50 protein-coding genes, 1 tRNA gene and 5 pseudogenes (1 of these 56 cut by a window edge) are annotated in these 57295 nt (G+C 68.8%); 22 read left to right on the forward strand and 34 right to left on the reverse strand.

Annotation, left to right across the window (positions count from 1 at the left end; genetic code table 11):
* Positions 1-394 (reverse strand): 16S rRNA (cytidine(1402)-2'-O)-methyltransferase (gene rsmI, locus BN4348_RS49640; protein ID WP_235852792.1); only part of this gene is annotated, 394 nt, incomplete at its 3' end.
* Between the two features lie 25 nt (positions 395-419).
* Between rsmI and BN4348_RS49645 the strand changes: the two genes are divergently transcribed.
* Positions 420-1985: a dolichyl-phosphate-mannose--protein mannosyltransferase gene (locus BN4348_RS49645; protein WP_066915387.1), complete on the forward strand. Its 1566-nt coding sequence runs from the start codon at positions 420-422 to the stop codon at positions 1983-1985.
* 78 nt (positions 1986-2063) lie between these two features.
* Here the strand turns inward: BN4348_RS49645 and arcA are convergent, their stop codons facing one another.
* On the reverse strand, positions 2064-3275 hold the full coding sequence (gene arcA, locus BN4348_RS49650; RefSeq protein WP_066915389.1) for an arginine deiminase: 1212 nt from the start codon (positions 3273-3275) through the stop codon (positions 2064-2066).
* Between the two features lie 69 nt (positions 3276-3344).
* Here arcA and BN4348_RS49655 point away from each other — a divergent pair, with 69 nt between their 5' ends.
* Entirely contained in the window at positions 3345-3941 is a 597-nt protein-coding gene (locus tag BN4348_RS49655) for an alpha-ketoglutarate-dependent dioxygenase AlkB (RefSeq protein ID WP_066915391.1), read from the forward strand.
* Positions 3942-4102: 161 nt separating this feature from the next.
* Here BN4348_RS49655 and BN4348_RS60500 read toward each other — a convergent pair whose 3' ends face one another.
* Genes BN4348_RS60500 through BN4348_RS49670 form a run of 3 tightly spaced genes read right to left on the reverse strand, consistent with a single transcriptional unit; the run spans position 4103 to position 6472 of the window.
* Complete coding sequence (locus BN4348_RS60500; protein ID WP_066915393.1) at positions 4103-4753, reverse strand: DUF5642 family protein; 651 nt, start codon at positions 4751-4753, stop codon at positions 4103-4105.
* 27 nt (positions 4754-4780) lie between these two features.
* A complete protein-coding gene (locus BN4348_RS60505; protein ID WP_066915394.1) occupies positions 4781-5449 on the reverse strand; it encodes a DUF5642 family protein in 669 nt (222 codons plus the stop codon).
* A 6-nt stretch (positions 5450-5455) separates the two neighbouring features.
* Positions 5456-6472 (reverse strand): GNAT family N-acetyltransferase, encoded by a 1017-nt coding sequence (locus BN4348_RS49670; protein WP_096866187.1) that lies wholly within the window; start codon positions 6470-6472, stop codon positions 5456-5458.
* Positions 6473-6577: 105 nt separating this feature from the next.
* Here BN4348_RS49670 and BN4348_RS49675 point away from each other — a divergent pair, with 105 nt between their 5' ends.
* Positions 6578-7321: a class I SAM-dependent methyltransferase gene (locus tag BN4348_RS49675; RefSeq protein WP_066915396.1), complete on the forward strand. Its 744-nt coding sequence runs from the start codon at positions 6578-6580 to the stop codon at positions 7319-7321.
* A gap of 6 nt (positions 7322-7327) precedes the next feature.
* On the opposite strand, the gene BN4348_RS49680 is transcribed toward BN4348_RS49675, so the two are convergent.
* Positions 7328-8458, reverse strand: a complete 1131-nt coding sequence (locus BN4348_RS49680; protein WP_066915398.1) for a M42 family metallopeptidase — start codon at positions 8456-8458, stop codon at positions 7328-7330.
* Positions 8459-8722: 264 nt separating this feature from the next.
* Here BN4348_RS49680 and BN4348_RS49685 point away from each other — a divergent pair, with 264 nt between their 5' ends.
* Together BN4348_RS49685 and BN4348_RS49690 are read left to right on the forward strand one after the other, a co-directional pair.
* On the forward strand, positions 8723-9025 hold the full coding sequence (locus BN4348_RS49685; protein ID WP_211145750.1) for a hypothetical protein: 303 nt from the start codon (positions 8723-8725) through the stop codon (positions 9023-9025).
* Positions 9026-9071: 46 nt separating this feature from the next.
* Positions 9072-9446, forward strand: coding sequence for a DUF732 domain-containing protein (locus BN4348_RS49690; RefSeq protein WP_066915400.1), 375 nt, complete (start codon positions 9072-9074; stop codon positions 9444-9446).
* Between the two features lie 303 nt (positions 9447-9749).
* Here BN4348_RS49690 and BN4348_RS49695 read toward each other — a convergent pair.
* The 5 genes from BN4348_RS49695 to BN4348_RS49715 all read right to left on the reverse strand — a co-directional run bounded on the left by BN4348_RS49695 (position 9750) and on the right by BN4348_RS49715 (position 14035).
* Positions 9750-9822, reverse strand: a tRNA-Ala gene (locus tag BN4348_RS49695).
* Between the two features lie 50 nt (positions 9823-9872).
* Positions 9873-10910 (reverse strand): divisome protein SepX/GlpR, encoded by a 1038-nt coding sequence (sepX, locus tag BN4348_RS49700; RefSeq protein WP_084454412.1) that lies wholly within the window; start codon positions 10908-10910, stop codon positions 9873-9875.
* Between the two features lie 177 nt (positions 10911-11087).
* Complete coding sequence (locus tag BN4348_RS49705) at positions 11088-11741, reverse strand: GNAT family N-acetyltransferase (RefSeq protein WP_211145815.1); 654 nt, start codon at positions 11739-11741, stop codon at positions 11088-11090.
* A gap of 23 nt (positions 11742-11764) precedes the next feature.
* Positions 11765-13057 carry a molybdotransferase-like divisome protein Glp gene (gene glp, locus BN4348_RS49710; protein ID WP_066915402.1) on the reverse strand — a complete coding sequence of 431 codons (1293 nt, stop codon included), beginning with the start codon at positions 13055-13057 and terminating at the stop codon, positions 11765-11767.
* Positions 13058-13123: 66 nt separating this feature from the next.
* Complete coding sequence (locus BN4348_RS49715; protein ID WP_066915403.1) at positions 13124-14035, reverse strand: UTP--glucose-1-phosphate uridylyltransferase; 912 nt, start codon at positions 14033-14035, stop codon at positions 13124-13126.
* Between the two features lie 77 nt (positions 14036-14112).
* On the opposite strand from BN4348_RS49715, the gene BN4348_RS49720 reads away from it, so the two are divergent.
* The gene (locus BN4348_RS49720) at positions 14113-14847 is read left to right on the forward strand and encodes a 5-formyltetrahydrofolate cyclo-ligase (protein WP_084454386.1); all 735 of its coding nucleotides are present in this window, start codon (positions 14113-14115) and stop codon (positions 14845-14847) included.
* Between the two features lie 65 nt (positions 14848-14912).
* Positions 14913-15368: a large-conductance mechanosensitive channel protein MscL gene (mscL, locus tag BN4348_RS49725; protein ID WP_066915404.1), complete on the forward strand. Its 456-nt coding sequence runs from the start codon at positions 14913-14915 to the stop codon at positions 15366-15368.
* A 7-nt stretch (positions 15369-15375) separates the two neighbouring features.
* On the opposite strand, the gene BN4348_RS49730 is transcribed toward mscL, so the two are convergent.
* From BN4348_RS49730 to rpmF, 5 genes are all read right to left on the reverse strand, one after another.
* Entirely contained in the window at positions 15376-15933 is a 558-nt protein-coding gene (locus tag BN4348_RS49730; RefSeq protein WP_066915405.1) for a MogA/MoaB family molybdenum cofactor biosynthesis protein, read from the reverse strand.
* A complete protein-coding gene (locus BN4348_RS49735; protein WP_066915406.1) occupies positions 15933-17393 on the reverse strand; it encodes a S1C family serine protease in 1461 nt (486 codons plus the stop codon). The genes BN4348_RS49730 and BN4348_RS49735 overlap by 1 nt, the downstream gene beginning before the upstream one ends.
* A 72-nt stretch (positions 17394-17465) precedes the next feature.
* Positions 17466-19022, reverse strand: a complete 1557-nt coding sequence (locus BN4348_RS49745) for a HAMP domain-containing sensor histidine kinase (RefSeq protein WP_066915417.1) — start codon at positions 19020-19022, stop codon at positions 17466-17468.
* Complete coding sequence (gene mprA, locus BN4348_RS49750) at positions 19022-19708, reverse strand: two-component system response regulator MprA (RefSeq protein ID WP_084454414.1); 687 nt, start codon at positions 19706-19708, stop codon at positions 19022-19024. The genes BN4348_RS49745 and mprA overlap by 1 nt, the downstream gene beginning before the upstream one ends.
* A gap of 63 nt (positions 19709-19771) precedes the next feature.
* Complete coding sequence (gene rpmF / locus BN4348_RS49755) at positions 19772-19945, reverse strand: 50S ribosomal protein L32 (protein ID WP_066915421.1); 174 nt, start codon at positions 19943-19945, stop codon at positions 19772-19774.
* Between the two features lie 224 nt (positions 19946-20169).
* On the opposite strand from rpmF, the gene BN4348_RS49760 reads away from it, so the two are divergent.
* The 7 genes from BN4348_RS49760 (at position 20170) to BN4348_RS49790 (ending at position 29327) form a co-directional block, all read left to right on the forward strand.
* A complete protein-coding gene (locus tag BN4348_RS49760) occupies positions 20170-21882 on the forward strand; it encodes an acyclic terpene utilization AtuA family protein (protein WP_066915423.1) in 1713 nt (570 codons plus the stop codon).
* Positions 21879-23027, forward strand: coding sequence for an acyl-CoA dehydrogenase family protein (locus tag BN4348_RS49765; RefSeq protein ID WP_066915425.1), 1149 nt, complete (start codon positions 21879-21881; stop codon positions 23025-23027). Before BN4348_RS49760 ends, BN4348_RS49765 begins: the two co-directional genes overlap by 4 nt.
* A complete protein-coding gene (locus BN4348_RS49770; RefSeq protein WP_066915427.1) occupies positions 23024-24619 on the forward strand; it encodes an acyl-CoA carboxylase subunit beta in 1596 nt (531 codons plus the stop codon). Before BN4348_RS49765 ends, BN4348_RS49770 begins: the two co-directional genes overlap by 4 nt.
* A 5-nt stretch (positions 24620-24624) precedes the next feature.
* Positions 24625-26604: an acetyl/propionyl/methylcrotonyl-CoA carboxylase subunit alpha gene (locus BN4348_RS49775; RefSeq protein WP_066915429.1), complete on the forward strand. Its 1980-nt coding sequence runs from the start codon at positions 24625-24627 to the stop codon at positions 26602-26604.
* Positions 26601-27767, forward strand: coding sequence for an acyl-CoA dehydrogenase family protein (locus BN4348_RS49780; RefSeq protein WP_066915431.1), 1167 nt, complete (start codon positions 26601-26603; stop codon positions 27765-27767). The genes BN4348_RS49775 and BN4348_RS49780 overlap by 4 nt, the downstream gene beginning before the upstream one ends.
* Before the next feature lie 10 nt (positions 27768-27777).
* Positions 27778-28605 carry an enoyl-CoA hydratase family protein gene (locus BN4348_RS49785; RefSeq protein ID WP_066915433.1) on the forward strand — a complete coding sequence of 276 codons (828 nt, stop codon included), beginning with the start codon at positions 27778-27780 and terminating at the stop codon, positions 28603-28605.
* Between the two features lie 113 nt (positions 28606-28718).
* Positions 28719-29327 (forward strand): DUF1707 SHOCT-like domain-containing protein, encoded by a 609-nt coding sequence (locus BN4348_RS49790; RefSeq protein WP_167670475.1) that lies wholly within the window; start codon positions 28719-28721, stop codon positions 29325-29327.
* Here the strand turns inward: BN4348_RS49790 and BN4348_RS49795 are convergent.
* From BN4348_RS49795 to BN4348_RS49825, 8 genes and pseudogenes are all read right to left on the reverse strand, one after another.
* Positions 29324-30172, reverse strand: a complete 849-nt coding sequence (locus BN4348_RS49795; protein ID WP_066915435.1) for an aldo/keto reductase — start codon at positions 30170-30172, stop codon at positions 29324-29326. The two genes, BN4348_RS49790 and BN4348_RS49795, sit on opposite strands and share 4 nt — an antisense overlap.
* A 70-nt stretch (positions 30173-30242) precedes the next feature.
* Positions 30243-32303, reverse strand: a complete 2061-nt coding sequence (locus tag BN4348_RS49800) for a vWA domain-containing protein (protein ID WP_096866188.1) — start codon at positions 32301-32303, stop codon at positions 30243-30245.
* Positions 32296-33681, reverse strand: a complete 1386-nt coding sequence (locus tag BN4348_RS49805; protein ID WP_066915439.1) for a sigma 54-interacting transcriptional regulator — start codon at positions 33679-33681, stop codon at positions 32296-32298. The genes BN4348_RS49800 and BN4348_RS49805 overlap by 8 nt, the downstream gene beginning before the upstream one ends.
* A 41-nt stretch (positions 33682-33722) precedes the next feature.
* Positions 33723-35291, reverse strand: coding sequence for a bifunctional phosphoribosylaminoimidazolecarboxamide formyltransferase/IMP cyclohydrolase (gene purH, locus BN4348_RS49810; RefSeq protein WP_066915441.1), 1569 nt, complete (start codon positions 35289-35291; stop codon positions 33723-33725).
* Positions 35288-35917 carry a phosphoribosylglycinamide formyltransferase gene (gene purN / locus BN4348_RS49815; RefSeq protein ID WP_066915633.1) on the reverse strand — a complete coding sequence of 210 codons (630 nt, stop codon included), beginning with the start codon at positions 35915-35917 and terminating at the stop codon, positions 35288-35290. Before purN ends, purH begins: the two co-directional genes overlap by 4 nt.
* A 75-nt stretch (positions 35918-35992) precedes the next feature.
* Positions 35993-36352, reverse strand: a pseudogene (locus BN4348_RS62910) (DUF6350 family protein); the annotation flags it as partial.
* Positions 36349-36939, reverse strand: a pseudogene (locus BN4348_RS62915) (hypothetical protein); the annotation flags it as partial. The pseudogenes BN4348_RS62915 and BN4348_RS62910, both read right to left, overlap by 4 nt.
* Positions 36917-37609 (reverse strand): annotated as a pseudogene (locus BN4348_RS49825) (DUF5336 domain-containing protein); the annotation flags it as partial. The pseudogenes BN4348_RS49825 and BN4348_RS62915, both read right to left, overlap by 23 nt.
* A 222-nt stretch (positions 37610-37831) precedes the next feature.
* Between BN4348_RS49825 and BN4348_RS49830 the strand changes: the two are divergent.
* Positions 37832-38680: an LLM class F420-dependent oxidoreductase gene (locus tag BN4348_RS49830; protein WP_066915443.1), complete on the forward strand. Its 849-nt coding sequence runs from the start codon at positions 37832-37834 to the stop codon at positions 38678-38680.
* A gap of 6 nt (positions 38681-38686) precedes the next feature.
* On the opposite strand, the gene BN4348_RS49835 is transcribed toward BN4348_RS49830, so the two are convergent.
* The 3 genes from BN4348_RS49835 to sucC all read right to left on the reverse strand — a co-directional run bounded on the left by BN4348_RS49835 (position 38687) and on the right by sucC (position 42365).
* The gene (locus tag BN4348_RS49835) at positions 38687-40216 is read right to left on the reverse strand and encodes an acetyl-CoA acetyltransferase (RefSeq protein ID WP_066915445.1); all 1530 of its coding nucleotides are present in this window, start codon (positions 40214-40216) and stop codon (positions 38687-38689) included.
* Positions 40217-40283: 67 nt separating this feature from the next.
* The gene (gene sucD / locus BN4348_RS49840) at positions 40284-41186 is read right to left on the reverse strand and encodes a succinate--CoA ligase subunit alpha (protein WP_066915447.1); all 903 of its coding nucleotides are present in this window, start codon (positions 41184-41186) and stop codon (positions 40284-40286) included.
* A 15-nt stretch (positions 41187-41201) separates the two neighbouring features.
* Positions 41202-42365, reverse strand: a complete 1164-nt coding sequence (sucC, locus tag BN4348_RS49845) for an ADP-forming succinate--CoA ligase subunit beta (RefSeq protein ID WP_066915449.1) — start codon at positions 42363-42365, stop codon at positions 41202-41204.
* A gap of 341 nt (positions 42366-42706) precedes the next feature.
* Here sucC and BN4348_RS49850 point away from each other — a divergent pair, with 341 nt between their 5' ends.
* Together BN4348_RS49850 and BN4348_RS60520 are read left to right on the forward strand one after the other, a co-directional pair.
* Positions 42707-43759: a M23 family metallopeptidase gene (locus tag BN4348_RS49850; protein WP_235852922.1), complete on the forward strand. Its 1053-nt coding sequence runs from the start codon at positions 42707-42709 to the stop codon at positions 43757-43759.
* Position 43760: 1 nt separating this feature from the next.
* Positions 43761-44342: a hypothetical protein gene (locus BN4348_RS60520; RefSeq protein ID WP_066915451.1), complete on the forward strand. Its 582-nt coding sequence runs from the start codon at positions 43761-43763 to the stop codon at positions 44340-44342.
* Positions 44343-44436: 94 nt separating this feature from the next.
* Here BN4348_RS60520 and pcrA read toward each other — a convergent pair whose 3' ends face one another.
* Both pcrA and BN4348_RS49865 read right to left on the reverse strand, forming a co-directional pair.
* The gene (gene pcrA / locus BN4348_RS49860) at positions 44437-46761 is read right to left on the reverse strand and encodes a DNA helicase PcrA (RefSeq protein WP_066915453.1); all 2325 of its coding nucleotides are present in this window, start codon (positions 46759-46761) and stop codon (positions 44437-44439) included.
* A 59-nt stretch (positions 46762-46820) separates the two neighbouring features.
* Positions 46821-48839 (reverse strand): PPE family protein, encoded by a 2019-nt coding sequence (locus BN4348_RS49865; protein WP_066915455.1) that lies wholly within the window; start codon positions 48837-48839, stop codon positions 46821-46823.
* Positions 48840-49242: 403 nt separating this feature from the next.
* Between BN4348_RS49865 and BN4348_RS49870 the strand changes: the two genes are divergently transcribed.
* Together BN4348_RS49870 and pgi are read left to right on the forward strand one after the other, a co-directional pair.
* Positions 49243-49560, forward strand: a complete 318-nt coding sequence (locus tag BN4348_RS49870; protein ID WP_084454392.1) for a chorismate mutase — start codon at positions 49243-49245, stop codon at positions 49558-49560.
* 128 nt (positions 49561-49688) lie between these two features.
* Complete coding sequence (gene pgi / locus BN4348_RS49875; protein ID WP_066915637.1) at positions 49689-51353, forward strand: glucose-6-phosphate isomerase; 1665 nt, start codon at positions 49689-49691, stop codon at positions 51351-51353.
* 21 nt (positions 51354-51374) lie between these two features.
* Here the strand turns inward: pgi and BN4348_RS49880 are convergent, their stop codons facing one another.
* Positions 51375-51950, reverse strand: a complete 576-nt coding sequence (locus tag BN4348_RS49880) for a TetR/AcrR family transcriptional regulator (RefSeq protein ID WP_066915639.1) — start codon at positions 51948-51950, stop codon at positions 51375-51377.
* Between the two features lie 114 nt (positions 51951-52064).
* On the opposite strand from BN4348_RS49880, the gene BN4348_RS49885 reads away from it, so the two are divergent.
* Positions 52065-53390 carry an oxygenase MpaB family protein gene (locus BN4348_RS49885; RefSeq protein ID WP_066915459.1) on the forward strand — a complete coding sequence of 442 codons (1326 nt, stop codon included), beginning with the start codon at positions 52065-52067 and terminating at the stop codon, positions 53388-53390.
* A 106-nt stretch (positions 53391-53496) separates the two neighbouring features.
* Here the strand turns inward: BN4348_RS49885 and BN4348_RS49890 are convergent, their stop codons facing one another.
* The 4 genes and pseudogenes from BN4348_RS49890 to cobF all read right to left on the reverse strand — a co-directional run bounded on the left by BN4348_RS49890 (position 53497) and on the right by cobF (position 55968).
* Positions 53497-54246 carry an SDR family oxidoreductase gene (locus BN4348_RS49890; protein WP_066915461.1) on the reverse strand — a complete coding sequence of 250 codons (750 nt, stop codon included), beginning with the start codon at positions 54244-54246 and terminating at the stop codon, positions 53497-53499.
* A gap of 109 nt (positions 54247-54355) precedes the next feature.
* Positions 54356-54826, reverse strand: a complete 471-nt coding sequence (locus tag BN4348_RS61785) for a zinc finger domain-containing protein (RefSeq protein WP_235852923.1) — start codon at positions 54824-54826, stop codon at positions 54356-54358.
* Between the two features lie 150 nt (positions 54827-54976).
* Positions 54977-55219: pseudogene (locus BN4348_RS61790) on the reverse strand (DNA-formamidopyrimidine glycosylase family protein); the annotation flags it as partial.
* Between the two features lie 5 nt (positions 55220-55224).
* Positions 55225-55968: a precorrin-6A synthase (deacetylating) gene (cobF, locus tag BN4348_RS49900; protein WP_066915465.1), complete on the reverse strand. Its 744-nt coding sequence runs from the start codon at positions 55966-55968 to the stop codon at positions 55225-55227.
* Between the two features lie 121 nt (positions 55969-56089).
* On the opposite strand from cobF, the gene BN4348_RS49905 reads away from it, so the two are divergent.
* Positions 56090-56995: an AurF N-oxygenase family protein gene (locus BN4348_RS49905; protein ID WP_066915467.1), complete on the forward strand. Its 906-nt coding sequence runs from the start codon at positions 56090-56092 to the stop codon at positions 56993-56995.
* 54 nt (positions 56996-57049) lie between these two features.
* Positions 57050-57295: pseudogene (locus BN4348_RS49910) on the forward strand (DUF4873 domain-containing protein); its annotated part runs 312 nt beyond the window's last position; the annotation flags it as partial.

Below are 57295 nucleotides of genomic sequence, written 5' to 3' on the forward strand. Positions count from 1 at the left end.
GTTCCGATGGCAGGCCCGACACGGCGAGTGCGGTCGTCACCGCCGACGGCCCCGGCAGGCACGTCACCGGAACGCCGGCCGCCACGCACGCCGCGACCAGCCGGTAGCCGGGGTCGCTGATCAGCGGCATTCCGGCGTCGCTGATCACCAACACGGTCGCGCCGGCGTTCATCGCGTCGACGAGGCCGGGCACCCGGGCGGCCTCGACCCGGTCGTACAGGCTGACCAGGCGGCCGGTGATCCCGACGCCGAGCGCCTTGGCCAACACGCGCAGCCGCCGGGTGTCCTCGGCGGCCACCACATCGGCGCGGGCCAGCGCGTCGATCAGGCGTGGCGAGGCATCCGACGGCTGGCCCAGGGGGGTCGCGCCCAGCAATAGGCGGCCGGAGGTCATGACGGACAGCCTACGATCGACACCGATGTCCGCCCCGCCCCGCGAAAGCCCCGTCGTCTTGGAAGACCGCGACGAGCGCGTCGTGCCCGTCGTCAGCCCGGGGCCGCTGGCTCCCGTCGCGGACTTCGGGCCCACCGACCACATCCGCGGCTGGGTCGCGACCGGCGTGATCACGCTGCTGGCAGCGGTGACCAGGTTCCTCAACCTGGGCTCCCCGACCGACGCCGGCACGCCCGTCTTCGACGAGAAGCACTACGCGCCCCAGGCCTGGCAGGTGCTGCACAACCACGGGGTGGAGGACAACCCCGGGTTCGGGCTGGTGGTGCACCCGCCCGTCGGCAAGCAACTCATCGCCATCGGCGAGGCGTTCTTCGGTTACAACGGGGTGGGCTGGCGGTTCAGCGGTGCCCTGCTCGGCGTCGTGATGGTGGTGCTGGTCATGCGGATCGTCCGGCGGATCAGCCGCTCGACGCTGGTCGGCGCGATCGCCGGCGTGCTGGTCATCTGCGACGGCGTCAGCTTCGTCACCGCGCGCACGGCGTTGCTCGACGGCATCCTCACCTTCTTCGTGGTCGCGGCGTTCGGCGCGCTCATCGTCGACCGAGACCAGGTGCGCGAACGCCTGCACGTCGCGCTCATCCAGGGCCGCAGCGCCGAGACCTTGTGGGGACCCCGGCTGGGCGTACGCTGGTGGCGGTTCTCGGCGGGCATCCTGCTCGGATTGGCTTGCGGGACAAAGTGGTCCGGCCTGTACTTCGTGGTGTTCTTCGGCGCGATGTCGCTGGCGTTCGACGTGGCGGCGCGCCGCCAGTACCAGGTGACCCGGCCGTGGCTGGGCACGCTGCGACGCGACCTGATCCCCACGGCATACGCCTTGGCGCTCATCCCGTTTGGGGTCTACCTGGCCAGCTACGCGCCGTGGTTCGCCTCCGAGACCGCGATCGACCGCCACGAGGTGGGCCTGTCGATCGGCCCGCACTCCGTGGTCCCGATGCCCGACGCCATCCGCTCGCTGTGGCACTACACCGCCAAGGCCTTCCAGTTTCACGCGGGCCTGACGAACGCCGCCGGCAACTACCACCCGTGGGAATCCAAACCGTGGAGCTGGCCGATGTCGTTGCGGCCGGTGCTGTATGCCATCGACCAGCAGAACGTGCCCGGCTGCGGCCCGCAGTCGTGCGTCAAGGCGGAGATGCTCGTCGGCACCCCCGCCATGTGGTGGCTGGCCGTGCCGGTGCTGCTGTACGCGCTGTGGCGCATGCTGATTCGCCGCGACTGGCGCTACGCGGCCGTGTTGACGGGGTATTGCGCGGGGTGGCTGCCCTGGTTCGCCGACATCGACCGGCAGATGTACTTCTTCTACGCCTCGACGATGGCGCCGTTTCTGGTCATGGGCATCGCGCTGATCTGCGGCGACATCCTTTACGCGCGCCGCCAAACCTCGGAGCGGCGGACGTTGGGGCTGATCGCGGTGTCGTGCTACGTGGCCTTGGTCGTCACCAACTTCGCCTGGCTGTTCCCGGTGCTCACCGGCCTGCCCATCTCCCAGCAGACCTGGAACATGGAGATCTGGCTGCCCAGCTGGCGTTAGCGTTAAGGCACCGCGAAAGTGCAACTGGCGACAGCACCACTCGGGAAACGCGTCGGTAGTTGCACTTTCGCGGAGTCTTCAGACGGGGTCGCGCGCGACGGGGCAGGACATGCAGCGGGGGCCGCCGCGGCCGGTGCCCAGTTCGGAGCCCGCGATCGTCAGTACCTCGATGCCCGCGTCCTGCAGGCGGGCGTTGGTCTGCGCGTTGCGCTCGTAGGCGACCACCACACCGGGCGCCAGCGCCAGCGTGTTGTTGCCGTCGTCCCACTGCTCGCGTTCGGCCACCAGGGGGTCCAGCCCGGTGTCGATCACCCGCAGCTTGTCGATCCCCATCGCCTTGGCGGCGGCCTCCAAAAACGGCGTCTCGTCGCTGATCGTGATGCCGCCGGGCGCCGGCTGGATCGTGAACGCCGACAGCGTGTCGACGATGTTGGCGTACATCAGCACGGTGTCGGTGTCGACCATCGTGCACACCGTGTCCAGGTGCATCTGCGCGCGCCGTTGCGCGACCGGCACCGCCAGCACGGTGTGCGCGAGGTCGTCGTCAAACAGGCTGCGCGCCAACGCTTCCGCGCCAGCCGGGGTGGTCCGCTCACCGACCCCGACCGCGACCACACCGGGGGCAAGCAGCAGTACGTCGCCGCCCTCGACAGGCGCAGTACGCGACTCGTAGGCGCGCCGCACCCCGGTGAACCGCGGGTGATGCGCATAGATCAGGTCGCTGAACGAGGCCTCGCGAACGCGGGCCGGCAACGCCAGGGTGGGGATCACCACGCGCGGCCCGATCCAGATCGCCGAGTCGCGGGTGAACACCAGGTTGGGCAGCGGCTCGATGACGAAATCCGCCCCGTGGTGCATCCGAAGGACCAACGAGACGTCGGAGCGGATGTCCGGCGGCAGCTCGTTGAACGTCATGCCGGCCGTCAAGACGTTGGCCAGCCGGACCGGTTCCAGGCCCCGCAGGTAGGCCGAAAGCCCTTGAGCCAAGGGAACTCCGAGCCGGCGCGCGTCCACCGCGGCCGCGACGCCCTGCATCCGGGCGGCCCCGCTGTGGTTCAGGGCCTCGGTCAGCAGGTCGGACAGCAGCAGCACCTCGACGCCGCGGGAACGCAGCAGTTCCGCGAACTGGTCATGCTCCTCCTGTGCCCGCGCCACCCAGGGCAGCCCGTCGAACAGCAGCTGGTCGTTGTTGCGGGGGTTGAGTCGCAGCAGCTCGCCGCCGGGGCGGTGCAGGATGACGACCCGCAGCGTGCCCACCTCGGAATTGGTGCCCAGCTCAACAACACCCACGGTGGAAACGGTAGCGGGTCGGCCGCCCGGTCAACTTCCGATCGAACGGGTGTGCGATAAACTGAGGCCGTGGGCATCGCGGTACAGGGCTCGCTGTTCGAGCACACCGAGCGCAGGGAGCTCGGCGAAGGCGCGTTCATCGAGATCCGCGCCGGCTGGCTGACCGATGCCGATGGCCTGCTCGTCGAGCTGCTGTCGACGGTGCCGTGGCGGGCCGAGCGCCGCCACATGTACGACCGCGTGGTCGACGTGCCGCGGCTGGTCAGCTTTCACGACCTGACGGTCGAGGAGCCCCCGCACCCGCTGCTGGGGCGGCTGCGCCGGCGTCTCAACGACATCTACGCCGGCGAGCTCGGTGAGCCGTTCACCACCGTCGGATTGTGTTGCTACCGCGACGGCTGCGACAGCGTCGCCTGGCACGGCGACACCATTGGCCGCAGCAGCTCGCAGGACACCATGGTGGCGATCGTCAGCCTCGGTGCCACGCGCACCTTCGCGATGCGGCGCCGCGGCGGGGGCCCGTCGCTGCGGCTGCCCCAGGCGCATGGCGATCTGCTGGTGATGGGCGGATCGTGCCAGCGCACCTGGGAGCACGCGGTACCCAAGACGTCGGCGCCGACCGGCCCGCGGGTCAGCATCCAGTTCCGCCCGCGCGACGTGCGTTAGTGGCGATCACAAGCGCGGCATAGCCGGGCGCAGTGGGCCGCCACCATCGACCCAGTGGCGATCACAAGCGCGGCATAGCCGGGCGCAGTGGGTCGCCACCATCGACCCAGCGGCGATCACAAGCGCGGCATAGCCGGGCGCAGTGGGTCGCCACCATCGACCTAGCTACGGACCGCGACAACGGCCTTGACCAGCAGGTCACGGGCCCGCTGGGTGTCGATCTTGGCGACGGGCTGGTCGGGAATGACCAGCGGGTTGGCGATGACGATCACCTGGTAGTCGCCGAATTGAGCCGAATAGTCGTACAGCTCGCCGGTGCGCGCGCCCCCGGCCACCACGGCCTGCAGCACACGGTGCACCCCCGTCGTGCGGGCCCCGTCGATGTGCGGCGCGTCGATCACTTCGATGCCGCCCCGCACGCCGGCCCCGACGAATGCGACCTTGGCGCAGTCCTTTCCGGGGTCGTTGAACGGCAGGGCTTTTGAGGTCTCGATGGCGATGACGACGAACCGGTTCCCATTGCCCTCGGCGGAGACGGCGGCCATGTTGCCCTGCAGGTCGGGCGGCATGTCCGGTCCCACCGCCACTTTCGCGCAGTTCGCGGGGTCGAACGTCAGGCCATCAGGCAGCTTGCGGGCCGAGAGCAGCTTGGGGTCGATCGCCCGTTCGGAGATGTCGGTGACCTTGTACTCGGGCCCGAAGCTCGACTTCACGTCGGCGACCTTGCCGATGTCGGCCTTGACAGCGGGATCGCCCGATGAGCAGCCGGCGAGCACGCACACGGATGCGGTCGCGAGCAACAGCTTGAACACCGTGGCCAATCTACCCAAAGCGGACGCTCAGCTGCGCAACGTGGACACCGTTTTGACGAGCAGATCGGCGACGAATTGGGGCGGCAGCGCCGGCAGGGCCGAACCCGGGTCCGTGGTCAGCGTCGTGAAGGCGTAGTAGTCGCCCAGGTATGCGGTGAAGGTGTATGCGCGCGAATCGATTTCGGTGCCCGACTCGACCGATGATTTGGTGTCGGCCACCATGCCGAGGGTGTCGACGCCCTCGATGTGCGGGGCGTCTACCAGGCTGACGGTGGCCGTCGTATGCCCGGCGCCCATGGTCCACCGGCCGCACGCCCCCACCACGCCCCGGTCGAGGTCCACCGGGCCGGGTAAAGCCACCACCACCGCGTTGACGATGCCGCCGGCGCCCGAGGCGGAAAAGCCCTGCGCGGTTTGGTCGCGTCCGTTGCCGGGGTCGGCAAGCGCGGCGCACTGCGGCGGATCGGCCCGCGCGTCGGCCTCGAGGCTCCAGATCCCCCTGGGCGAGACCCCGCTGGGGATGCCGGTGGTCACCTCGTAGTTGGGCGGTAGGTCGCGCACCACCCGCTTGATGTTGGCGGGGTTGACCGCGGCGCTGTGGGCCGTCGTTGTGGTGGTCTTCGACGGCGTGGGCGCGGGTGACTGCGCGCACGCGGCCAGCAGGACCAGGGGAACACCAATCCAGAACGGCCGCATGCCCGTTCAGCCGACCGCTTCGATCACCTGGCGGGCGACGCGCTTGATCTGGTCGGCCAGGTGGCGCCCGAAGGTCAGCCGGCGCGGCACGTCGATGACGGTGGTGATGACGCCGACGTCCTCGCGCTGCCAGATCGCGCCGTAATGGTCCATGATCGTGCGCATCGGCAGGTTATCGGAAAGCATTCGCGCGGAAAATCTTTCGACGCCGTCGACCCTGGCCGCGATCGACAGCGCGCCGATCAGAAAGCTGCCGATCCCCCGGCCCTGATAGGCGTCGGCGACGGTGAAGGCGATCTCGGCGACCGTCGGATCGCGCTCGTCACGAACGAAACGGGCGTCGGCCACCGGGTCGTCCCCGTCGGTGACGACCCAGACGAAGTGGTCGACGTAGTCGACCTCGGAAAGGTAATGCAGCAGCGCCGGGGTGGGTACCCGCGCCGTCATGAACCGCCGATACAGCGTCTCGCTGGAGAATTGGATGTGGCCCCGAACGGTCCGCTCGTCGTCGCCCGGCAACACCGGGCGCAGCATCAGGTGGGTCCCGTCGCGGACCCGTATCGGGATCGGCGAGATGAACGCGGCCATGCGCTGGCGCACCGTGCGCAGCAGCCGCGGCATCACCCCGGGGAGGTGCAACATCCGGGTGAAGGCGTCGTTGTCGCCGATCCATCCGGTCAGCGGTTCGGTGGTGGTGACGGTCGCGATTCGCGGGATGTCGCGCAGCAGGGCGATCTCCCCCACGATCGTGCCGGGCGATACCTGTCCGGCGATGACCGTGCCGTCGCTGTCGACGCGCTGGATTTCGGCGGTGCCCGACGAGATGAGCAGGAACGAAACGGCCTGCTCACCCTGCTGCATCAGCACCTGTCCGGCCGCGGCGCGCAGCGGTTGCAGCCGGGCGGCCAGCGGCACCAGCTCTCCGATAGGACAGCCCGCGAAGACATCCATCGTCGCGAGCTCCTCTGCCCGCGCGCCGGTCAATTCGGCCACTGCGATGTCCCCGCCGATCGGTGTCGCCATCTTCGGACCTTGCCCACGTTATGGGTGTGTTCGGGACGCGGCAAGGGGCCGCCACTACCCTGGGGTCGCGGCCGTCCCGGCGAAAACCTCCACGAAAGCACACGCATGACCCAGGATCCGATCGAGCTGACCCGCGGTCTCCTCGAGACGACCGCCGTGCTGCGCAACGGTTTCCTGGACGTCTTGGGCGAATCGACGAGTTTTCCGGCCCCGACGTTTGCGCAGCGCGCGATGAACAGCCCGTTCGTCGCGACCGTGTACGAGCGGCTGTGGCGGCCCACGTCCTTCTACGTGGCCAGCGGCGTCAGCGCCCGGGCCGAGCGGCGCCGCGCGGCGTCGGCCCTGCGCCTGGCCACCGCGTCGCGATTGCTCGACGTGGCTTGCGGGCCAGGCAATTTCACCGGGCCGCTGGCATCCGAACTGCCGGACGGTGGCCTCGCGGTCGGTTTCGACATTTCCGAGCCGATGCTGGCTCGCGCCGTGCTGGACAACGGCGGCGCGCGCACCTGTTATGTCCGCGGCGATGCCCGGACGTTGCCGTTCGCCGACGAAACATTCGACGCAGTCTGCTGTTTCGGCGCGCTGTATCTGATGCCCGAGCCGTTCCTGGTGGCCCGCGAGATGCTGCGGGTGCTCGCGCCGGGCGGCCGGATTGCCATCCTCACCAGCTACGCCGCCGGCCCGCCGCCGCTTCGCCACGTCCTGACCGGTGGGGCGCAGGTGATCGGGCTCACCATGTTCGACCGGCACGCCTTCGTGGACCTGTTCTCGTCGGCCGGCCTGGTGGACGTCGAGCAACAGACGCAGCGCGTGTTGCAGTTCATCGTCGCCACCAAGCCCGGCCGATAGACGCGGCTAACGCGTTGCGCCCGAGCGGCTCTCGTCAGGCTGCACCACGAAGTCGACGACGATCTCGGCCACGGCGTCGATGGCATTGCGGGGGATGACCTCGTAGCCGTGGGTGCTCAGTGTGGGCAGGCACAGCAGGCCCGCCCGCGGCGTCAGGCCGTTGGCCTTGGAATGCGAGGCGTCGGACATGAAGGCGCCCAGGGCGGCCGCCTGGGGCTTCAACCCGCGGTCGGCCGCGATCCTCATCAGCCGGTCGGCGACGTCCTTGTCGTAGACGCACAAGGCGTCGCTGTAGCCGACGATGGGACCACCGCCGACGGTGGTCCCATACTCCCGCTCGGTGGGCCCGACCTCCAGGGCCAGGGTGAGCGTGCCGGGCAGAGTGGCGCTGGCGTAGGAGCCGCCCACACCGCCGATCTCCTCGTTGGTGGTGAAGACGACGTAGACGTCGTGGGCGGGCCGTTGTCCGCCCTCGCGGAGCAGGCGGGCGGCCTTCAGGAGCGCGGTCACGGCGGCGCGGTCGTCGAGGAAGTAACACCCGATGAAGTCGCCGACCTCGACCGGCGTCCTTTTGCTCCGCTCGACGCACACCCGCGTGCCGGGGTGCACGCCCGCCGCGGCGAGCTCCTCGGTAGTGCGGCCGGTGAACACGTAGACGTGGTGCCAGTCCAGCGACCGGTCGCCCTTGTCCGGTTTGGTCTGCCAGATTCGCGGGCTCTCCTTGGTGGTGTGCTCGGAGCCGAGCGTGAGCACCGCGGTGAACGTCTCGTGCTCGCCGAGCACGGCGACGGGACCGAGCCCGAAATTCCCGGGGTACATCGTGCCCAGCTGCGTCAGGTGCAGCGTGCCGTCCGGCTCGATCCGCTTGACCAGCATGGAGAGTTCGTCCATGTGCGCCATCACCCGCGTCGCGACACTCTGGCCGGCCGTCGATCGGTGCCGATGCGCGGTGTCGCCGGGCGGACCGCCCGCTGCGAGGTAGCCGACGAGGTTGCCGGCGTCGTCGGTCCACATGTCGTCGACGACGGGTTGCAGCTCGCGCGCGCACACCGCGCGAACCTCGTCCTCCTGGCCGCACGGCCCGTACGTCGACAGGAGTTCTTTCAGCAGCGCGTCGGTCGCGTCCGGATCCGCCATTGAGTCCTTTCTCGCCCGCACCCGCAGGGCGACGCGCGCGGTCGCGATTCAGGGGTTTGGGTGACAACTGGATCAGTACCCACATCCGGGATCCGCAACCCCGCGATCCAGCGCGGAGGCCAGGCGAGGCGCTCCTGACGTCCTCAATCGGCGTGGAAGCAACGAAGGCTGCGATGCGTGAGGACTTTGGCCCCTACCTGCCGCGGACCGCAGGGCCGACAGTGAGATGCCGTGGCTTCGTGGCAATCGGGACGGGAGAAAGCAATGAATCGCGAAACGAGCAAATTCTTCAGCGGAGCGTTCGCCGGCATCGCCTACGCGCACGGCGGCTACGCCATAGCGGCATCCAACGGGATCATCGACGAGCCGATCCTCCTCGGAAGGAAATGGGGCGTCGGGTTCATGTGGACCGAGGCCGTTGTCTATGCCGCGATCAGCGCGGCCCTCGGGTACCTCGGCTGGCGCAAGCAACCCCTCAGGCTGCAAGTGGTGGGCGCCCCGGAAACAAATGGGCAAAGCAAGGAAGGCGTGACTGCGGCGCGGGCACCTCTATCAACATCGAGTTGATCGCGTCACCGACTAGTACGCGCCACACAGAGGATGCCGCGACCATATGAACGTCGGTCCCGGGAGCTGCTCGAGAGTCTGCGCTCTCCTGCTGGCCGCCGCCGCGTTGTTCCCCACAGCGTCAGCATCGGCAGAGCCGACCGATGACGCTTTCATCGCGGCGCTGGAGAATTACGGGATCGTTATCAATGACCGCGACAGCGAGATCGCGCATGGCCACGCGGTATGCGCCGCACTTGATACAGGCCAAGACTCAAGCCTGCTCGCGTTGAAGCTGATGAAAGATCCGAAGCTGAACCTCTCGACAAGGCGGCAAGCCGGCTTCTTCGTCGGTGATTCGGTGGCATCGTATTGCCCGCAATACCGCGGCGCTGTCGATCCTTCGCTGATCTGGCTGCTGCCGTTTCCGCCGATGATGTGAACGGTGAACCTTGAACCGTCTGGAAGCAACACAATTCAAACCGCCGGTGCCGGCAAAGACTGACGGTCGCCCGGCGCCCCGCGACCGCGTGTTGGGGAGCAGGGTGACGGATGTACTGTCCGCGGCGTTGGACGCCGGCCAACTGGAGAAACCGTGACCGCAGCCAACATCATCATGATCGCGTTGATGGCGTGGGCCATTGTGGCTCCACCGGCCTTCTTGTGGCTGGGTGTGTGGCTCGAGCAACGGAGGTGGCGATGAGCGCCGAGGCCTCCCGAACCGTGCGGCTGCGTGTTCCCTGAGTGGAGCTAAGGGGATTCGAACCCCTGACCTACTCGATGCGAACGAGTCGCGCTACCAACTGCGCCATAGCCCCTGACCGCTAGCAGGCTACCAGCCCCCAAGCGAACCGCCGAACCGCCGGCGCTACTCGCCGACCGCGCGCGGCACGTCCCGGGGCCAACCGTAGTTGCGCATCGGCATCGCGTAGTCCAGGTGCTCGAAGATCGGGTCCTCGTCGTCGATCTCCAGCACCACCGCGCCGGGGCGCCGCAGCCGCGAGGGCACCACGTCGTAATCGCGGTCGTAGGCGTTCTCCACGCCAAGGCGCGCGCGGGCCATCCGCTGCATCCGGCGGCGGCGCACCCTCTCCTCGATGCGGGTCTGCCTGCGCAGGTAGGCCAGGTACAACAGGGTCACCACGGTCGCGCTCCCGCACGCCCACCAGGCCGTCGGCGACACCTCGAAGGCGGCCGTGGCCGAGCCGACCAGGAAGACCGCCATCACCATCAGCACCCGCTTGCGGAAGGCGTACTTGCGGGCGCTGACCGCGGCCGCGGTCTTCGGGTCGAACCGGCGCCGCCGGGAGGAACCCGCTGCGACGAACGCGCGCGGATCCTCGTCCTCCTCCTCGCGGTCCGCCTCGGGCTCCAAACCCGAAGAGTCGTCGACGTATTCGTACCGGTCGTCGTCTTCGTCGTCGTCTTCGTCGTCGTCGTGTTCGGCGACCGTCTGGGGCTCTGTCTCGACGGCGGCCTCATCCCCGTCGGCCTCACCGGGCTCGGCCAGCTCGGCGCCGGCGCCGGCCGGCAGCGCACCGGAATCCTCGACGACGTCGACGTCGAGGTAGTCGGGCTCGGTCGGCTCGACGGTCGCGACCTTCACGACGACCGGGCGCGCCGGATGCACGTCGGTGTCGGCTTCCTCTTCCTGCTCTTCGTATTCGTCCTGGTCACCCTCGGTCGCGTCCTGCTCCGGCTTCCAGTGCGGGTCGCTGCGATGACCGGCGGCGGGGCCGCCGCGCTTGAGCAGCCGGGACCCGGTGCCGTTGAGCACCCGGGTCGCCAGCGCCACGTCGCTGGTGCGCCGCACCGCGTCGCGTTTGCTGATGAGCATCGGGACCAGCACAAACAACCACAGCACCACGAGCGAGATCCACAACAGCGACTGCGGGATGCTTGGCATGATGACGTGCTCCTCACTGGCCCTGACCCCCGCGAGGCTCATCGGTGGCCGGCGCGGCCGGGGCAGGGTGACCAGCACAATTACACACCTGTAATTTGTCTCTCACAAGCACCAAACGTCACTCGTGTCGCGCTAGCCACAGCGACCGGCCCGGCGGGCGCCCTACGGCGCCGAAGCTCAGGCCCAGCTCGCGTGGCCGGCGCGGACCAGGGTCGAGGCCACCGATCCCTGCACCTCTTCGACCGTGATGGCCATCAGCAGGTGGTCGCGCCACGCCCGGTCGACCTCGAGGTACCGGCGCAGCAGGCCCTCCTCCCGGAACCCGACCTTGGCGAGTACCGCACGGCTCGCGGCGTTCTCCGGGCGCACGGTGGCCTCCACGCGGTGCAGCATGACCGGACCGAACGAGTGATCGAGACCGAGCGCCAGCGCGGCCGTCGCCACCCCGCCGCCGGTGGCCGACCGGGGCACCCAGTAGCCGATCCACGCCGAGCGCAGCGCCCCGTGCGTGACGTTGCCGATGGTCAGCTGGCCGCAGAACCGCCCGTCGAGCTCGATGACGTAGGGAAGCATGCGCCCCTTGCGGGCCTCCGCGCGCAGGCCCGAACATAACGCCGGCCACGCGGTGACCGTGTGCCGGATCGTCCAATCCCCGTCGGTGCTGGGCTCCCACGGCTCGAGATGCGCGCGATCGGCCAACCGAATGCGGCTCCATTGCGCGCCGTCGCGCATCCGCACCGGCCGCAGCCGGACGACCCCGGCCGGCACCCGCAGCGGCCCCACGTCCATCGGCCAACCCGGATGACGGGAATTGGTGCGCAACAGGTTCACGAGCATGGTGCGGTCGTCCCCGCCTAGCCGCGCTGGGCCAGGAAGGCGACGTCGACGATCTCACCGGTGCGAATCTGCTCGGCCCCGCTGGGCACCACCACCAGGCAGTTCGCCTCGGCGAGGGTGGCCAGCAGGTGCGACGACGCCCCCGGGGCCCCGCCCAGCGCCTGCACCAGGTACTCACCGGTGTCCTGATCGCGCATCAACTGGCCGCGCAGGTAGCCCTTGCGCCCGGCGACCGACGTGATCGGCGACAGGGCGCGGGCCTGCACCATCCGGCGCATCGGCTGCCGCTTGCCCAGCGACAGGCGGATCAGCGGCCGGACCATCACCTCGAACACCACCAGCGCGCTGACCGGATTGGCCGGCAGCAGAAACGTCGGAACGCCCTCGCGCCCGAGCTGCCCGAAGCCCTGGACGGACCCCGGGTGCATGCCGACGCGGACGACCTCCATCTCGCCGAGTTCGGACAGCACCAGCCGCACCGCCTCGGCGGCCGCGCCGCCGACGGCGCCGGCGATCACCACGACCTCGGCGCGGTTGATCTGGCCCTCGACGACCTCGCGCAGCTCGTCTGGGTTATTCGGCACGATGCCGATGCGGTTGACCTCCGCGCCGGCGTCCCGGGCCGCCGCCGCCAACGCATAGGAGTTGACGTCATAGACCTGACCGTTTCCGGGGGTGCGCGAGATGTCGACCAGCTCGCCGCCCACGGCCATCACCGACACCCGCGGGCGCGGGTGCACCAACACCCGTTCCCGGCCGACCGCGGCCAGCAACCCAACCTGCGCGGCGCCGATGATCGTCCCGGCGCGCACCGCGACGTCGCCTGGCTGGACGTCGTCGCCGGTGCGGCGCACGTAGGCGCCCGAGGGTGCGCCACGCAGGATCCGCACCTGCGATCTCCCCCCGTCCGTCCAGCGCACCGGCAGGACGGCGTCGGCCAGGGTGGGCAGCGGGGCCCCGGTCTGAACCCGGACGGCCTGCCGCGGCTGCAACCGGCTCGGCGTGCGCGAGCCGGCCTCGATGGTCCCCATCACCGGCAGGACCAGGCCGTCGCGCGTGTCCTCGTCGCCTCCGGATTCGTCGGGCGGCTCGCCGAGGCTCTCGGCGCCCACCTCCCCGACGCCCAGCACGTCGACGCTGCGCACCGCGTAGCCGTCGATCGCGGCCTGATCGAAGCCGGGCATGGGCCGCTCGGTGACCACTTCCTCGGCGCACATCAATCCCTGCGCCTCGGCGATCGCCACCCGTATCGGCCGCGGGGCCACCGCGGCCGCCGTTATCCGGGCCTGCTGCTCCTCCACAGAACGCACAGCGCGCCTCTCTGACGTCGAGACCTGTCGCCCGCCTTGTCCCGCCGGCCCGGCGTTGTCGCCCGGCTAGTTCTCGGTCAGGCCCAATCGCGCCACCAACCATCGCCGCAAATCCGGGCCATAGTCGTCACGATCCAATGCAAAGTCAACCGCAGCCTTCAGGTAGCCGCCGGGATTTCCCAAGTCGTGTCGAGATCCCCGATGCACGACGACGTGGACCGGGTGGCCCTCTTCGATCAGCAGCGCGATGCCGTCGGTGAGCTGCACTTCGCCGCCGGCCCCCCGCTCGATGCGGCGCAACGCGTCGAAGATGGCGCGGTCGAGCACGTAGCGGCCGGCCGCGGCATACATCGACGGGGCGTCGTCGGCCTTGGGCTTTTCGACCATGCCCTTGACCTTCAGCACGTCGGGGTTGTCACTGCCGGGGACCGGCTCGACGTCGAAAACGCCATAGGCGCTGATCTCTTCGGGAGTCACCTCGATCGCGCACAACACCGTGCCGCCGCGGGCGGCCCGCACCTTGGCCATCGTCTCCAAGACGCCCGTTGGCAACACCAGGTCGTCGGGCAGCAGCACCATGACGGCGTCCTCGTCGGCCGCCAGCGTGGGTTCGACACAGCCGATGGCGTGGCCCAGTCCGAGAGGTTCGGCCTGCACGACGGACTCGACCTTGATCAGCTGCGGCGCGCGGCGCACCTTGTCCAGCATCGCCTTCTTGCCCCGCGCCTCGAGCGTGCCCTCCAGCACCAGGTCCTCGACGAAATGCGCGACGACCCCGTCCTTGCCCTCGGAAGTGACGATCACCAGACGTTCCGCGCCCGCGGCGGCGGCCTCCTCGGCGACCAGCTCGATGCCCGGCGTGTCGACGACCGGCAGCAACTCCTTCGGCACCCTCTTGGTCGCGGGCAGAAAACGCGTGCCCAGGCCGGCCGCGGGAACGATCGCCGTGAAGGGGACCGGAACTTCTGGGCGTGACATTGTTCAAACGATAAACCTCGTCAGGTGCGCCGACGCCGTCTGGCGGCGCCAAATCCGGGCCTGTCATCGTTGAGGGCGTGGAAGCCGCAAGCAAGGACGCGTTGCGCCGGCAGCTGCTGGCGGCGCGGCGTTGCGTTGCCGACGACGTCCGCGGCACCGAGGCGCGCCTGCTCAGTGACCAGCTGGAGCCGCTGATCACCAGCGGGATCACGGTCTGCGCCTACGCGCCGGTCGGCACCGAGCCGGGTTCGCCCGAGCTGCTGGACATGTTGCTGCGCCGGTCCGCGCGGGTGCTGCTGCCGGTCGCGCGCACCACCGCCGAGGACAAGCCGCTGCCGCTGCGCTGGGGTGAATACCGGCAGGGCGCACTCGTCCCCGGGCCGTGGGGGCTGCTCGAGCCGCCCGAGCCGNACGCGGCCGCGGTCGTCGGGTCGATGCTGGCCAGCCCCACCAGGCGCGGGGAGGTGCTCACCGACGTCCGGCTGCTCGGGAGCCGGTTGGCTGAGTTGACGGCCGGGCCCGGCGCCCGCATCGTGCCGCTGCACCTGGCCGACGACGCCCTGATCGACCTGATTCGGGTCGGGGATGTCGTGGACGTGCTTTCCGCCCCGGCTACCGACGCGCCGGCGGCGGGAACCCCGGCCGTGACCAAAGTGGTAGCAACCGACGCCGTCGTCGTGCTTGTTTCGCCCAAACAGAAGGTCCAGGCTGCCGATAGCAACCGCGTAGTGTTGGTTGCGCTGCCGGCTCGCGTGGCGAACACGGTGGCGGGCGCGGCGTTGGGCCAGACGGTAACCCTGACCCTGCACTGAGTGCCTGGCCACAGTTGGGCACGTGATCGATAGCAAACGTTGTCCAGTCCAGAAAGGACCTCCGCATGCTCAAAGGGTTCAAGGAGTTTCTCGCGAGGGGCAATATCGTCGACCTGGCCGTCGCGGTGGTCATCGGTACTGCCTTCACCGCATTGGTCACCAAGTTCACCGACAGCATCATCACGCCGCTGATCAACCGCATCGGCGTCAAGCAGCAATCCGACGTCGGAGTCTTGAAGATCAGCATCGGCGGCGGTCAGACCATCGACTTGAACATCCTGCTGGCGGCGGCGATCAACTTCGTCCTGATTGCCGCGGTCGTGTACTTCTTCGTCGTGCTCCCCTACAACACGCTGCGCAGGCGCGGTGAGGTCGAGCAGGCGGACGACGCCCAGGTCGTTCTGCTCACCGAAATCCGCGACCTGCTGGCCCAAAACACCAACGGGGACTCGCCCGGCAGGCACGGTGGCACCACGCCCCCGCCGGCCCACGGGCCCCGCGCGGACGCCGAAGCGCAGTGAGGCGCGCCTAGATCTCCAGGCTCGACAACTGGCCGATGATCTGAGCGGCAAGCGGATTCAGCGTCGCCATCCCGTCGCGCACCGCGTAACGGGAGCCGGCGAGGTTGACCACCAGCGTGCTGCCCGACACCCCGGCCAGGCCGCGGGACAACCCGGCATCGATGATGCCGGCGGACAGCCCCGAGGCGCGGATGGCCTCGGCGATGCCCAGGATTTCCCGATCCAGGATCTCGCGGGTGGCCTCCGGCGTGACGTCGCGTGGGGTGACGCCCGTCCCGCCGACCGAGACCACCAGGTCCACCCCGCCGATCACCGCGGTGTTGAGCGCGTTGCGGATCTCGACCTCGTCGGCCGCCACCGCCACCACGCCGTCGACCACGAACCCCGCCTCGGTCAACAGCTCGGTGACCAGCGGCCCGCTGTGGTCTTCGTCCCCGTGCGCGGTGCGGTCGTCGACCACCACGACCAGTGCCCGGCCGACCACCAACTCCGCGCCCGTTTCCATGGGTGCAACCGTATATCCGAGATCCGACAATCCCGCCGCCGAGGGCTCTTCGACTCGCATCACTGATCCGCCTTACCGAGGGTGACCTGCACGGTGCGGCTTCCCCCGCCGGGATCCTGGAACGTCAGCGACACCTTGTCACCGGGCGCTTTCGAGCGGACCGCGGCCACCAGCGCGTCGGCGCTGTTGATCGGGCGGTCGTCGACCTTGGTGACGACGACTCCCTTGGGCACTCCGGCGCTCGCCGCCGCGCCGTTCGGCACGACGTCGACGACCTTGGCGCCCGGGGTGCCCTTGTCGCTGGTCACCTGCACGCCGAGCGAGGCGTGCGTCGCCTTGCCGGTCGCGATCAGCTCGTCGGCGATGCGCTTGGCCTGGTCGACGGGAATCGCGAAGCCCAGCCCGATCGAGCCGCTCTGCGCGTCCGGCGAATCGGCGCCCAGGGTGGCGATCGCGGAGTTGATGCCCACCAACTGGCCGCTCATGTTGACCAGCGCGCCACCAGAGTTACCCGGGTTGATCGCGGCATCGGTCTGAATCGCGTCCAGCACGGTGTTCTGGTTCCCCGACTCGCCGGTGGTGGACACCGGCCGGTTCATCGCGCTGATGATTCCGGTGGTCACCGTGCCCGACAAGCCCAGGGGCGAACCGATCGCCACCACCGGCTGCCCCACTCGCAGATCCGACGACGAGCCCAGCGTGATCGGGTTCAGCCCGGACACGCCCTGCACGCGGATCACGGCGATGTCGCTGGTGGGGTCAGCACCGACCACCGTGAACGGCGCCGTACGGCCGTCGGAGAAGGTCACCGTCGTCTTCGCCGGCGGACCAGCAGGTCCGCCCGGGCCGCCGGGCCCGCCCGGGCCGCCGGGCTTGGCCGCCGCCGCGATCACGTGGTTGTTGGTCAGGATCAGGCCGTCGGTCGACAGGACGACGCCGGAACCCTCTTCGGACTGGCGGCCCAGGTCCGTCTCCAACATGACGACGCTGGGCACCACCTTGGCGGCCACCTGTTCGACGGAGCCCGGCGGCATGTTCGCGGCCGGGACGCTGGGAGCGGCCCCCGGGATAATCCCGTGGCCGTTGCTGGTGGCGGAGTGGGTGCCCAGCTCGACGGCCGTTGCCGCGGCGCCGCCGATCCCGGCCGACACGACCGCGATGGCCAGCGCGCCCGCCGTCAAAAGGCCTGCGCGGGAACGCTTCTGGGGCACGGGCCCCGGAGGCATCGGCGGCAGCATGTGGATGGGGCCGGTCCCGGTTCCCCCGGGCACGGGGCCCGGTCCGGTGCCGCCGGCTAGGGGGCCCGGCCCGGTGCCACTGAAAGGCTCGTAGGGCTCGTAGGGCCGCCGGTACGGGGTCGTCTGCGAGGGCTGGGCCGACCGCTGATAGCGCCAGTCGTACTGCGGGTTGTACGGCTGCTGCTGGCGCCCCTGCGCATACGCGGGGGGCACAGGCTGATTAGGCCCGGTACGGTATCCCGGCTGCTGCGGCGGTGGCGAATACCTCGGGTCATTCGTCATGTCGCTACGTCGCTCTTCCTATATTCCGGCTTTTGGGCTCGACTTCGCTCGAGTCCAACACTAGCTGCAGACCTACCTTGCCCGCGCGGACTGAGAGTCCACTGAGATAACGTTCGCCGAATCCCGAGAGTTCGCCGCGCGGTCCGCCACGGGCACGTAAGGGTCGGTTTCGCTATCCGCCGCATCAGTCGCCAGGACGTCGGTGTCGGCCACAGCCGTCGGGGCCGGCATCCGGCGGCCGGGAAGCAGCACATAGATGGAGGTGCCCGGCGGCTGCCCTCCCGGCACGGTGTCCTCGACCCGAAGCAGTCCGCCGTGGTTGAGCACAACCTTTTTGACGATCGCCAGTCCGAGCCCCGAACCCGGCATCGCCCGCGCCGTCGTCGACCGATAGAAGCGCTCGAACACCAGGCGCCGCTCGTGCAGCGGGATGCCGGGGCCATGGTCGGACACCACCAGCTCGGCGTGCGTGGAGTCGAGTTGCCTCATCGTGATGCCGACATGGGCGCCCGGCGGGCTCCACTTGGCCGCGTTGTCCATCAGGTTCAGCACGGCGCGCGACAGCCCGGCGGCGTCGCCGTAGACCTGCCATCCGATCGCGTCGACGTCGAAGTGAATGTCGTTGCGCCGCCGCCTCACTCGCTCCAGGCTCCGATCGATCACCTCGGACATGTCGACGGTCTCGTGCACGACCTGACCTGCGTCGTCGCGGGTCAGGTCCACCAAATCGCCTACCAGCGTGGACAATTCCTCGATTTGCGCCAGCACGTCGGCGCGCAGGCCGACCATCTCCTGTTCGGGTAGCCGCGGCGCGCCGGGCTCCATCGATGCCATCAAGAGTTCGACGTTGGTGCGCAGCGACGTCAGCGGCGTGCGCAGCTCGTGTCCGGCGTCGGTGACCAGCCGCGCCTGCCGCTCCCGGGATTCGGCCAACGCCCGCAGCATCAAGTTGAAAGCCTCGGTCAGCCTTGCCAATTCGTCGCTGCCGAACACCGGGATGGGGCGCAGGTCGTCGGTGCGCGCCACCCGCTCGGCGGCCTGGGTAAGGCGGGCCACCGGCCGCAACCCCGCCCGGGTGACCATTCCGCCGGCTACCGCGGCGACGGCGACGCCGATGCCACCGACGATGAGCAGCACCCAGCGCAGCTTGGTCATGACCGCCTCGGTGGGCTTGAGGCTCTTGGAGATCAGCAATGAACTGCCGTTGGGCAGGTGGATGGCCAGTATGCGTTGATCCGACGCCGTGCGACGCGACATGAACAAATCGCCGCTGATGACGGCCTTCTCGGTGGCCCCGACGGGCAGAACCTGGCCGGGCTGGTTGGCGCTATAGACGGAGTGGCCCGGGTTCACCAGCATGGCGTTGACGTCCGAGTAGGCGGTGCCCTCGATGGCCTTCCCCGGATCTGCGGCCAGCGAACCGCTGGCGATCAGCAGCTGCGCCCGGCTCTGCAACTGGTTGTCGATATCGCTGTAGAGGGCGGCCGAAATCACCGCGTACACAGCGAATGACATCAACACGACGACCATCGCCACCATCGACATCGCCAGCAGCATCACCCGCCATCGCAGGGACAGCGAGCTGGTGGCTCGCAGCGGTGCGCGCCGGTGCCTCTGCGACCGGATCATCAGGGCGGGGTCTCCCGAAGGACGTAACCCACTCCGCGCACCGTGTGGATCAGGCGCGGCTCGCCTTCGGCTTCGGTCTTGCGACGCAGGTAGCCGACGTAGACCTCCAGCGCGTTGCCCGAGGTGGGAAAGTCGAATCCCCACACCTCCTCGAGGATGCGGCTGCGGGTCAGCACCCGGCGGGGGTTGGCGATCAGCATTTCCAGCAGCGCGAACTCGGTGCGGGTCAAGCTGATCTGGCGTTGTCCGCGGGTGACCTCGCGCGTCACCGGGTCCAGGCTCAGGTCGGAGAAACTCATGGCCACCGACTCGGCGTCGTCGTCGGGCTTGGTGCGCCGCAGCAGCGCCCGCATCCGGGCCAACAGCTCTTCGAGGGCGAACGGCTTGGGCAGGTAGTCGTCGGCGCCGGCGTCCAGGCCGGCGACCCGCTCCGAGACCGAATCGCGGGCGGTGAGCACCAGGATCGGCAGGTCGTCGCCCGTGCTGCGCAGCTGGCGGCACACCTCGAGGCCGTCCAGGCGCGGCATCATCACATCCAGGACGAGAGCGTCGGGCCGGTCGCTGGCGATCATCTCCAGGGCCTCGAGCCCGTCATGGGCCAGCTCCACCGAGTACCCGTTGAACGAAAGCGAGCGGCGCAGTGACTCGCGCACCGCGCGATCGTCGTCGACGACAAGTATGCGCACGGCCATTAGTTTCGTCCCAGCGCCTGAGAGCCGCCTGAGAGGCGCGCCGCGTATTTGCCGAGATTAACGCTTGTCGAGGTCGATGAGACCCAGGCGCGCGGCCTTGAGCAGCCGCCGGGGCACCTTGTGCCTCTGGCCTGCCACCGTCACGCCGACGAGCTCGGTCTTGGCGGCCTTCCACTGCGCGCGACGGCTTCGGGTGTTCGCGCGCGACATCCTGCGCTTGGGTACGGCCATGGTCGGGCCTGACTCCTCGGGTCGGGGGGTACGCCGCGCGGCGTGGCCGGTCGGGCCGAACGTGCGACGATTGCCTATCAGGATAGTGGGTGACCTGCTCGCCGCCAAAATGACGGCGCACCGGCGGAGCGGACGTCCTTGACGCGGCACCGGCGCGACCCGCTAACCTACCGGTTGGTTGGTTGGTTTGCGCTCACCGGTGCATCGCAGATTGGAGGACTCCCGTGGCCTCTGCCCCTGGCCGCGATGCCGTCCGGATCGCGAACTGTTCCGGGTTCTACGGCGACCGGCTGTCGGCGATGCGCGAGATGCTGACCGGCGGGGACATCGATTACCTCACGGGGGACTACCTCGCCGAACTCACCATGCTGATCCTCGGCCGCGACCGGATGAAGCACCCCGAGCGCGGCTACGCCAAGACCTTCCTGACCCAGCTCGAGGACTGCCTCGGCGAGGCCTGCGGCCGCGGGGTGCGCATCGTCGCCAACGCGGGCGGCCTCAACCCGGCCGGCCTGGCCGACGCCATCCGCGCGCTCGCCGAGCGCCTGGGCGTGCCCGCCCGCGTCGCGTACGTGGAGGGTGACGACCTGCAGCCCCGCGCGGCCGAGCTGGGGTTGGGCGCGCCGCTCACCGCGAACGCGTACCTGGGTGCGTGGGGCATCGTCGATTGCCTGACCGCCGGCGCCGACGTCGTCGTCACCGGCCGGGTCACCGACGCCTCGGTGATCGTCGGGGCGGCGGCGGCGCACTTCGGCTGGGGCCCGACCGACTACGACCGGCTCGCGGGCGCCGTGGTCGCCGGCCATGTCATCGAATGCGGCGTCCAGGCCACCGGCGGCAACTACTCCTTCTTTACTGAGGTCGCCGACCTGACCCACGCCGGATTCCCCCTGGCCGAGGTCTTCGCCGACGGCTCGTCGGTGATCACCAAGCATCCCGGCACCGGCGGGCTGGTCAGCGTCGACACCGTCACCGCGCAGCTGCTGTATGAGATCACCGGCGCGCGCTACGCCAACCCCGACGTCACCGCCCGGATGGACACCATCGCGCTGTCCCCCGAGGGCGCCGACCGGGTGCGCATCAGCGGCGTGCGCGGCGAGGCGCCCCCGCCCACTCTCAAGGTGTCGCTCAACAGCATCGGCGGGTTTCGCAACGCGATGACGTTCGTGCTGACCGGCCTGGACATCGAGGCCAAGGCCGACTTGGTGCGCCGCCAGCTGGAGGCCGCGCTGACGGTAAAGCCCGCGGAGCTGCAGTGGTCGCTGGCCCGCACCGACCACACCGACGCCGCCACCGAGGAAGCCGCCAGCGCGTTGTTGCACTGCGTGGTGCGCGACCCCGACCCCGCCAACGTCGGGCGCCAGTTCTCCGCCGCGGCGGTCGAATTGGCGCTTGCCAGCTACCCCGGTTTTCACGTGACCGCCCCGCCCGGTGACGGCCAGGTCTACGGCGTGTTCACCGCGGGGTACGTCGACGCCGAGGAGGTCCCGCATGTCGCGGTGCACCCCGACGGTAGCCGAAGCGAAATCCCTTGCGCCACAAACACTTTGGAATTGAAGCCCGCCGATCCCCCGCCGTCCCCCGAGCCGTTGCCGGCCGGTCCGACGCGTAGGGTGCCGCTGGGACGGATCGCCGGGGCCCGTAGCGGCGACAAGGGCGGTTCGGCCAACGTCGGGGTCTGGGTGCGCGGCGACGAACAGTGGCGCTGGCTGGCCAATGCGTTGACCGTCGAGCTGTTCACCGAACTGCTGCCCGAGGCGGCCGACTTCGACGTCACCCGCCACCTGCTACCCAATCTGCGCGCGGTGAACTTCGTCGTCGACGGCATCCTCGGTCAGGGCGTCGCGTATAACGCGCGATTCGATCCCCAGGCCAAGGGGCTGGGCGAATGGCTGCGCGGCCGCCACGTCGACGTCCCGGAGAGCCTGCTGTCATGAACATCTGGACCACCCCCGAGCGCGAACAGCTGCGAAAGACGGTGCGCTCCTTCACCGAACGCGAGATCCTGCCCCACGCCGACGAGTGGGAACGCACCGGCGAGCTGCCCCGCGACCTGCACCGCCGAGCCGGGGCGGCCGGGCTGCTGGGCGCGAGCTTTCCCGAATCGGTCGGCGGCGGTGGCGGCGACGGGGCCGACGCGGTGGTCATCTGCGAGGAGGTGCACCAATCCGGTGCCCCCGGAGGCGTCTTCGCATCGCTGTTCACCTCCGGCATCGCGGTGCCGCACATGGCCGCCTCCGGCGACGCCCGGCTGATCGACGAGTTCGTGCGGCCGACGCTGGCCGGCGAGAAGATCGGCGCGCTGGCCATCACCGAGCCCGGCGGTGGTTCCGACGTCGGGCACCTGCGGACCGCGGCCGTGCGAGACGGCGATCACTACGTCGTCAACGGCGCCAAGACCTACATCACCTCCGGGGTGCGCGCCGACTACGTCGTCACCGCGGTGCGCACGGGAGGCGCCGGCGCGGCGGGGGTTTCGCTGCTGGTGGTCGAGAAGGGCACGCCCGGATTCGAGGTCACCCGCAAGCTGGGCAAGATGGGTTGGCGGTCCTCCGACACCGCCGAGCTGTCCTACACCGACGCGCGGGTGCCGGCCGCCAATCTCGTCGGCGCCGAGAACAGCGGCTTCGCCCAGATCGCCCAGGCTTTCGTGTCCGAGCGGATCGGCCTTGCCGCGCAGGCGTATTCGAGCGCGCAGCGCTGCCTGGACATCACAGTGGCCTGGTGCCGCGACCGGGAGACGTTCGGGCGCCCGCTGATCTCGCGCCAGTCTGTGCAGAACACGCTGGCCGAGATGGCCCGGCGCATCGACGTCGCCCGCGTCTACTCCCGCAACGTGGTCGAGCGCCAGCTCGCCGGCGAGGCCAACCTGATCGCGCAGGTGTGTTTCGCCAAGAACACCGCCGTGGAGGCCGGGGAATGGGTGGCCAACCAGGCCGTCCAGCTCTTCGGCGGGATGGGCTACATGGCCGAATCCGAAGTCGAACGCCAATACCGGGACATGCGGATCCTGGGCATCGGCGGCGGCACCACCGAAATCCTGACCGCGCTGGCCGCCAAAACGCTGGGATTCCAATCATGACCACGCTGAAGTCCACCCTCGACCCGAACTCCGCCGCCTTCACCGACGCGGCGTCGACGGCGGCCTCGCGGCTCGACGAGATCGACGCCGAACTCGCCAAAGCTCTTGCGGGCGGCGGGCCCAAGTACGTCGAGCGCCACCACGCCCGCGGCAAGCTGACCGCCAGGGAACGCATCGAGCTGCTCGTCGACCCCGACTCGCCTTTCCTGGAGCTCAGCCCCCTGGCGGCCTACGGCAGCGCGTTTACCGTCGGCGCCAGCACGGTCACCGGGATCGGCGTGGTCTCGGGAGTGGAATGCCTGATCGTCGCCAACGACCCGACGGTCAAGGGCGGCACCAGCAACCCGTGGACCCTGAAAAAGATACTGCGGGCCAACCAGATCGCCTTCGAGAACCGGCTGCCCGTCATCTCGCTGGTGGAATCCGGTGGGGCGGACCTGCCCACCCAGAAAGAGATCTTCATCCCCGGCGGGCAGATGTTCCGCGACCTGACCCGCCTGTCGGCGGCCGGGATTCCCACCATTGCCCTGGTTTTCGGCAACTCCACCGCCGGCGGCGCCTACATTCCCGGCATGTCCGACCACGTCGTGATGATCAAGGAACGTTCGAAGGTCTTCCTCGCCGGTCCCCCGCTGGTGAAGATGGCCACCGGCGAGGAATCCGACGACGAGTCGCTGGGCGGCGCCGAAATGCACGCTCGCATCTCGGGTTTGGCCGACTACTTCGCCGCCGACGAGCTCGACGCGATCCGGATCGGGCGCCGCATCGTGGCCCGGCTGAACTGGGTCAAACAGGGACCGGCCCCGGGGCCCGTGACCGAGCCGCTGTTCGACGCCGAGGAGCTCATCGGCATCGTGCCCGCGGACCTGCGCGTCCCGTTCGACCCGCGTGAGGTGATCGCCCGCATCGTGGACGGCTCCGAATTCGACGAATTCAAGGCCATGTACGGCTCCTCGCTGGTCACCGGCTGGGCCCGGCTGCACGGCTATCCCCTGGGCATTCTGGCCAACGCGCGCGGCGTGCTGTTCAGCGAGGAGTCGCAGAAGGCCACCCAGTTCATTCAGCTGGCCAATCGCTCGAACACGCCACTGTTGTTCCTGCACAACACCACCGGCTACATGGTGGGCAAGGACTACGAAGAGGGCGGGATGATCAAGCACGGGTCGATGATGATCAACGCCGTCTCCAACTCGACCGTCCCGCACCTTTCGCTGTTGATCGGCGCCTCCTACGGCGCCGGCCACTACGGCATGTGCGGCCGGGCCTACGACCCGAGGTTCCTGTTCGCCTGGCCCAGCGCCAAATCCGCGGTGATGGGCGGCGCCCAGCTCGCGGGCGTCTTGTCGATCGTGGCCCGCGCGGCCGCCGAGGCGCGCGGCCAGCAGGTCGACGAGGACGCCGACGCCGCGATGCGCGCGGCCGTGGAGGGGCAGATCGAAGCCGAGTCGCTGCCGCTGGTGCTGTCCGGGATGCTCTACGACGACGGGGTGATCGACCCCCGCGACACCCGCACGGTGCTGGGAATGTGTTTGTCCGCCATTGCCAATGGCCCGATCAAGGGGACGTCGAACTTCGGCGTCTTCCGGATGTGAGCCCCATGGTTACTCGAGTGCTGGTCGGCAACCGCGGCGAAATCGCCCGACGGGTGTTCGCCACCTGCCGCCGGCTGGGCCTGGGCACTATCGCCGTCTACACCGATCCCGACGCCGCCGCGCCGCACGTGGCCGAGGCCGACGCGCGGGTGCGGCTGGAAAAGACGAACGACTACCTGAACGCCGAGGCGCTGATATCCGCCGCCCGCGCCGCGGGGGCCGACGCGGTGCATCCCGGCTACGGGTTCCTCTCCGAGAACGCCGATTTCGCCGCCGCCGTCCAGCAGGCGGGCCTGACCTGGGTGGGGCCGCCGGTGGATGCGGTGCGGGCGATGGGCTCCAAGATCGAGTCCAAGAAACTGATGGCCGCCGCCGGGGTTCCGGTGCTCGACGAACTCGACCCCGACACGGTCACCGAGGCGCAGCTGCCCGTGCTGGTCAAGGCCTCGGCGGGTGGCGGCGGCCGCGGGATGCGGGTGGTCCGCGAATTATCTTCTCTCGCGGGCGAAGTCGAGGCGGCGCGGCGTGAGGCGCAGTCGGCGTTCGGTGACCCGACCGTCTTCTGCGAGCGCTACCTGCCCACCGGTCACCACATCGAGGTCCAGGTCATGGCCGACACCCACGGCACCGTCTGGGCCGTCGGCGAACGGGAGTGCTCGATTCAGCGCCGCCACCAAAAGATCATCGAGGAGGCCCCCTCGCCGCTGGTCGAGCGCATCCCGGGGATGCGGGCCAAGCTGTTCGACGCGGCCCGGCTGGCCGCCGCCGCGATCGGCTACACGGGCGCCGGCACGGTGGAGTTCCTCGCCGACGATGACGGCGAATTCTACTTCCTGGAGATGAACACCCGGCTGCAGGTCGAGCACCCGGTGACCGAGGAGACCACCGGGCTCGACCTCGTTGAACTGCAGCTCGCGATCGCCGAGGGTGGCCGGCTCGATGCCGAACCCCCCACCGCCCGGGGGCATTCGATCGAGGCCCGGCTCTACGCCGAGGACCCCGCCCGCGGCTGGCAGCCCCAGGCCGGCGTGCTGCACACGATCGACGTACCGGCGGTTCGAAGCGAGTTTGCCTCGCTGGGTTACCGGACCGGCATCCGCCTGGACTCCGGGATCGTCGACGGATTCACGGTGTCGATCCACTACGACCCGATGCTGGCCAAGGTTGTCTCCTACGCGCCGACGCGCCGGCAGTCGGCGCTGGTCCTCGCCGACGCCCTGGCCCGCGCCCACCTGCACGGCGTGCGCACCAACCGTGAGCTGCTGGTCAACGTGCTGCGGCATCCCGCATTTCTCGACGGCGCCACCGACACAGCGTTTTTCGAAACGCACGGCCTGGACAAGTTGTCGGCGCCCCTGGCCGACGCCGCGGTCGTCCGGTTGTCCGCGATCGCCGCCGCGCTGGCCGACGCCGCCCATAACCGCGCCGTCGCCCCCGTCCTCGGCCCGGTCCCCAGCGGCTGGCGAAACCTTGCGTCGGGGTGTCAGGTCAAGACCTACCGCGACGACAGCGACACCGAGCAGCACGTCGAATACCGTTTTACCAGAACCGGATTGGCGCTGCCGGCCGACGCGACGGTGCGGCTGGTTTCCGCCACGGCGGATCGGGTCACCCTCGCCGACGACGGGGTCGAGCACACCTTCGCGGTCGCCCGACACGGTGACGACGTCTACGTCGACTCGGCGCGCGGACCCGTGCACCTGATCGCGCTGCCCCGGTTCCCGGAGCCGGGTTCGACGGTCGAAAAGGGTTCCCTGGTGGCGCCCATGCCCGGCAACGTCATTCGCCTCGGCGCCGCGATCGGCGACACCGTCACCGCCGGGCAGCCACTGATCTGGCTGGAGGCGATGAAGATGGAGCACACCATCGCCGCACCCTCCGACGGCGTGCTCGCCGCGCTCAACGTCGAAACCGGTCAGCAAGTCGAAGTGGGCGCCGTCCTGGCGCGAGTGGAAGCGCCCCAACCAGAAGGAGATTCACAGTGACCGACAGCAGCTTCATCGAAAGCGAGGAGCGCCGGGCGCTGCGCAAGGCGGTGTCCGAGTGGGCGTCCAACTACGGCAGCGAGTACTACCTCGAAAAGGCCCGCGCGCACCAGCACACCACCGAATTGTGGTCCGAGGCCGGCAAGCTCGGCTTCCTCGGGGTGAACCTGCCCGAGGAGTACGGCGGCGGCGGCGCCGGAATGTACGAGCTGTCGCTGGTGATGGAGGAGATGGCGGCCGCGGGCAGCGCACTGCTGCTGATGGTGGTGTCGCCCGCCATCAACGGCACCATCATCAGCAAGTTCGGCACCGAGGAGCAGAAGAAGCGCTGGATCCCCGCGATCGCCGACGGCTCGCTGACGATGGCGTTCGCGATCACCGAGCCCGACGCAGGCTCCAACTCGCACAAGATCACCACGACCGCCCGCCGCGACGGCGGCGACTGGATCCTCAAGGGGCAGAAGGTTTACATCTCCGGCATCGACCAGGCGCAGGCGGTGCTGGTGGTGGCGCGCACGGAGGAGGCCAAGACCGGCAAGCTGCGCCCGGCGCTGTTCGTGGTGCCCACCGACGCGCCCGGCTTCACCTACACCCCGATCGAGATGGAGCTGATCAGCCCCGAGCGCCAGTTCCAGGTTTTCCTCGACGACGTCCGGCTGCCCGGCGATGCGCTGGTCGGGGCCCAAGACGCCGCCATCGCACAGCTTTTCGCCGGCCTGAATCCCGAGCGCATCATGGGAGCGGCCAGCTCGGTGGGCATGGGACGCTTCGCGCTGAACAAGGCCGTTGACTACGTCAAGACCCGCCAGGTCTGGTCCACTCCCATCGGTGCGCACCAGGGCCTGTCACATCCGTTGGCGCAGTGCCACATTGAGGTCGAGCTCGCCAAGCTGATGATGCAAAAGGCCGCGACGCTCTACGACAACGGCGACGACGCGGGCGCCGCCGAGGCGGCCAACATGGCCAAGTACGCCGCGGCCGAGGCCGCCACCCGCTCGGTCGACCAGGCCGTGCAGTCGATGGGCGGCAACGGGCTGACCAAGGAGTACGGCGTGGCGGCCATGCTCGCCTCGGCCCGGCTCGGGCGCATCGCCCCGATCAGCCGGGAGATGGTGCTGAACTTCGTCGCGCAGACGTCGCTGGGCCTGCCCCGAAGCTACTGAAGCCTGACTGATGGAAAATCGTCTCGTCGAATGCGCCGTCGCGGGTCCGGTCGCGCGGCTGACGCTGAACTCGCCGCATAACCGCAACGCGCTTTCGACCGCGCTCGTCGAGCAGCTGCATCAGGGCCTGCGCGACGCGGCGGCGGACCCGGGAGCGCGGTTGGTGATCCTCGGTCATACGGGCAACACCTTCTGCGCCGGGGCGGACCTCGGCGAGGCCGGCGGCGGCGACCCACGTGGCGATCGCGAGCGCGGCGCAGCCGGGGGAAGCGGGTCGCCACCATCGGCATACGACATGGCCGTCGCCCGGGCCCGTGAAATGACAGCGCTGCTACGCGCCATCGTCTCCGCGCCGCTGCCGGTGATCGCCGCCGTCGACGGGCATGTCCGTGCCGGCGGCTTCGGGTTGGTCGGGGCCTGCGACATCGCGGTCGGCGGCCCGCGCAGCACCTTCGCGCTGACCGAGGCCCGGATCGGCGTCGCGCCGTCCATCATCTCGCTGACCCTGCTGCCGAAGGTGTCGGCGCGGGCCGCGGCGCGCTACTACCTCACCGGCGAGACGTTCGGCGCGGCGGAGGCCGCGGAGATCGGGCTCATCACGATGGCGGCCGACGATGTCGACGCCGCGGTGGAGAAGTTGGTCGCCGACGTGAGCCGCGGTTCGCCGCAGGGGCTTGCGGCGTCGAAGGCGCTCACCGCCGCCGCCGTGCTGGAGGGCTTCGACCGCGACGCCGAACGGCTCACCGAGGAGTCGGCCCGGCTGTTCGTGTCCGACGAAGCTCGCGAAGGCATGCTGGCGTTTTTGCAGAAGCGCCCGCCTAGTTGGGCAAACGTCTAACGGGCCGCGCGACCTGCGCAAAGGGCCCCCAGGCCGAGGCTCCACCTGGGAAGAACGTTGCAGTTTAGCCAACCCACTTGCAGCAAAACTTCTACGTCGTACGCTCGTGGATGATGAGCAACCCGGCGCAGCGCGATACCCGCGATACCCAGGACACGCGTGACGGATCGTCGCGCGCGGCCGACACGGATCGCATCCAGGTCGCGCAGTTGCTGGCGTACGCGGCCGAGCAGGGCCGGCTGCAGCTGAAGGACTACGAGGACCGCCTGACGCGGGCGTACGCCGCGACCACCTACGAGGAGCTCGACGAGCTGCGCGCCGACCTGCCCGGCGCGATGCTGAGCCCGCGCAGGGGCGGCAAACCCAACCCTGCGCCGTCGATGTTGCTGCTGGCGTTGATGAGCAATTTCGAGCGGCGCGGCCGGTGGAACGTCCCGAGGAAGCTCACCACCTTCACCTTCTGGGGCACCGGGGTGGTGGACCTGCGGTACGCCGACTTCACCTCCACCGAGGTCGACATCCACGCGATCTCGATCATGGGCGCGCAGAACATCCTGCTGCCCCCCGAAGTCAACGTCGAAATCCACGGACACGGCGTAATGGGCGGCTTCGACCACAGCGTGCTCGGCCAGGGCACACCGGGCGCGCCGAAGGTCAACATTTACGGCTTCTCGTTGTGGGGCGGTGTGGGCATCAAGCGCAGGGCCCGCCGGCCCCGCTAGCCCGGCACGTAGTCGAACTGGTCGGGGTTGGGGCCCCTCCTGCCCGCCTCGCCCTTGTCCAGCGCCGAGATCGCCGCCATGTCGGAGTCGTCCAACTCGAAGTCGAACAGCTCGAAGTTGGCCTGGATCCGTTCCGGCGTCACCGATTTGGGGAAGACGACGTCGCCGCGCTGGATGTGCCAGCGCAACACCACCTGCGCCGGCGATTTGCCGCGGGCGTCGGCGATGCGGTTGATCTCGGGATCGCCGAGCACCTTGCCCTGGGCGATCGGCGACCACGCCTCGGTGACGATGCCGTGATCGCGGCCGTAGGCGCGGACCTGTTCATTGCCGAAGTACGGATGCGCCTCGATCTGGTTGACCGACGGGACGGTCTCGGTTTCCGCGGCGAGCCGTTCCAGGTGCGCGGTCTGGAAGTTCGAAACTCCGATGCTGCGGGCGCGACCGTCCTTGGCGAACTCTTCGAGGACCTTCCAGGTGGAGACGAAGTCGCCGCCATAGAGCGTGGGCAGTGGCCAGTGAATGAGGAACAGGTCGACGTAATCGGACTTCAAGGCCTCGAGGGTCTTGTCGAAGGCGCGCCGCGCATCGTCGGGCTTGTGAAAGCCGTTGTTCAGCTTGCTGGTAACGAACACCTCGGCGCGGTCGAGCCCGGCATCACGGATGCCCTGGGCCACTTCCTTCTCGTTGCCATACATCTCCGCGGTGTCGATGTGCCGGTACCCGATGTCCAGGGCGCGCTTGACGGCCGCCGCGGTCTCGTCGGGCTTGATCTGGAACACGCCGAAGCCCAGCTGCGGGATGCTCACACCATCGTTGAGTTCGATCGTTGGAACCTTGCTCATGCATCTCCTCCTTCTTCGCCCTACTACCCGGTCGAGGAAGCATCTATTCCACTGCGGGAATTACCGCTGGCTAACGTCGCCGCCGCGACCGCAAATAGTCACCCACCACGGCAGCCCCCAGGCCGTCGACGTCGGGGACCACGACGCGGCCCTCGACGCGCCGGGCGACCTGGTCGATGAACCGGGCCAGGCCGGGGTCGTCGCCCAACCGGAAGATGGTCACCTGCGCACCGAGCCTTGCCATGTCGTCGAATCCCCGCACGGTGTGGGCGATGGTCCGCGGGTGCGGCGGGTAGTCGAAGAACACCGTGGAGCCATCCCCGTCGAAGTCCTCCAGGTGCGCGGTCGGCTCGCCGTCGGTCACCACCAGCACGACGGGCTGCGCGTTGGGGTGCCGGCGCAGGTGGCGACCCGCGAGCGCCAGCGCGTGATGCAGGTTGGTGCCCTGCTCGTAGACACCCTCCAGACCGGTGAGCTCGGCGGCCGTGACGGTCCGCGCGTAACGACCAAAGGCGATGATCTGCAAAGCATCCGAACGAAAGCGTGTGCACACCAGGTGGTTGAGCGCGAGCGCCGTCTGCTTCATCGGCAGCCAGCGATTCTCCATCACCATCGAAAACGAGGTGTCCACCAACAACGCCACGGCGGCCTGCGTCCGCGTCTCGGTCTCGGAGACCTCGACGTCGTCGACGGTGATCCGGATGGGGCCAACGGGATTTTTCAGGGTGGTCGTCCCGGACTGCCGCAGCACCGCGTTGGTCAGCGTACGGGGGATGTTCCACGGCTCGGTGTCACCGAATTGCCAGGGCCGGGTCGCACCGGTCAGCTCGCCGGCGGCCCCGGCGCGCCGGTGATCCCGCTCGCCGCGGCGTCCGGAAAGCTGTTGCACCACATCGCGTAACGCCGTCTCGCCGAGCCTGCGCATCGCTTTCGGGGAAAGGCGCCACTGGCCGTCGGAACCGCGGTCCAGGAACCCCTGGTTGACCAGCGCCCGTTCCAGTTCGGCGAGGGTGCGGGCATCGATGGCCGCCTGGTCGCCGAGCTGGCGCGCGAGCGCGTCGAGGTCGACGTCGTCCATGGTGGCGCCGGGATAGCTCTGCGACAGCTGCTCGGCCAGCTGCTCCAGCTCGGCGATGTCGGAGATCGCCTGCGTGCCTTCACCCATGCCGAACGGGTTGTCTCCGGAGAACTGCTCGGACCCGGTCCAGTCCTCACCGGGCCGAGCCGCCTGCAGGTGCGCATCGAGCCGTCCCAGTGCTTGCATCAGCGCGGGTGACCCAAATGCCTGCTGCGCCAGGGCATCCAGCTCGGCGCGCTGATCGGGGCTCAGGCTGTTGCGGAAGCGTTGCGCCGCGGCGGCGCGCTTGGCCAGCGAGTCGAGCAGCTCCTCGACATTGCGCGGGTTCTCGGGGAAGAACTCGCCGTGCTTGTCCATGAATTCTTCGAAGTCTTGCTGCGAGTCCTGGCCGCGGGAGTGCTTGTCCAGCAGCTCGTTGAGGTCGTCCAGCATCTCGTTGACCCGCTGGCGATCCTCGTCGGTGGCGCCCTCCAGCGCCTGCTTCATGCCTGCGAAGCGTTGATCCAGCATCTCGCGGCCGAGCAAATCCCTGATTTGCTCGTACTTTTGACGGGCCTCGCCGCTGCGCCAGTTGTAGTCGGACAGCTCCTGCACCGCCTTGGCCGGCGACGCGGGCAGCGCGTCCAGCTGCAGCTCGCCGAAGCGGGCGTCGTCGTCCAGCGCGCGGGCCAACTCCTTGCGCTCGGCCAGCACGGCCTCGTCGAGCAGCTTCTTGATCTCCTGCAGGGTGCCGTCCAAGTTGTTGCGGCGCAGCAGGTCCCGTCGCCGGCGGTTCGCCTCGGCCGCCAGCCGGTCGGCCCCGGGCATGTTCTTGGTGCCGCGGCGCAGCAACTCGGACAGGGCGCGCCGTGGCGAGGTGCCGGCCATCACGTCCTGACCGATCTGTTCGAGCGCCTCGCGCAGATCCACCGGCGGCGCCAGCGGGTCGGGCCCGCCGGTGTACGCCGAGTATCGGGAGGAATGCCCTCGTGACGATCGCAAGCGCGGCGAAGCCGGCGCTGGGGGTTCCCCCGCGGAGCTGGGGGACGGGTCGTCACGATCGAACTCAGCCATAGACGGTTTGACCCTCCCCGGACACCTTGTCGATCCGCTTGGCCAGATACAGCGCCTCCAGCGCCAGTTCCAGCGCCGCGGCGCGCTCGCCTTCGGATTCGGCGTGCAGCTTGGCCGCGATCTGCTCGACGACCGGCAGGTTCGGCACCGCGGCCAGCACGTCCTTGGCCGACACCCGCTCGCCCGTCGTGACCGCCGAACCGCCCTCGACCGCGGCCACCAAGGCGCCGACGTCGATTCCGCCGAGCACCCTGGCCGCGGTGTCGGCCGTCGCGCGCCGCAGCAGGTGCTCCAGCACCGCCTGTTCGCGGCCCTCCTCGCCCGACTCGAATTCCAGCTTGCCGCGCAGGACGTCGATCACCGTGTCCAGGTCGACCACCCGGGCCACCGGATCCGTCTCCCCCAGCACCGCGCCGCGGTGGCGGGCGGCGGCGGCGACGGTCTCGGCGGCCGCGATCGCGAACCGCGCCGACACCCCGGAGCGTTGATCGACCGAGTTGGACTCCCGCAGGTAGCGGGCGAACCGCGCGATCACCTGGATGAGGTAATCGGGCACCTGGGCGCTCAGGTGGGCTTCCTGCACGATCACGCCCACCTCGGCCTCGAGCTCCAGCGGGTAGTGGGTGCGGATCTCGGCGCCGAACCGGTCCTTGAGCGGGGTGATGATGCGGCCCCGGTTGGTGTAGTCCTCGGGGTTGGCGCTGGCGACCACCAACACGTCCAGCGGCAGGCGCAGCGTGTAGCCGCGGACCTGGATGTCGCGCTCCTCCATGACGTTGAGCATCGACACCTGGATGCGCTCGGCGAGGTCGGGCAGCTCGTTGACCGCGACGATGCCGCGGTGCGCGCGCGGGATCAGCCCGTAGGCGATGGTCTCCGGGTCACCGAGGCTGCGGCCCTCGGCGACCTTGATCGGGTCGATATCACCGACCAGGTCGGCGACGCTGGTGTCGGGGGTGGCCAGCTTCTCGGTGTAGCGCTCGCTGCGGTGCTTCCACGCCACCGGCATGTCGTCGCCGAGCGTGGCGGCGCGTCGGATCGACTCCGGCGTGATCGGCCGGTAGGGGTGCTCCCCCAGTTCGGCCCCGTCGATCACCGGGGTCCACTCGTCGAGCAGTCCGGTGAGCGCGCGCAGCAGCCGGGTCTTGCCCTGGCCGCGTTCGCCCAGCAAGACGAAGTCGTGGCCCGCGATCAGCGCCCGCTCCAGCTGAGGCAGCACGGTGTCCTCGAAACCCAGGATGCCCGGCCACACGTTGTCGCCCTCGGCCAGCGCAGTCAGCAGGTTTTCGCGGATTTCTTGTTTGACGCCCCGTTCGCGGTGGCCGGCGGCACGCAGTTCGCCGACGGTGCGGGGCAGGTTGCTCGGTGATGGCACCACTCCACGCTACGCGTTGCCCCCACGCCTCACCCGCCGAACGTTCAGTGGGCGAAGTGGCGGGCTCCGGTCAGGTACACGGTGACGCCGGCGTTGGCGGCCGCGGCGGTCACCTCGTCGTCGCGCACCGATCCGCCCGGGTGCACCACCGCCCTCACCCCCGCGGCGGTCAGCGTCTCGAGCCCGTCGGGGAACGGGAAGAACGCATCCGAGGCCGCGACCGCTCCGCGGACCCGGTCGCCCCCGCGCTCGACGGCCAGCCGGGCGGCGTCGACCCGGTTGACCTGGCCCATGCCCACGCCGATGGTCGCGCCGTCGGCCGCGATCACGATCGCGTTCGACTTGACCGCCCGGCAGGCGCGCCACGCAAAGACCAGATCGGTCAAGGTGTTCGGGTCCGCCGGGGATCCGGTCGCCAGTGTCCAGTTCGCCGGATTGTCGCCGTGCGCGTCGAGCTGGTCGCGCTGCTGCACGAGCAGCCCCCCGCTGATCGGGCGCAGCTCGGTGCCGCCGGCCAGCGGCTCGGAGGCCACCAGCACGCGGATGTTCTTCTTGCGCGTCAACGCGTCGACAGCGCCCGGCGCGTACGCGGGCGCGACGATCACCTCGGTGAAGATGGTGCTGACGTACTCCGCCATCTCGACACTGACTTCGGTGTTGGCCGCGATCACCCCGCCAAAGGCGCTCAGCGGATCGCATTCGTGGGCCTTGCGGTGCGCGTCGGCGACCGAGACCGACGAGATCGCGATGCCACAGGGGTTGGCGTGCTTGATGATCGCCACGCAGATCTCTTCGTGGTCGAAGGCGGCCCGCCAGGCCGCGTCCGCATCGGTGAAGTTGTTGTAGGACATCTCTTTTCCGTGCAGCTGCTCGGCCTGCGCCAGGCCCGGCCACGCGCCGGGGTCGCTGTAGAGCGCCGCCTGCTGGTGCGGGTTCTCGCCGTAGCGCAGCATCGCCGTGCGCCGCCAGCTGCCCGCCAGCCACTGCGGGAAGTTCGTGGGCGGATGCTCGGGCGCCAGCGTCGACTCCATCCAGCCGGCGACCGCGATGTCGTAGTCCGCGGTGTGCTGAAACGCCAACGCGGCCAGCCTTTTCCGCTCGGCGAGGGTAAATCCGCCGCTGCGCACCGCGGCGAGCACGCCGTCATAGCCGAGCGGGTCGGTGACCACCGCCACGCTGGGGTGGTTCTTGGCGGCGGCCCGGACCATCGACGGTCCGCCGATGTCGATCTGTTCGACGCAGTCGTCGATGCCGGCGCCGGAGTCGACCGTCTCGCTGAACGGATACAGGTTGACGACGACGAGTTCGAACGCCGCGATCCCGAGCTGTTCAAGCGCCGCCTGGTGCTCGGGTTTGCGCAGGTCCGCCAGCAGGCCGGCGTGCACCCGCGGGTGCAGCGTCTTGACCCGGCCGTCGAGCACCTCGGGGAAGCCGGTCAATTCCTCCACGCGGGTGACCGGAATCCCTTTGTCCGCAATGGTCTTCGCCGTCGAACCGGTCGACACGATCTCCACGCCCGCCGCGGCCAGTCCCTGGGCGAGTTCGATCAGCCCGGACTTGTCGTACACGCTGATCAACGCGCGGCGAATCGCCCTTCTTGACTCGTCGCTCATCCTATGGTCGCCTTTCGTCCGGTCCAGGTCACGCCGCGCGTCGCCAGCGCGGCCACCACGTCCACCAACAGCCGCCGCTCGACGACCTTGATGCGTTCATGCAGGGTCTCTTCCGTGTCGCCGTCGAGCACTCCGATGGGCTCCTGGGCCAATATCGGCCCGGTGTCCATGCCGGCGTCCACCAGGTGCACCGTACAGCCGGTGACCTTCACACCGTATGCCAGCGCGTCGGGGACGGCATGCGCCCCCGCGAATGCCGGCAGCAGCGCCGGATGCGTGTTGAGGGTGCGTCCACAGAAACGTGAAAGGAATTGCGGCCCAAGTATTTTCATAAATCCCGCGGAGACGATGAGATCGGGCGCGTGCGCCGCGGTGGCTTCCGTGATGGCCGTGTCCCAGGCCGCGCGGTCGGGGTAATCGCCGAGGCGAACGGTGAACGCGGGCAGGGAGGCCGCCGCAGCGACCTCGGTGGCCCGGCATTCGCGATCCACGCCGACGGCGACTATTCGCGCCGGGTAGTCGCCCGTGGCGGCGTCGATGAGCGAGCCCAGCAGCGAACCGGTGCCCGACGCCAGCACCACCACCCGCGCCGGCGCGCTCGGGGGCACGTGGAGCGGTTGGGGCACAACGGGGAGCCTAGTCGGAATGGCTGACGCGCCGAGCCTGCGGCCAGCGCGACATCGCCCGGCGTGTCCGCGCGNGGGGCCGCCCAGCGCCGAGGCGATCACCCAGCGCACCACCAGCCACGACGAGGACGCCGCGGTGGCCCGGGCGCTGGCGCGCGCGGTGCCCCACACCATCAGCAGGACGGGCAGCAGCGGCAGCACACCCAGTTCGCGGCCACCGATCGAAATCGGCACCTGGTGCACCGCCAGCCACATGCTGGCGATGGCGCCCAACGCGCCGGTCATGTCGCTGTTGGCGATCAGCAGCTGCAGCAAGGTGACCGCGGCGACGATGCCCAATGCCACCACGGCCGGGGCGAATGCCACCCGGACAAGGTCGCGTGCCTGGCGAGCGCCGGCGGCCCGGTCGTCCCCGCTTGCTGACACCCTGTTCACTCTTGGCGCACGTGCCCGACTACGCGCGAGGGCGCAGGCTTAGGAGGGCGCCGGCCCAGCCGGTGACGACGGCGACTGTTGCTGCTCCTGGCCGGAGGCCGGCTGGCCGCCGGTGTGGCTCGCTTGGTCGACCGGACCCGAACCGGCCTGGGACTCCGTGCCGCTCGCGGCGGAGGACGGCGGCGGGCTGAAGCTGGGGAAGCCGGTGGGCGGCGTCNGAAGACGGCCGCAAAATCCGCCGGCTCATCGACCGCCGGGGCGGGCGCGGATCGCCTGGTCCGCCTGGGCCGCACGGGCCGGATCCCGCCGGCCATCACGACCGTGACGCCGCCGACGACCGCGAACCAGAAGAACACGCCGCCCAGCAACGTCCCCTGGTCGACGCCGACATGCCCGAAATTGCCGAGCCGCCCGCTTCCGCCGTACGCGAGCAACGACATCGCCAACGCCCCGACAACCGCGGCGACCAGGAGTTTGGCCATCGCCGGGAGCAGCGGCAGCGCGCGCCGGGCGCATTGCTGCCCAACCGCCACGCCCGACGACGCGCCGACGATGAGCAGCGCGACCCACACCGGCCCGAGCGGCGGCGTGGNCGCCGTACTGCGAGCCGTAAGAGGAAGGCTGCGGCGTCTCCTGCTGGTGGGACTGGTGCCCGGCGTGCTGCTGGGCACTCGGCTGCCCGTAGTACGACGGCTGCTGTCCGTATTGTCCGTACTGGCCGTATTGCCCGTACTGGCCGTATTGCGCGTAGGGGTCGTACTTGGGCCGCGGCGCGGGCGCCGCGATGACTCCGGCGTCCAGCAGCAACGCGCCGACGGCGGCGAAGGCCTGAATAATGCTGCAGCCGACCAACGGCCACATCGCCCAACCGATGCCGAACCCGGCGGGCGTGTTGACGGTCTCGGTGATGGCCAGCAGCGCACCCAAAACGGCGGCCACCGCGACGATTCCCACGTAACTCTTGGCCTTGGGCAGCAAGCCGATCGCCGCCAGCAGGGCGGCCAGCAGCGCGACGATGACCGCGGTGCCGGCGTCGCCGGCCCGTCCGCCACCCGGGCCGAGGTCGGCGCCGATGACGAACGTCGGCCCGAAATTCAGCAAGTACACCGCGATGCCGAGGACCACGACCCCGACGTTCAACGCCAGCGGAAGCTTGCTTTCGCCGTCGTCGGTCTTGGCGAAGGACGGTGTGGCGCCTGGGTAGGAGCCGCCGGGCTGCGCGGGTTGATATCCGGGACCACCGGGCGAATAAGTCATGGCTCCTCCTGTTGCTTCTTAGCGGCGCCACATTGCAGTGCGACGCTGTGCTTCCAGGCGCGCCACCGCGGAACACCTTCCCCATGTTGCGTTGCGGCGCGATCGACCAACCACGCTAGCGCACCTTCGGGCGGCCGTGCCGGAGCCACCAGCCTGTCGGCGCGACCAGCGCCGACCCGTGCCGCTTGCCGAGCACAGGTAGAACACGTTCTAATCCTGTGCATGGATTACGGCCTCGTGCTTTTCACCAGCGACCGCGGCATCTCCCCGGCGACAGCGGCCAAGCTCGCCGACGACCACGGTTTCCAGACGTTTTATGTGCCCGAACACACCCACATCCCGGTCAAGCGTGAGGCCGCCCATCCCACGACCGGCGACGCGTCGCTGCCCGACGACCGGTACATGCGCACGCTGGACCCTTGGGTAAGCCTGGGCGCCGCCTGCGCCGTCACGTCGCGGGTGCGGCTCTCGACGGCGGTGGCGCTGCCCGTCGAGCACGACCCGATCACGTTGGCGAAAAGCATTGCCACGCTTGACCACCTGTCGGGGGGCCGGGTGAGCCTCGGCGTGGGCTTCGGGTGGAACACCGACGAGCTGGCCGACCACGGGGTGCCGCCCGGGCGGCGCCGGACGATGCTGCGCGAGTACATCGAGGCGATGCGGGCGCTGTGGACGGAAGAGGAAGCCGCCTACGACGGCGAGTTCGTCAAGTTCGGGCCCAGCTGGGCCTGGCCGAAGCCGGTGCAGTCACACATTCCGGTGCTCGTGGGCGCGGCCGGCAACGAAAAGAACTTCAAATGGATCGCCCGCAGCGCCGACGGCTGGATCACCACCCCGCGCGACTTCGACATCGACGAGCCGGTCAGCCTGCTGCAGGACACCTGGGCGGCCGCCGGTCGCGAAGGGGCTCCGCAGATCGTCGCGCTGGACTTCAAGCCGGTCCCCGAGAAGCTGGCACGCTGGGCCGAGCTCGGGGTGACCGAGGTGCTGTTCGGACTGCCGGACCGCCCCGAGGACGAGATTGCCGCCTACGTGGAGCGGTTGGCCGGCAAGCTGGCCGCCCTCGTCTAGCGCGAGTCAGTTGACGAAGCAGCGATTGCCGTAGTCGAACGAGCGCACCCGGACCGCGCGCCCGATGGGGTCGCCGTCGATCAGCAGCGCGATCAGTTCCTCGTCCTCGGTGGTCGACAGGAACCGGGTGCCGTCGTCGAGCCTGCCGATGATGATGCCGGTCGGGCGTCCGTCGTCGCGCCGGACGGTGTACGTCTCGACGGTCCCGCGACCATCGGCGGTCTCGGTGACGGCCTGGGTCGCCCACCCGGCGACCCGGGCTTGCAGCTCCGCGTTGCGATCCGGCTTCCACTCCACCGGAGCGGTGGAGTATACCCCCACCGAGTACTTGCTCAGGATTCCGCCGTTGGCGCCGACGAGTCCGAATTGCCCTGGCATGCTTCGCATCTGGGCGACCGTCTCGGCAACCGCATGCATGGAGTAGTTGTTGCCCGCCCCGCCGAAGAACGGCAGCCCGCCGGTCAGCGTCAGGCCCCGCGGGTCGTCGGGCGCGATCCCCAAGCCGTCGCAGATGTTGAACACCGGCACCGGAAAGCAGCTGTAGAGGTCGAAGGTGGCGACGTCGTCGACTCCGATGCCGGCCATGCCCAGCGCCTCGCGCACCGCCATGACGGCCGACGGTGAGTGCCCGAGATCCGGGCGCTCCACCAGCGGCTGCTCCTCCAGGTCAACGTGCCCGTGCAGGTAGACCCAGTTCTCCTCGGGCACCCCTAGAGAACGGGCCGCCCCGACCGACATCAGCAGCGCGGCCGCCCCCTGGTTGACCTGGTCACGCGCCACCATCAGCCGCGGGTAAGGCTCAGCGATCATCCGGTTGGCCTCGGTCACGGTGATCAGTTCGTCGACGGTGCGTTCGACCGGCGCGGCGGCGAACGGGTTGCTGGCGGCGATCTTGGTGAAGGGCGCGAACAGCTCGGCCATCGTCCGCCGATATTCGGACGGACCCAGCCCCGTCCCGGCCCGCCGGGCGTTTTCCAGCAGCCCGTATTGGATCGGCGCGCTGGTCAGCCCGTGAATGACCGTGTAGCGCGAGATGAGTTTCTCGATGCCGTGACCACGGTCCTCCAGGTCGCCGTCGACGGTCTCCGTGAAGTCCGGCCTGCGTTCGGTGCCCGCGAAGTGCCGCAGCGTCGAGGTCGCGTCGGACCCGAAGATCAGCGCCGCCTGCGACCGGCCGGCGGCGATCTCCGCGGCCAGCTCGCTGATTAGGTGCTGCGGCCCCTGGCCCCCGACGATCTCGAGGATGGCGCGCGCGGGCCTGGCGCCCACCCGCTTGGCCACCGAGCGCGGGTAGTTGTTCGACCGGCCCAGCACGGCCGAGGCGACGGGCCCGGAGATCTCGAATTGCCTGACACCGGCCACGGTGTCGACGGCCTCGGCCACCGACCCCACGTCGGCCCCACAGTCGGCCAGGGCGGCCGAAGCGGCGGCGGCGGCCAACTCGACGGGTGACATCGCCCGGTAAGCGGGGTCGTCGATGCGCTCGGCGGCCTGCCCGACACCGACGACGACGGGCGTGCGCGCGTCAAGATTCATAGCTCAACTATCTACCGCAGCGGAACTGCGGCCCGCCACCCGGGTCCGGTCAAGGGGCCGGCAACCGCTACAGCGCCTTGAGAATCTCCCGGGCCAGCGCCGCGGTCTCCGACGGGGTCTTGCCCACTTTGACGCCGGCCGCCTCCAGGGCTTCCTTCTTGGCGGCCGCGGTGCCCGACGAGCCGGAGACGATCGCGCCGGCGTGGCCCATCGTCTTGCCCTCCGGGGCGGTGAATCCCGCCACGTAGCCGACCACCGGCTTGGAGACGTGGGCCCTGATGTAGTCGGCGGCGCGCTCCTCGGCGTCGCCGCCGATCTCACCGATCATCACGATGACCTTGGTGTCGGGATCCTTCTCGAAGGCCTCGATGGCGTCGATGTGGGTAGTGCCGATCACCGGGTCCCCGCCGATGCCGATGGACGTCGAGAAGCCGAAATCGCGCAGCTCGTACATCATTTGGTAGGTCAGCGTGCCGGACTTGGACACCAGCCCGACCGGGCCCGAACCGGTGATGTTGGCGGGGGTGATGCCCACCAGCGCCTCGCCCGGGGTGATGATACCGGGGCAGTTCGGCCCGATGATGCGGGTCTTGCCGCCCTTCTCGACGTTGTAGGCCCACGCAAATGCGCTGTCCTGCACCGGGATTCCCTCGGTGATGACCACCAACAGCGGGATCTCGGCGTCGACGGCCTCAATGATGGCGTCCTTGGCGAACTTCGGCGGCACGAAGATGATCGAGACGTCGGCGCCGGTCTTTTCCATCGCCTCGGCGACGCCGCCGAACACCGGCAGCTTGACGATCCGTCCGCCCTTGTCCTCGTGCGTGACGGTGGTGCCGGCCTTGCGCGCGTTCACACCGCCGACGATCTGGGTGCCCGCCTTGAGCATTCGGGCGGTGTGGACGGTGGCCTCGCTGCCGGTGATGCCCTGGACGATGACCTTGTTGTCCTTATTGAGGAAGATCGACATTTTCCAAAGTCCTTTCTAGGCGCTCGCCAGCTCGGCGGCCTTGTCGGCGGCCTCGTCCATCGTGGCCACCAGCGTCACCAGCGGGTGGTTGGCCTCGGTCAGGATGCGACGGCCCTCTTCGACGTTGTTGCCGTCGAGGCGCACCACCAGCGGCTTGTTGGCCTCGTCGCCGAGAATCTCCAGCGCCTTGACGATGCCGGTGGCCACCGCGTCGCAGGAGGTGATGCCGCCGAAGACGTTGACGAACACGCTCTTGACCTGCTGGTCGCCCAGGACCACGTCCAACCCGGCGGCCATCACCTCGGCCGAGGCGCCGCCGCCGATGTCCAGGAAGTTGGCCGGCTTGACACCCCCGTGCTTCTCCCCGGCGTAGGCGACGACGTCGAGGGTCGACATCACCAGGCCCGCGCCGTTCCCGATGATGCCGACGGCGCCGTCGAGCTTGACGTAGTTGAGGTGGTGTTCCTTGGCCTTGAGCTCCAGCGGATCGGTGGCCTCGCGGTCCTCGAACTCGGAGTGATCGGGGTGGCGAAAATCGGCGTTGGCATCGAGGGTGACCTTGCCGTCCAGGGCCAGGATGCGGCCGTCGGGGGTGCGCACCAGCGGGTTGACCTCCACCAGCGTCGCGTCCTCGGCGACGAAGAGCTCCCACAGCTTGGAGATGGTGACCGCGGCGGCGTCGAGCACCTCGGCCGGCAGGTGGCCTTGCTCGGCGATCGACCGCGCGGTCGCCTCGTCGACCCCCTTGACGGCGCTGACGGGGACCCTGGCGAGCCGGTCGGGCTTGGTGGCGGCCACCTCTTCGATCTCCATGCCGCCCTCGACCGAGCACATCGCCAGGTAGGTGCGGTTGGCGCGGTCGAGCAGGAAGGAGATGTAGTACTCCTCGGCGATATCGCTGGCCTCGGCAACAAGCAGCTTCTTCACGACGTGGCCCTTGATGTCCAGGCCGAGGATGTTCTTGGCGTGCTGGTAGGCGTCTTCGGGCGTCGCGGCGTATTTGACGCCGCCGGCCTTACCGCGGCCCCCGATCTTGACCTGGGCCTTCACCATCACAGGGCGACCGATCTCCTCGGCGATGGCCCGGGCACCGTCGGCGGTGTCGGTCACCCGACCGGGCGTGCTCGGTACGTTGTGCTTGGCGAACAACTCTTTTGCTTGATACTCGAAAAGGTCCATGGGCTCACTGTCTTCGCTCGACTTGCTGCTAGGCCTGTACGTGGGCCCCGCAATGGGGACAGCCGGAATCGGCGACTCGCACGGTGGCACTGTAACCACCCGTCGAACGCCTGCTACCGTCGCGTCCACCGATGTGGTGCAGCTCACCGCATACCGATACCCCGCAAAAGTGATGCGAATCACAATATCGGTTGGGTTCTTGGCCCGAGGTTGCCAGCCCCGTCGGTTAGCGGATACCTTCCTAGGGTCCAGATAACGTTATGGTCACGATACGAGGACAATTCAGCTTGTCGCAGCATCGTTTAGCCCGTCCTTCTGCCGTGTCAACCGGCGTCGTGAGGGTGGGGCGCGCAGCCGGCGGCCGGTGGACGGAAGCTCACCGCAACGAAGTCACCGAAATCCTGCCCCTCGACGGGTTCGACTTCGACGACCTCGAATTGGTCGACGAGTCCGCCGATCTCGACGATCTGGACTTCAGCAACGACTCGACCTTCGACAACGAAGCCCGCGTGCTGCTCGCTCCCGAGCTCGACGACCTGCATGACACGGACGATTTGGGCCCGCTGCTGCTGGCCGCCCCCGCGGCCGTGCCGGTCCCGGCACGCTTCCAGCCCGGTACCGCCGCCACCGAAGCGCGCCGTCCCAACCACTCGGACATCACCGACGTCATTCCCGTCATACGACGCGGCGGGCAACACCGTAAGCAGCCGACCAGCGCGGCCAGGGGCCGCCTGCTGATCTCGGCGATGGCCGCCGGGGCCGCGGCCGCCGCGGCCCACACGGCGACCAGCCACGCCGATACGCCCAAAACGGAAGCCGTGCTGACCGCCAACGCGTCGGCGCTGATCGGCGGGGCGGGCAGCAACACGATCCGCGGCGCCCAGGTGGTCGCGGTCCAGCCCGCGGCGAATGCCGCGGTGCACAACGAGGAGCTTGCCAAGGGCGTGGCCTTCGCCAACGATCGCGCCCAGCGCGAGGCCCGGCTGCAGCAGCCGCTCTACGTCATGCCGACGAAGGGGATCTTCACCTCTAACTTCGGGTACCGCTGGGGGGTGCTGCACGCCGGCATCGACCTGGCCAACTCGATCGGGACGCCGATCTACGCGGTGTCCGACGGCGTCGTGATCGACTCCGGGCCGGCCGCCGGCTACGGGGCGCTGGTCAAGCTGCGCCACGCCGACGGCACCGTCACCCTCTACGGCCACGTCAACACGACGCTGGTCAGCGTCGGCCAGCGCGTGATGGCCGGCGACCAGATCGCCACCATGGGCAACCGCGGCAATTCCACCGGGCCGCACCTGCATTTCGAGGTGCTCCAGGGCGGCACCGAACGGATCGACCCAGTCCCATGGCTTGCAAAGCGGGGTCTTAACATCGGCAACTACGCTGGCTGAGGTGACTGCGCCCAACGACCCCGCTGCACCCGCGCCGGCACCCGAATCCCCCGCACCGCCCTCGGAATCGCAGACGCGGATCATCCGGCGGGCACCGACCGGCCCGATGCCCGTGGTGCCCGAGTCCCCGACCACGCAGATCCCCCGGCAGTCACCCGCCGATCACGGCGCCCCATCCGCGGTCCGGCGAGGGCTTGCGGAACCGCCTGGCCACGAGCCGAGCGGGCGGACCACCGTCGCCGCCAGCGCCGTGACCATAGTCAGCGGATGGGCCACATCGGTGGTGGCCACCGACCTGATCGCGGGGTGGTGGCGGACCGACCGCCTCTTCTGCATCGCGGTCGCCTTCCTCGCGCTGGTGTTCGCGATCACGACGATCTCCGGGGTGATCATGCTGTTGCAGCATCGGCCGCTCGGCCGTTATCTCATCGCGGCCGGCGCGGTGGTCGCGGTGCTGACCTACGGCGGCGTGTTCATCGCGGGCGCGCGCGTGGCGTGGATCGTCTACACCCTGTGGCTGCTGCCGGTCGCCAGCGTGGCGCTGGCATTTCACCCGCAAACCAAACGCTGGCTACAGGCGTAACTGACTTTCTTGCGCTATTCGCGCCCTTTGCGCCGAACGTGTTCTGGCGGCGAAGAATTGGCGAAAATTTCGCCCTGCCGTCACGTTCGGCGCGTCAGAGCTTGCTGACGGGGGCGTGGTTGTGCATCAGCTTCACCCGCCCCGAGCTGCCGAAGTCGATCAGCGACATGGCCGATTCACCCACCCCGGACACCTCCTCGACCCGGCCCAGCCCGTACTTGTCGTGCGACACCCGGTCGCCGGGTTGCAGTACCAGCAACGGGCGCTTGCTCGCCCCCGACCTGGTCGGCGACGGACGCGGCGCGCCGAACCGTCCGGCACCGCTCACCGGGGCGCTGAACGACGACGGCGGCGGCGCGCTGCGCCGCCAGTCGATGAGCTCCTGCGGAATCTCCTGCAGGAAGCGCGATTCCGGGTTGAGCATCGGCTGCCCCCACGAGGACCGCACGATGGCCCGGCTGACGTATAGCCGCTGCCGGGCCCGGGTGATGCCGACGTAGGCCAGCCGCCGCTCTTCGGACAATTCCGTGGGGTCGTCCAGCGACCGCATGTGGGGGAACATCCCGTCCTCCCAGCCGGTGACGAACACCACCGGGAACTCCAGCCCCTTCGCGGTGTGCAGGGTCATCAGCGTGACCAAACCGGCCCCGTGCTCCGGGATTTCGTCGGCGTCGGCCACCAGCGAGACCCGCTCCAGAAACGCCGCCAAGGCGCCGGTGTCGGGCACATCCTCGTCCTCGGGCGTCTCCAGCGCGGCCGCATTGGCTTCGTCGATGCTGAATTCGTGTGCGACGCTGACCAATTCGTTCAGGTTGTCCAGCCTGGCCAGCTCCTGCGGATCGGTGGAGGACTCCAGCTCGCTGCGGTAGCCGCTGCGTTCGAGCACCAACTCGACCAATTCGCCGAGGTCGTCGTCGAGGTGGCCCCTCAGGTCGTCCAGCAGCTCGACGAAGCCCGCGATCGCCTTCTCCGCGCGGGTATTCAGCATCGGCACCCTGCCTTCGGCGGCGGCCACCAGCGCGTCGGCGAAGCTGGCGCCGGTGTTCTCGGCGTACACCGCCACGCACGCCTCGGCGCGATCCCCGATGCCCCGGCGCGGCGTGTTGAGGATGCGCCGCATGCTGACCGCGTCACCGGGATTGTCCAGCACCCGTAGATAGGCGACGATGTCGCGGATCTCCTTGCGCTCGTAAAAGCGCACTCCCCCAACGACCTTGTAGGGGATGCCGGCACGGATGAAGACCTCTTCCAGCGACCGCGACGAGTTGTTGGTGCGATAGAACACGGCCACGTCGTTGTAGGTGATCTCGCCCCGCTCGGCGAGCGCGTCGATCTCCTCGGCCACGAACCGGGCCTCGTCGTGCTCGTTGTCGGCGACGTAGCCGACGATCAGCTCGCCCGCGCCGGCGTCGGTCCACAGGCGCTTCTCACGGCGTCCGGTGTTGCGGGCGATCACCGAGTTGGCCGCCGACAGGATGTTCTGCGTGGAGCGGTAATTCTGTTCCAGCAGAATGGTTCTCGCGTCGGGATAGTCGCGCTCGAAGTCCTCGATGTTGCGAATGGTCGCGCCGCGGAACGCGTAGATCGATTGATCGGCATCGCCCACCACGCACAGTTCGGCCGGCGGTACGTCGCCCTCGGTGTCGGTGCCCACCAATTCGCGCACCAGCACGTACTGGGCGTGGTTGGTGTCCTGGTACTCGTCGACCAGCACGTGCCGAAACCGCCGGCGGTAGTACTGCGCGATTTGGGGGAACGTCTGCAGCACCGCGACGGTCTCCCCGATCAGGTCGTCGAAGTCCAAGGCGTTCGCGGCCCGCAGCCGCCGCTGGTATTCGCCGTAGACGGAGGCCACCGTGCGGCTCAACTCATCGGAGTCGTCCGACAGGTTGGCCACCGCCTCGTCGGGGCCGATCAACTCGTTCTTCAGGTTTGAGATCGCGTTGGCCAGCAGGCGCGGCGAGTAACGCTTGATGTCCAGCCCCATGTCGCGACCGATCATCTGCAGCAGGCGCCGCGAATCGTCGGCGTCATAGATCGAGAAGTTGGAGTTGAGCCCGTCGATCAGCGAGGCCTGGTTGCGCAGGATGCGCACGCACGTGGAGTGGAACGTGGAGACCCACATCGCGCGGGCGCGGTTGCCCACCAGGCGCACCACGCGTTCGCGCATCTCCGCGGCGGCCTTATTGGTGAAGGTGATGGCCAGGATCTGACCGACCCCGACGCCCCGCGCCGCGATCAGGTAGGCGATGCGCCGCGTCAGGACCGCCGTCTTACCCGAGCCCGCGCCCGCGACGATCAGCAGCGGCGAACCCTCGTGCACCACCGCCTGGCGCTGTTGCGGGTTGAGCCCGTCGAGCAGCTCCTCTGCTTCGGAGGCGGACTTGGCGTCGGTATTAGCGGTCACGTGCACACTCATGTCCGTCCAAACTTACCGCCGACCTCCGACGCCAGGCGGCAGGCGGGGTAGGCCGGGGACTAGCGCCCGAAGCCCGATTGCTGGGTGCCCGTGTTATTGGCGCCCGAGCTGTGGGTGCCCGAGTTGTCATAGCCGGAGTTGCCTGCGCCCGTGTTCCCTATTCCCGAGTTGCTGCTGCCGGAGTTCAGGAAGCCAGCGTTCCCGGCGGGGCCGGTGTTGCCGTAACCGATGTTGAGGTTGCCCGCATTGGCGATGCCCACACCATTCGTGCCCGTGTTGAAGAAGCCCGTATTGCCGTTATGTGTGTTTTGGATGCCCGTGTCGTGCTGGCCCACGTTTCCGTAGCCCTCGTCGTTGCTCCCGATGTTTCCCAAGCCCGAGTTCGCGGTGCCGTTGTTGTTGAAGCCGGAGTTCCCGGAGCCGATGTTTCCGAAGCCGGAGTTCGCGGCGCCGGTGTCGATCGCGCTGCCGAAGCCGGTGTCGGTAATCCCCGAGTTCCCGCCGCCCGTGTTGATGTCGCCCGAATTCCAGAAGCCCGTGTTCGTGGCGCCCGCGTTGCCGAAGCCCGTGTTGTGCATGCCGGAGTTGCCGAAACCGACATTGCCGGCGCCGGCGTTGGCGAAGCCCACATTGCCGTTGCCCGCGTTGAAGGCGCCCATCGACAGGGCCCCGGCGTTGCCGACGCCGAAGTCGTCGTGCCCGCCGTTGAAGAAGCCCACGTCTCCCACGCCCGAGTTTCCGAAGCCCGTGTCGGTGCCGGCCGAGTTCCAGAAGCCCGTGTTCACGCTGCCGGAGTTCCACATGCCGGTATTGGTGCTGCCGGAATTGCCAAAACCGGTGTTGAAGTTGCCGGAGTTGCCGATGCCCCAGTTCCCGTTGCCGGAGTTGAAGAAGCCGACGTTGTTGTTGCCCGAGTTGAACAGGCCGATGTTCCCGGTGCCGCCGTTCAGCCCGTTGAGGTTGATGCCCACCTGGTTGTCGCCGGTGAGCCCGATGCCGAAGTCGTCGTTGCCGGTATTTCCGAAGCCGAGGTCGAAGTTGCCGTGATTTCCGGCGCCGATGTTGCTGTTGCCCAGGTTTCCGACGCCGACATTGGAGCTGCCGTTGTTGCCGCTGCCGAGGTTGTTGTTCCCGAGGTTTCCGAAGCCGTAATTGGTGTTGCCGTCGTTTCCGCTGCCGACGTTATTGTTGCCGGTATTTCCGCTCCCGAAGTTTGTGGCACCGCTGTTTCCGCCGCCCAGGTTGCCGCTACCGAAGTTTCCACTCCCGATGTTGGCGCTGCCGTGGTTTCCGCTGCCCAGGTTGGAGCTGCCGATGTTTCCACCGCCGACGTTGAAGCTGCCGATATTTCCGCTGCCCACGTTGAGGATGCCGGCCTGGCCCGAAGAGGGCCCCTGGTTGCCGTCGCCGAGGTTGAGATTGCCGATGTTGCCGTTGCCCAGGTTGGCGTTTCCGGTGTTGCCGCTGCCCAGGTTCGCGCTGCCCTTGTTGCCCAAACCAAGGTTCGCGGCGCCGATGTTGCCCGACGGCGAGAGCTGGCCGAGCGCGCCCGGAAGATCCTGCAGCAGTTGCTCGAACGGCGTCAGGGCCGCCGCCGCTTCGGACGCGCCGGCGTGATAGCCGACCATCGCGCTGACGTCCTGGGCCCACATCCGTTCGTATTCCGATTCGGCGGCGGCGATCGCGGGGGCGTTCTGCCCGAAGAGATTCGAGACGACCAGTCGCACGAACTGGTTGCGGTTGACCGCCACCTCAACCGGGTGCACCGTCGCCGCCATCGCCGATTCGAATGCGCCCGCCACCGCGCGGGCTTGTCCGGCCGCGCCCGAGGCCTGGGTCGCCGCCGCGTTCAGCCAGCCCGAATACGGAGTCGCCGCGGCGACCATCGCCCGGGACGCCGCACCCTGCCAGGCCTGACCGGGCAGGCCCGAAATCACCGACGTAAACGACGAAGCCGCAGAACCCAATTCGGTGGCCAACCCCTCCCATGCCGCCGCGGCTTGCAGCATCGGGGCGGAGCCCGCGCCACTGAACATCAGCAATGAGTTGAGCTCAGGCGGAAATACGAGGAAATTCATGTCCCGGAAGCCTTTCCCGATGTGCCCGAATAGAACGCAGCCTACTTTCGAAAGGGCGCATTGCGTGGATTTCGCACCCGTCGATTTCCGGGGCAATGAATTCCGTCCATGCGAAAACCCGTTTGCTTCGGCATTCACCGGCGCCGCCCGGTTTCCACTGCGCGGGACTTCCCGTCGCCGGGCAGGGCCGTACACATCATTTTTTTGCGTGGTCGCGTCGCTTAGTGGCACACTCGATGGGTGCTCAACGCGCAGCGCCATCGCCAGGTCCCGGCCCGGGAGTGGATCGGCCGATTTTTCTACGGGTACCGGCCAGCGGTGCCCGTGGTGTAGCTGCTTTCGCAGAGCCCCGTGGTCCGCTTCCGGATTCGGGGCTCGTCTCTTTTGTGAGGCCCGATAACGGATGAGACCAGAACCCCCACATCAAGAGAACGCGGAGTTGACAGAGATGAACATCGAGATGGTCGAGTGCCCAGAGACCACCGACATTGAGCAGTTACGCCAAGAGATCGACCGATTGGACGCCGAGATCCTCGCCGCGGTCAAGCGGCGCGCCGAGGTGTCCCAGGCGATCGGCAAGGTGCGCATGGCGTCCGGCGGCACCCGGCTGGTGCACAGCCGCGAGATGAAGGTCATCGAACGCTACAGCGAGCTCGGTCCCGAGGGTAAGGACCTGGCGATGTTGCTGTTGCGGCTGGGCCGGGGCCGGCTCGGCCACTGAGGCCACTCACGCCACAGCCGCGAGCCAGATCTGGCTCGGCCCTGTCGGATCGCATACGCATGGTGACGGCCCGCCGCGCCCGGCTACGCCGCGCTTGCGACCGTCACTAGGGTCGAATCATGACCTCCGTGACCTCCGCACAACCGCTGCCCGACATCACCGCCACACCGGCGTGGGACGCCCTGCGCAGTCATCACGAACAAATCGGCGATACCCATCTTCGCCAGTTCTTCGACGACGATCCCGACCGAGGCCGCGAGCTGACCGTCACGGTCGGCGACCTCTACATCGACTACAGCAAACACCGCGTCACCCGAGAGACGCTGCGGCTGCTGGTCGACTTGGCGCGCACGGCTAACCTCGAAGAGCGGCGCGACCAGATGTTCTCCGGCGTGCACATCAACACCTCCGAGGACCGCGCCGTGTTGCACACCGCGCTGCGGCTGCCCCGGGACGCCGAGCTGACCGTCGACGGGCAGAACGTCGTCGAGGACGTGCACGCCGTGCTGGATGCGATGGGCGAATTCACCGACCGGTTACGCAGCGGTGAATGGGTCGGGGCCACCGGGAAAAGAATCAGCACGGTCGTCAACATCGGCATCGGTGGGTCGGACCTCGGACCGGTCATGGTGTACCAGGCGCTGCGCCACTACGCCGACGCGGGGATCTCGGCACGCTTCGTCTCGAACGTCGACCCGGCCGACCTCATCGCGAAGCTGGCCGACTTGGACCCGGCCACAACGCTTTTCATCGTGGCGTCGAAGACCTTCTCCACGCTGGAGACGCTGACCAACGCGACGGCCGCGCGCCGCTGGCTGACCGACGCGCTCGGGGACTCCGCGGTGGCCAAACATTTCGTGGCCGTGTCCACCAACAAGCGCCTGGTCGACGACTTCGGCATCAACACCGACAACATGTTCGGGTTCTGGGATTGGGTCGGCGGGCGGTACTCGGTCGATTCGGCGATCGGTCTGTCGGTGATGGCCGCCATCGGCAAGGAAGCCTTCGCCGACTTTCTGTCCGGATTCCACATCGTTGACCGGCATTTCAAGACGGCCCCACTGGAGTCCAACGCGCCCGTGCTGCTCGGCCTGATCGGGCTGTGGTACTCCAACTTCATGGGCGCGCAATCGCGCGCTGTGCTGCCGTATTCGAACGACCTGTCGCGCTTTGCCGCGTACTTGCAACAGCTGACCATGGAATCCAACGGCAAGTCGACGCGCGCCGACGGCACGCCCGTCACCACCGACACGGGCGAAATCTTTTGGGGCGAACCGGGAACCAACGGCCAGCACGCCTTCTACCAACTGCTGCATCAGGGCACCCGGCTGGTGCCGGCCGATTTCATCGGCTTCAGTCAACCCCTCGACGACCTCGCCACCGCCGACGGCACCGGCAGCATGCACGACCTGCTGATGAGCAACTTCTTCGCCCAGACACAGGTGCTGGCGTTCGGCAAGACGGCCGAGGAGATCGCCGCCGAGGGCACGCCCGCCCACGTCGTCCCGCACAAGGTGATGCCGGGCAACCGGCCGTCCACCTCGATCCTGGCCGACCGGCTCACGCCGTCGGTGCTGGGCCAGCTGATCGCGCTCTACGAGCACCAGGTCTTCACCGAGGGGGTGATCTGGGGAATCGACTCCTTCGACCAGTGGGGCGTGGAATTGGGGAAAACGCAAGCCAAGGCGCTGTTGCCGGTGATCACCGCCGACTCCTCGCCCCCGCCGCAGTCGGACAGCTCGACCGACGCGCTGGTGCGTCGCTACCGCACCGAAAGAGGGCGCACCAGCTGACGTTTCGCGGCCAGCGCGCGCTCAACCGGTCGGGACCACGAGTTCGGAACCGAATCGCCGCACAAATGTGCGCAGGCGTTCCACGGTCGCGGTCTGCGGATCGCTGAGGTGCAGCCGCAGCAATTCGCGACCGGCGGCGTGCAGCACTCGAGCGGTGTATTCGGGATCGTGCAGCTGGTGATTGATGCGCAGCAGTTCACGGACGAAGAAGTCGATGACGGCGGCCTCGGATTGAGCCAGTCGGGCATACAACTCCGGCGGCGCGCCCTGCGGCGGGAACAGGAACAGCCGCCACGTCGCCGGGTGGGCGTCGACGGCCGCCAGCACCCCGTCGAACGCGAGCACCAGCGACTGATCGTCCGCGGCGGCATCCAATCCCGAGATCGCTTCGGCGAACTGCGCGCCCGCCCGGGCCGCCTCCCGGTCGATCAGTTCGACGAACAGTCCGGCCAAGTCGCCGAACTTCTGATAGATCAACGACCGATTGATGCCGGCCTGCTCCGCGATGCGGTTCGGTGTTGCCGCGTGGAACCCGTCGGCGTCGACGATCGCGTGCGTGACGTCGAGGATCTGCTCGCGCCGGCCCTCGCCGGTCATGCGGCGCTTGGCGCCCGACGACATCGACGGCAATGACGTGGTCACCCTTGACAGCATAACTAACACCTTGTGAGTATTACTCACCAACTGTTAGTTAGCGGGAGGCAGCTTGTCATGTCCAGGGCCACGTATTACCCCGAGCTCGCCCTACGCGTCCGCAGCCAGCGCGAGTTGCAGCCCGACCTCTACGGGGACTTCGACTTCGACCGGGCGCCGGATCGGCTGGCCACCGAGCCGGACGTCGATTCCGCCCTGCCCGCCTGGGTCGCCGACCGCGCGCCGATCCTCGAAGACGACCGCGTCCTCGAATTGATCAGCACGGCCACCCTGCTCGGCGACGTCGTCGCCGATCCCTACGCCGCGCTGATGACCACGCACAGCGTCACGGATCTGATCGACATGCTCAAGAGGGCCTGCCGACACGGGATCGAGGCCGTGCCCGAGGCGCCCCCCGAGCTCGGCGCGTTCATCGCCGCGATGGAGGCCACCCCGGAGTGGATCGACTTCGACCTGGTACGCGAGGGCGCTCGCCAAGAGCGCATTCCCGCGGCGCTGCTGGCGCCCTTCATCACGCGGGGAGCCTTCATCGCGACCTTCACCAACACCTACGCCGCGCTGCCGATGGCCCTGACCGGCGCGCTCTCGGGCAAGCGGGCCGCCCGGCGGGTCAACGAAACGGCGAGTTTCTTCGCCGTCACGACGCTGCCCGGGGCGCTGGACCGCTACGGCCCCGGCTTCGAGGCCGCCGCCATGGTCCGGCTGATGCACTCGATGGTCCGCTACAACGCCCTGAAGAAATCGGACAAGTGGGACACCGCCGTCTACGGCATGCCGGTGCCGCAGGTTGACCAGATGCCCGCGGGAATGATCGGCCAGTACCTGTTGGCCCGCAAGGCGCGCCAGCAGGGCCGCACGGAATTCACCAAGGAAGAGCGTGCCGTCATCGAATTCGCCAGGTACCGCTGCTTTCTACTCGGCCTGCCCGAGGAACTGCTGCCCGCGGAGCCCGCCGACATCATCCACGTCATGCACGCGCGCTCGGCACTGCTGCGCCACGGGTTCGACGGAATCTGTGCCGAACTCGTCCGCGGCACGATGGCGGCCTATCTGCGCCCCGACACCACCCTGTTCGACCGTTGCGCCGAGGCGGTCGAAAAGAGTTTCAGCAAGCTCACTTTCGTCCGCACGTTCTGCGGTGGTGACCGCGACGTGGCCGAGGCGATGGGCGTCTCACTCGGGTCGACGGACCTACTGCGGGTAGCCCTCACCGCGCCCTTCATCATCGGACGCTTCACCGCGGTGAGCCAGGCCAGCCGCGTCCCGGTGCTTCGGGACGTCACCGACGCGTATGTCATCGGGCTGCTGAAGCTGCGGCTGGCCACCTACGGCAAACCCGAATTCACCACCGACGCAGCGCATTACACGCCGGTCCCCCACTGAGCCCTCTCGGGTCCCCCACTGAGCCCTCTCGCCGCGAGCGTGCGCAGTTGTACGCGCATGTGCGGCGTGTCGCGTGCAAACACGCACGCTCGCGGCTAGCGATCAGCTAGGCGAACAGCTTCGTCAGCCGGGGCGGCAGCACCCGCAAGAGCTGCACCAGCGGCGCCCACGGCCACCAGGGCACCACTGCCCGGCCCGGCTCGCGCTCGATGGCGGCGACCAGGGCCTTGACGCCAGTTTCGTTGTCCACCATCAACATTGTGCTGGAGGATTTGGCCGTCATCTCCGACTCGATGTAGCCCGGCTCGATCACCGAAACCTTGATCGGGCCGCTGCGGTATTCGGCGCGCAGCGATTCGCCGAGGGAGGTCAACCCGGCCTTGCTCGCACAGTAGGCCGCCTTGACACCCGGCACGCCCTTGTTGCCGAGCACCGACGAAATGAGCACCAGGTGGCCCGAACTGCTCTTGGTGAACATCTCCAGCGCCGCTTCGATCTGCACGAGGGCGGCCACCAGGTTGGTCTCGATGGTCGCCTTGTTCGCCCAGAGCTTGCCGGAGCCCAGCTTGGCGCCCTTTCCGATGCCGGCGTTGACGACGACGCGGTCGATGCCGCCCAGTTCGTCGCTGAGCTCGGCGAACACCTTCGGCACCTGCTCGTGGTCGTTGACGTCCAACGCGGCGACGGCGACTTTGATGCCCGGATACTGTTGCGTCAGTTCGGCTTTCAGCTCATCGAGCCGTTCGGTGCGACGGGCGCACAACCCCAGGTCGCGGCCCTTGGCGGCGAAGGAGCGCGCCATCCCGGCACCCAGGCCGGAACTGGCGCCCGTGATGAGGATCTTCTGGCGAGTCACCCGAGCAGCATAGCTAGTGCCCGCCCAACGTCGAGTTGTTGGGCTCGATAGGTTTTCCGCACAACAAGTCGACGCTCGACCGCTATTCGAGCAGCGACCAGGCCGCGCGCTACTTGAGCAGCCGTGACATGCGCCGGTCGGCCAGCACCTTGCCGCCGGTCTGGCACGTCGGACAATACTGAAAAGACTTGTCGGCGAACGACACTTCGCGCACGGTGTCCCCGCACACCGGGCAGGGCAAGCCGGTGCGGGCATGAACCCGTAACCCGGAGCGCTTCTCCCCCTTGAGCATCGCGGCGCCCTGGCCGACGGAGCGGCTCACCGCGTCGGTCAGCACCGAGATCATCGCGTCGTGCAGGGCGGTGAGCTGCCCGTCGGACAGCTTGCCCGCCGTGGCGAACGGCGAGATCTTCGCGACGTGCAGGATTTCGTCGCTATAGGCGTTGCCGATGCCGGCGATCACCTTCTGGTCGGTGATGACGGTCTTGATCCGGCCGGTGTTACCGGCCAGCACCCCGGCCAGGTCATCGGGGCCGAGCTCCAGCGCGTCGGGGCCGAGGGCTGCGATGCCGGGCACCAGCTGCGGGTCGTCGACGAGCCACACCGCCAGCCGCTTCTGGGTGCCGGCCTCGGTCAGGTCGAAGCCGGGCGCCTCGCCGGGGGTGCCCAAATGCACGCGCAACGCGATCGGCCCCTTGCCGGGGCGCAGCGGCGCCGGGGCCAGCCTGTCGGACCAGCGCAACCAGCCCGCGCGCGACAGGTGGGCGATCAAGAACAGCTGCCCCGCCTGCAACCCCAGGTACTTGCCCCAACGCTGGGCGCCCGTCACGGACCGGCCGTGCAGGGCGCTCGTCGGCGGGTCGAAGGTCTTGAGCACCGACAGCGCCCCGACGTCGACGCGACCGATCGTCGAACCGACGGCGTGGCGTCGCAAATGGTCGACCAGCGCTTCGATCTCGGGCAGTTCGGGCACGCCCTTCAGTCTGCCGGTCTGAGCAAATAGGTGTCCATGATCCAGCCGTGCCGGGCGCGGGCCTTGGCCCGCAGCGCCGCGATCCGCGTCCCGACCTCGCCGACGGTGCCCGCCACCAGCAGCTCGTCGGCGGTGCCCAGGTAGGCGCCCCACCAGATGCGGGTGCCGGGCGGGCACACCTGAAACGAACAGTCACCGTCGAGCATCACCACCGCCGAGCCCGCCAAACCGTGCTCGCGCAGCCGCCTGCCGGTGGTGATCAGGACCGGCTCGCCCACCCCGTTGAGCGGGATGCGGTGCCGGGCCGTCAGCGCCTGCACCGCGGTGATTCCGGGAATGACGTCGAAGGTGAACTCGACCTCGGCCGCGACGGCAGCCAGGATCCGCAGGGTGCTGTCGTAGAGCGATGGGTCGCCCCAGGCCAGGAAGGCGCCCACGCCGTCGGGACCGAGCTCGGCGGCGATGGCCGCCGCCCAGAGCCGCGCCCGCGCGGCGTGCCAATCCGCGACGGCCTCGCGGTAGTCGGGCCCGGTCGAGCGTTTCGGGTCCGCCAACTCCACGAAGCGATACCCGGGCTCCCGGATGAACCGCGCGCAGATCTCGCGCCGCAGGGCCACCAGGTCGCTTTTGGCCTCCCCCTTGTCCATCGCGAAGAAGACCTGGGTGTCGTTCAGCGCCTCGATCGCCTGGGCCGTCACGTAGTCGGGATCGCCGGCCCCGATGCCGATCACGTGGATATGCCGACCCAAGAAGCCCTCCTTATTGGTTAAATCAGAGTGCCGAATCGAGACCTCGGAGGCCTAGCCGGGACCCCAAGTACCCAGTACCATGGGTACCGTCTGAAGCACCCAATGAAGGGACGCCAGCGCCATGACCACGGTGGTGAAGCCGAGTGGCCCCAGTCGTGAGGAGTTCTCGGACCGTTTGCTGAAAGGCTCGGTCAAGAAGTCCTACGAGCCCGTCGTCGACATCGATTGGGACGCGCCGCTGGATCCGGACAAGTTCTATCTGCCGCCGCGGCTGGTGTCGCTGTACAACACCCCGATGTGGGACGAGATGACCCGCGAGCAACAGATCGATTTGTCCCGCCAGGAACTGGTCAACACGCTGTCGGCCGGGATCTGGTTCGAGAACATGCTCAACCAGTCGTTGTTGCGGACCATCCTGCACGAGGACCCCACCAGCTCCTCGACCCACTACAAGCTGACCGAGCTGGGCGACGAGACCCGCCACATGGTCATGTTCGGCAAGGCGATCGAGCGCATCGGCGCCAAGCCGGTGCGCCCGCGGCTTTTCCACCGGTGGATCATCAACGCCCTGCCGCTGGCGTTCCAGCGCGGCTCGATGCTGTGGATGGCCGCCCTCATCGGCGAAGAGATCTTCGACTCGCTGCAGCGGCAGATGATGGACGACCCGGAATTGCAGCCAATCATCCAGCGCCTCATGCGGATTCACGTCACCGAGGAGGCGCGCCACATTCAGTTCGCCCGGGACGGCGCCCGCAAGCGGGTCACCGAGATGCCGCGCCTCAACCGATGGTTCATGGCCAACATCAACGGGCTGGGCGGCTACTTCTTCAACTACCTGTTCAGCAACCCGATCCCCTACGCGCGGGTGGGTCTGGACGCGAGGCGGGCCCGAAGGACCGCGCGCACCAGCCCGCACCGCCGCGACATTCAAGTTGCCGGCTTCGCCCCGCTGGCGGCGTTCCTGACCGAGCTGGGCCTGCTGGGCCCGATCGCGCGCCGCGGCTGGAAGCGCAGCAGGTTCCTGTGACCCGGCCGCCGGTCGTCGTCCTCGGCGCNCGTCCCCGATCGCACGCCGCAGACGACGCTGCTCGGCGCGGGCGGCGTGACCGCCGCGCAGCTCTGGGCCGACGGCACCGAGCCCTATTTCGGGGTCGCCGTTCACGGCCTTCCCAACTACTTCTTCATCGACGGCCCCGACGTCGACGCACAAGCGCGCTACATCGCCGAGTGCGTCGGCCTCCTCGAACGCACCGGCAGCACCCGCATCGAGGTGCGACACAGCAGTTACCAGGTGTTCAACGAGCGCGCTTATCTGCGACCGGCCCAG

Origin of the sequence: Mycobacterium interjectum, assembly GCF_900078675.2 — a bacterium.
Taxonomy (GTDB): domain Bacteria; phylum Actinomycetota; class Actinomycetes; order Mycobacteriales; family Mycobacteriaceae; genus Mycobacterium; species Mycobacterium interjectum.

Bases quoted from the DNA above. Each gene is read 5' to 3' on its own strand.
- sucC (WP_066915449.1), bottom strand. From the start codon at position 42,365: ATGGACCTTTTCGAGTATCAAGCAAAAGAGTTGTTCGCCAAGCACAAC.
- BN4348_RS49670 (WP_096866187.1), bottom strand. From the start codon at position 6,472: ATGGCGACACCGATCGGCGGGGACATCGCAGTGGCCGAATTGACCGGC.
- BN4348_RS49880 (WP_066915639.1), bottom strand. From the start codon at position 51,950: ATGACCGGCGAGGGCCGGCGCGAGCAGATCCTCGACGTCACGCACGCG.
- BN4348_RS60505 (WP_066915394.1), bottom strand. From the start codon at position 5,449: ATGCGGCCGTTCTGGATTGGTGTTCCCCTGGTCCTGCTGGCCGCGTGC.
- rpmF (WP_066915421.1), bottom strand. From the start codon at position 19,945: ATGGCCGTACCCAAGCGCAGGATGTCGCGCGCGAACACCCGAAGCCGT.
- BN4348_RS49715 (WP_066915403.1), bottom strand. From the start codon at position 14,035: ATGTCACGCCCAGAAGTTCCGGTCCCCTTCACGGCGATCGTTCCCGCG.
- sucD (WP_066915447.1), bottom strand. From the start codon at position 41,186: ATGTCGATCTTCCTCAATAAGGACAACAAGGTCATCGTCCAGGGCATC.
- BN4348_RS49645 (WP_066915387.1), top strand. From the start codon at position 420: ATGTCCGCCCCGCCCCGCGAAAGCCCCGTCGTCTTGGAAGACCGCGAC.
- BN4348_RS49800 (WP_096866188.1), bottom strand. From the start codon at position 32,303: ATGGCTGAGTTCGATCGTGACGACCCGTCCCCCAGCTCCGCGGGGGAA.
- sepX (WP_084454412.1), bottom strand. From the start codon at position 10,910: ATGCCAAGCATCCCGCAGTCGCTGTTGTGGATCTCGCTCGTGGTGCTG.
- BN4348_RS49795 (WP_066915435.1), bottom strand. From the start codon at position 30,172: ATGAGCAAGGTTCCAACGATCGAACTCAACGATGGTGTGAGCATCCCG.
- BN4348_RS49865 (WP_066915455.1), bottom strand. From the start codon at position 48,839: ATGAATTTCCTCGTATTTCCGCCTGAGCTCAACTCATTGCTGATGTTC.
- purH (WP_066915441.1), bottom strand. From the start codon at position 35,291: ATGAGCGACGAGTCAAGAAGGGCGATTCGCCGCGCGTTGATCAGCGTG.
- BN4348_RS49745 (WP_066915417.1), bottom strand. From the start codon at position 19,022: ATGATCCGGTCGCAGAGGCACCGGCGCGCACCGCTGCGAGCCACCAGC.
- BN4348_RS49735 (WP_066915406.1), bottom strand. From the start codon at position 17,393: ATGACGAATGACCCGAGGTATTCGCCACCGCCGCAGCAGCCGGGATAC.
- BN4348_RS49775 (WP_066915429.1), top strand. From the start codon at position 24,625: ATGGTTACTCGAGTGCTGGTCGGCAACCGCGGCGAAATCGCCCGACGG.
- mscL (WP_066915404.1), top strand. From the start codon at position 14,913: ATGCTCAAAGGGTTCAAGGAGTTTCTCGCGAGGGGCAATATCGTCGAC.
- BN4348_RS49785 (WP_066915433.1), top strand. From the start codon at position 27,778: ATGGAAAATCGTCTCGTCGAATGCGCCGTCGCGGGTCCGGTCGCGCGG.
- BN4348_RS49870 (WP_084454392.1), top strand. From the start codon at position 49,243: ATGAGACCAGAACCCCCACATCAAGAGAACGCGGAGTTGACAGAGATG.
- BN4348_RS49885 (WP_066915459.1), top strand. From the start codon at position 52,065: ATGTCCAGGGCCACGTATTACCCCGAGCTCGCCCTACGCGTCCGCAGC.
- BN4348_RS49690 (WP_066915400.1), top strand. From the start codon at position 9,072: ATGAACGTCGGTCCCGGGAGCTGCTCGAGAGTCTGCGCTCTCCTGCTG.
- BN4348_RS49765 (WP_066915425.1), top strand. From the start codon at position 21,879: ATGAACATCTGGACCACCCCCGAGCGCGAACAGCTGCGAAAGACGGTG.
- BN4348_RS49905 (WP_066915467.1), top strand. From the start codon at position 56,090: ATGACCACGGTGGTGAAGCCGAGTGGCCCCAGTCGTGAGGAGTTCTCG.
- pcrA (WP_066915453.1), bottom strand. From the start codon at position 46,761: ATGAGTGTGCACGTGACCGCTAATACCGACGCCAAGTCCGCCTCCGAA.
- BN4348_RS49770 (WP_066915427.1), top strand. From the start codon at position 23,024: ATGACCACGCTGAAGTCCACCCTCGACCCGAACTCCGCCGCCTTCACC.
- BN4348_RS49675 (WP_066915396.1), top strand. From the start codon at position 6,578: ATGACCCAGGATCCGATCGAGCTGACCCGCGGTCTCCTCGAGACGACC.
- BN4348_RS49680 (WP_066915398.1), bottom strand. From the start codon at position 8,458: ATGGCGGATCCGGACGCGACCGACGCGCTGCTGAAAGAACTCCTGTCG.
- BN4348_RS49830 (WP_066915443.1), top strand. From the start codon at position 37,832: ATGGATTACGGCCTCGTGCTTTTCACCAGCGACCGCGGCATCTCCCCG.
- BN4348_RS49730 (WP_066915405.1), bottom strand. From the start codon at position 15,933: ATGCGAGTCGAAGAGCCCTCGGCGGCGGGATTGTCGGATCTCGGATAT.
- BN4348_RS49835 (WP_066915445.1), bottom strand. From the start codon at position 40,216: ATGAATCTTGACGCGCGCACGCCCGTCGTCGTCGGTGTCGGGCAGGCC.
- BN4348_RS49790 (WP_167670475.1), top strand. From the start codon at position 28,719: ATGAGCAACCCGGCGCAGCGCGATACCCGCGATACCCAGGACACGCGT.
- BN4348_RS49685 (WP_211145750.1), top strand. From the start codon at position 8,723: ATGAATCGCGAAACGAGCAAATTCTTCAGCGGAGCGTTCGCCGGCATC.